A 57,671-nucleotide genomic window follows, 5' to 3' on the forward strand; every position below is an offset into this window, starting at 1 on the left:
CAGTCTCGTACCATCCGGTTCCCTTGAGCCGGAAGCCTGCCGCCGATATCAGCTTGACCAGATTCGGCTTGCTACAGGCCGGACAGTCGGTCAGGGGGGCATCGGAAAGCTTTTGCAGTTTTGCCAATTCATGGCCACAGACGTCGCAACGATATTCGTAGATAGGCATGGGTCACAAGAAATTGAAAAACAAAAGGGCTGGCATTATAGAGGAAAACCCCCTTTTGGGTAAAATGGCCAGCAGCCTCCTTTCGCCAGTTTTTTGCACTCGATGGCAAAAAGTGGCAAAAAAACGGGCCCGAATTCACCAAGAGCAGAGAGAGACGTCGCCATGAGCCTCTATTTGGGCCTGCCGCAGTGGTCCCACCCCAGCTGGCCGGGCCAGTTGCTGGGCCTTGGCGCCAAGCCTGCCGAACACCTTGCCCACTACGCCACCGTGTTTAATTCGGTAGAGGGCAACACCACCTTCTATGCCCTGCCGACGCCCGATACGGTGCAGCGCTGGGCCGATGCAGTGCCTGCCGACTTTCGTTTCAACTTCAAGTTTCCGCAAACCATCAGCCACCAGAGCGATCTGGTGAGCGCAGACAAACAGGTAGCCGACTTTATCCGGCTGCTCGCCCCGCTCCACGACAAGCTGGGGCTGCTCACCCTGCAACTGCCAGCCCGCTTCGGGCCGGAGGGGTTGCCCCGGCTGGCGGCCTTTATCGAGCGACTGCCGCGGGCGTTTCGCTACGCTCTTGAGGTTCGTCACCCCGACTTTTTCGCCAAAGGCGACGCCGAACGAGCCCTGAACCGGCTGTTGATGGAGCAAGGAGTCAACCGGGTGATGCTCGACAGTCGCCCGCTCTTTTCGGTGCAAGCCTCGACAGCAGCCCTTGTTGATGCCCAGGGCAAGAAGCCGCGCCTGCCGGTACATCTGCTGGCCACCGCCAGAGCCCCCATGGTGCGCTTTATCGGCCTGCCGGATCCGGCGGCCAACCACCCCTTCCTGCCGAGCTGGCTCCCCCACTGGCGCCAGTGGCTGAGCGAGGGCAAGGATCTCTACCTCTTTATACATACCGCCGACAACGCCCAGGCACCGGAGCTGGCCCGCCAGATCACCCGTTTGCTGGGAGAGGAAATGGCCCCCTGGCCGGGGGAAAACGATCGCGCACGGCAGGGAGTGCTGCCCTTTTAGCCAGTGCATTCTCAAGCCCGCGGCGTATGGTAAAAATTCCGCTTTTTTGTGGCGAGGCAAGCCTTGGCGTCAAGACAAACGGCCATCAATCCTCTACACTAGCGCCCCAAGTAAGGGTCCGGAACATGGCCCATACGAACGGGATCGGTCCAAAGGATTTCACGACCAGCCACCCCGTTCGTAAACAGGTGATAAATCTACTCTGATGGGTATCACCCAACGACTCAATTGAACAATACAGCCGGTATCCCCCGACTGTCAGGTTGCGCCAGCATGCAGACCAAAGACCAAATTTTTGCCGCCCCGATCGCCCGATTGGGAGACTTCTGTTTTGACGAACAGGTCGTCGACGTATTTCCCGACATGATCCAGCGCTCGGTGCCGGGTTACAGCAACATCATCTCCGCCATCGGCATGATGGCCGCACGCTACGCCCAACCCGAGAGCCGGCTCTATGATCTGGGCTGTTCACTGGGCGCCGCCACTCAGGCGATGCGCCGTCATATCAGCCAGCCCGGCTGCCGGATCACCGCGGTGGATCTCTCCCACCCGATGATCGAGCGCGCCCGCGCCCACCTCTCCGGTTTCAAATCCGAAGTGCCGGTGGAGCTGGTGGAAGCGGATATCTGTGACATCGAGATCGAGAACGCCTCCGTGGTGGTGCTCAACTTCACCCTGCAGTTTGTCGAGCCCGAGAAACGGGCTGCCCTGATCCAGCGCATTCACGACGGTCTGCGCCCGGGCGGGATCCTTATTCTGAGCGAGAAGTTCCGCTTCGAAGATGAGCCGGTCAACGATCTGCTCATCGAGCTGCACCTCGATTTCAAGCGGGCCAATGGCTATAGCGAGCTGGAGATCAGCCAGAAACGTACCGCCCTGGAGAACGTGATGCGCACCGACAGCCTGGAGACTCACCACGCCCGCCTGCGCGACGCCGGTTTCATCCATCAGGATCTCTGGTTCCAGTGCTTCAACTTCGGCTCCATGATTGCCATCAAATCCAGCGACGCCCAGCCATGATCGACTTTGCCAACTTTTATCAACTGATCGCCAAGAACCGGCTGAGCCACTGGCTGCATACCCTGCCCGCCCAGCTGCACGCCTGGCAACACGATAACCAGCATGGCGATCTGCCGCGCTGGAACCGCGCCCTCAACAAGCTGCCGGTCGTTGCGCCCGGTCAGGTCGAGCTGCACAGACGGGTCGAGATAGGCTCCCCTGAGAGCCTGAGTGAGGGAGAGCGCAAAAAGGTTGAGAGCCTGCTGCGCCACTTCATGCCCTGGCGCAAGGGGCCGTTCACCGTGCACGGCATCCACATCGATACCGAGTGGCGCTCCGACTGGAAGTGGGATCGGGTGCTGCCCCATATCAGCCCGCTGGCAGGCCGTTACGTGCTGGATGTGGGCTGCGGCAGCGGCTACCACCTCTGGCGCATGGTCGGTGAAGGGGCCAAACTCGCGGTCGGCATCGACCCGAGCCCGCTGTTTCTCTGCCAGTTCGAGGCCATTCGCCACTTTACCGGCGGTGATCAGCGCGCCCACCTGTTGCCACTCGGCATTCAGGAGCTGCCGGAGCTGCGGGCATTCGACACCGTCTTCTCCATGGGGGTGCTCTATCACCGCAAATCCCCCATCGAGCACATCGAGCAGCTGCGCAATCAATTGAAAGATGATGGCGAGCTGGTGCTGGAGACGCTAGTGGTCGATGGCGGGGTCAATGAGGTACTGGTGCCTACCGATCGTTACGGCAAGATGCGCAACGTCTGGTTTATCCCCTCAAGTAGCGCCCTCAAACTGTGGGTCGAACGCTGCGGTTTTACCGACGTGCGGATCGTAGACGAGAATATGACCAGCACCGACGAACAGCGTCGTACCGACTGGATGATTAATGAATCCCTGAGTGATTATCTGGACCCAGACAATCCGGCACTCACGGTTGAAGGATACCCGGCGCCAAAACGTGCCGTACTGATTGCCCGCAAGGCCAAAGACTAGCCGATGGCGATTCAGGAAGTTACACTGACCCAATTCCAGGAAGCACAGTTAAATGAATGACATGAAAAGCAAATTAAAAGGAATGACCCTGCTCTCCCTGCTTAGTCTCGGCGGGTGTGTCAATATGGAAAAAGCGCCTCAGGTTCCTGCTCTGACACTGGCCGAGCTTCGTAGCGAACTTAACCAGAGCGAACAGCGCCTGCAAACATCCATGGAACAGCAACAGAAGCAGTATGTGCAGCAACAGCACCTGCTGGTTCAGCTCAACACCGATGTGACCAATATGAAAGAGTCAGTCAAGCAAGTAGACAACAAACTCGCCACCCTGCCCGTCGAGCCCCCCAAGCCAATGGCCGTGCCAACCGATAAATGCCCGGCACCCAATCAGGGCCACACCCTGGACGGCAAGCTGATGGTCGGTGAAGCGGAGTGGATCTGGGTCGATGCCGCCAACGACGCTTTCCAGGCGCGGGTCGACACCGGTGCCACCACCTCCTCCATCAGCGCCCAAGAGATCACCATTTTCGAGCGCAATGGCAAAAACTGGGTGCGCTTCTTCCTGAGCCATCAGGATGTGGATGACAAGATCCAGATCGAAGCCCCGCTGGTACGCCACGTGCGGGTACGTCAGGCCTCTGCCGACGATCTCGACCGCCGTCCGGTGGTGCGTTTGGCGGTGCGGATCGGCGACATGACCGAGAAGGCCGAATTTACCCTGAAAGATCGTAGTGACATGGCCTTCCCCGTGCTGCTGGGCCGTGAATTTTTGAAAGATATCGCCGTGGTTGATGTGGCCCGCGAATATATCCAACCCAAACCCAAGCTCAAGGATGTGAAATAATCCATGGTTTCCCGTAAGCCGTTCTATTTGCTGGTAGCCCTGCTGTACATTGTCGGCCTGGGGATGACGATCTATCACCACATCGCGTTGGACGTACCGCTGACGCCCGGTGAAAAGCGCCAGATCTGGTCTATCGAAGCCAAGCTAGAGTTCGAGGCGACCGGTGATCCGGTGATCGCATCGTTGGCCATTCCCGGTACCCAACCCGGCTTTACCCTGATGAACGAGAACGCCGCCAGCCCCGGTTACGGTCTCTCCTTCGTCGAGAAGGATGGCGATTCCCGCGCCGAGTGGTCGATCCGCAGCGCTTCCGGCCGTCAGGAGCTCTACTACCGCGTCGACATGATGGCGGATGTTCATGCCAAACCGGCCGCCAATCCGCAACCGCCCGCCATCGAGAAGCAGATCGAGAGCGAGCCTTACGCCACCGCGATGAAGCAGATCCTGGAACGCGCCCAGGAGCGCTCCGCCGACGGCTACACCCTGACTCGCGAGATCATCAAGGAGATCGGGAAGCAGGAGCAGAACGCCGAACTGCTGAAAAAGCACAAGAGTCGCGCCAACCTGGTCGCCGAACTGCTCAACAATGCCGATGTGCCAACCCGCGTGGTCCATGCCCTGAATCTGGAAGATGGCCGCCGTCGTCAGGAGCTGGTGGACTACCTGCAAGTATTCAACAGCCCGACCGACTACAAGCTGTTCAACCCGCAAACCGGTGAACAGGGTCGTCCCGCCAACCTGCTGCTGTGGGAGTACAACTCCGGCGCGCTGCTGGACGTAACCGGTGGTCACAACTCCCGCGTCAGCTTCTCGATGATCGAGCAAGAGCAGCCGGTGAGCGTGGCGCTGGCCCAGAAGTTTGAAAAATCAGAGATGATGAACTTCTCCATCCACAGCCTGCCGCTGGAAGAGCAGACCCTGTTCAAGGGCTTGCTGCTGATCCCCATTGGCGTGCTGATGGTGGTATTCCTGCGGGTCATCGTCGGTATCAAGACCTCCGGTACCTTTATGCCGGTGCTGATCGCGGTCGCCTTTATCCAGACCCAGCTCATCACCGGTCTGGTCGGCTTCCTGCTGATCGTCGGCACCGGTCTGGTGATCCGCTCCTATCTGTCGCGGCTTAACCTGCTGCTGGTCGCCCGAATATCCGCGATCATCATCATGGTGATCTCGATGATCGGTATTTTCTCCGCCTTTGCCTTCAAACTGGGGCTGACCGATGGCATGAAGATCACCTTCTTCCCGATGATCATCCTCTCCTGGACCATCGAGCGGATGTCCATCCTGTGGGAAGAAGAGGGCCCGAAAGAGGTATTCCGCCAAGGGGGGGGGTCTCTGCTGGTGGCCGTCATCGCCTATCTGGCCATGGATAACGAACTGATCCGTCACCTCACCTTCAACTTCCTCGGCCTGCAGCTGGTGCTGATGGCGACCGTGCTGTTGATGGGTAACTACACCGGCTACAAGCTGAGCGAACTGAAGCGCTTCAAACCGCTGGTAGACGAGATCAAATCGGGTGCCACTCCGGGTAAGGACAAGTAACAGATGTGGTTCTGGGAAAAGTACACCACCCCGTGGAGCCTGTCGCAGGCAGGCATCCTCGGTATGAACAAACGCAACCACTCCTATATCAGCCGCTACAATCCGCGCAGCCTCTACCCGCTGGTGGATGACAAACTGCAGACCAAGCGTATCGCGCTGGATGCGGGCGTCACGGTGCCGGAATTGATCGGCACCATCCGCGCCCAGCACGATGTGGGCCGCATCACCGAGCTGGTCAAGGATTGGCCGGGTTTCTGCATCAAGCCGGCACGGGGTTCGGGCGGCAAGGGGATCCTGGTGATCCTGCGTCAGGAAGATGGTCTCTTCTACAAACCCAACGGCAGTGCCAGCAACGGTCAGGATCTGGAGCGCCACGTCTCCAACATTCTGGCGGGGCTCTATTCGCTCGGCGGCAAGCCCGACGTGGCGCTGGTAGAAGGCCTTATCAACTTCGATGATGTCTTTGACGGCTACTCGTTCGAAGGGGTGCCCGATGCCCGGGTGATCATCTTTAAGGGCTTCCCGGTGATGGCGATGATGCGCCTCTCCACCTCGGCCTCCGATGGCAAGGCGAACCTGCACCAGGGTGCTGTCGGTGTGGGTCTGTGCCTGCGTACCGGTCGCGCCCTGCGGGCGGTGCAGTTTGGCAATCCGCTGCGCCACCATCCGGATACCGGCCTCGACCTCTATGAGCTTCAGGTGCCCCACTGGGATACCTTGCTGACGCTGGCGGCCTCCTGCTACGAGATGTCGGGTCTGGGTTATATCGGTACCGACATGGTGCTCGACAAGTTCCGCGGCCCCATGCTGCTGGAGCTCAACGCCCGCCCGGGCTTGGCCATTCAGATCGCCAACGGCCGTGGTCTGGTGCCCAACCTCAAGACCATCGAGAAGCTGGGTCAGGTGAAGATGAACGTCGAGCAGCGAGTCAACTTCGCCAAGGAACACTTCGGGATCTTTGACGAATAGTCCTGCTCCCCTGTCCAGAGCGCGCCCATGGCGCGCTTTTTTTATGACTATTTTCCTCTATCAAGCCAGCCTCGAGCCATCGCCAACAACGCGCTGCGGCGACCCATTCCTCGCCGATGCGGGCAAAAGCGGACGACGGTATCACATGCCCCTCGCATCTCTGCCTCTCTCAGGGCATGACCAGTCCAGCCTAGATTATTGCAAATTGTGGGCGATAAACTTTCTGACTGTTGCACCTGTGAAACAAGATGGCAATCCGCGCAATACTTTGCTCATCAAGGCCAGAGAGCATTCACCATCCGATCCACTGCCACCAGTCGGCAGATCCGGCATGTCACATAAGCAACGAGAGATCAGCGCGCCAATGAAAGCAGCAAGACAGGAATTGCGAGCATAAAAAAAACCGATGCCAAGGCATCGGTTTTTCATTATCCGGTATACAACCCGATTACAGGGAAGCAGCGTTCTCGGACAGGTACTTGGCAACGCCATCCGGAGAGGCGGTCATGCCTTTTTTGCCTTTTTCCCACTGAGCCGGGCACACTTCGCCGTGCTCTTCGTGGAATTGCAGGGCGTCGACCATGCGCAGCATCTCGTCGATGTTGCGGCCCAGCGGCAGATCGTTGACAACCTGGTGACGAACGACACCGTTCTTGTCGATCAGGAAAGAGCCACGGAAAGCAACGCCCGCTTCCGGATGCTCAACGTCATAGGCTTTGCAGATCTCGTGCTTGATGTCAGCAACCAGCGGGTACTTGACCGGGCCGATGCCACCATCTTCGATCTTGGTGTTGCGCCAGGCGTTGTGGGAGAACTCGGAGTCGATAGAGACACCGATAACTTCCACACCGCGCTTGTTGAACTCTTCCAGACGGTGATCGAAGGCAATCAGCTCGGACGGGCAAACGAAAGTGAAGTCGAGCGGATAGAAGAACAGGACGGCAGCTTTGCCTTTGATGTGGGAAGAGAGGTTGAAAGAGTCAACGATCTCGCCATTGCCCAGAACAGCAGCGGCGGTAAAATCAGGTGCGGGACGGCCTACCAATACCATATTCAATTCCTCTTGATGTGAAGTGAACAATCCAGTCAGGATTGGGCTACCTAGAGCCAAGTCCATCTAATTCAAGCGACAAACTATAGACCCGATGGTAGATTAGTAAATCAAATTAAATAGATAGCGTTAATCGGGTTTTTCTATGCAACGTTGGCCCAGCCTCAAACAGCTGCAATATCTGGTCGCTCTCGACGAGCACAAAAATTTCAACCGCGCCGCCAAGGCCTGTCATGTCAGCCAGTCGACCCTGAGTACCGGGATCCAGACACTGGAGGAGATGATGAACCTGCAACTGGTGGAGCGGGACCACAAGAGCTTCATTATGACCCCTGTCGGCATGGAAATCGTCGAGCGGGCTCGCAATTTGCTCTCCGATGCGCGAGATCTGATGGAACTCGGCCTCAATCAGGGTGGGGTGATGCAGGGCACGGTGCGGCTCGGCTGCATCCCCACCATTGCCCCCTTCCTCCTGAGCAAGCTGCTCAAAGAGTGCAGCAAGGCCTATCCCGAGCTGGAACTGCTACTGCGGGAAGACACCACCAGCAATCTGCTCAAGCAACTGGAGCAGGGGCAGCTCGACCTACTGATCCTCGCCCTGCCCATCGAGATCGGCGGCTTTCACTGCAAGACCGTCGGTCAGGACCCGTTCCACATGGTGATGCCCGCCAGCATGGCGGCTGGCCTGCACACCCCGTTCGACTACAAGGAGCTGCCCAACCAGAGCATCTTCCTGCTGGAGCGGGAGCACTGCCTCACCGAGCATGCGGTGAGCGCCTGTCGCCTGCGGGACAAGAGCAAGATCAACCCGTTCGCCGCCACCAGTCTGCATACTCTGGTGCAAATGGTGGAGGCCGGGCTTGGCACCACCTTCCTGCCGCAGATGGCGATCGACGCCGGTATTCTCGACAACTCCGATCTGGTCGCCATCCCGCTGCCCGGTGAACACCCCTACCGCGAGATCGGGCTGGTGTGGCGCCCCAGCACCACCCGGGTGCAGACCTTCTACAAGCTGGCGGAGCTGCTCAAACCGTTGATCAGCCCCGTCTCCTGACACCAGACCCCAAACGCCAGCCACCGTGCTGGCGTTTTTTTGCAACAAAACGACCATTTTTGTCACATGTAGCTAGGTATCTGACCAATACCTTGTTTATGATGGAAAAGTTGTCGTGCCGAACGTGTCCTGTTACACCTGTTTTGCCACGTTTGTTCTGGAGAATGTGCCCCGATGTACCGTCCGTTGCTGCTCATCCTGCTGACCCTGCTGCTGGCCGCCTGTTCCAGTACGCCGGAGCCGCCTGCCCCGCGCCAGAGCAGTGCATTTGACGGTTTCTACCAACAGTGGCGTGGTGTCCCCTACCGGATGGGCGGTGCCAGCCGTGCTGGCCTCGACTGCTCCGCCTTCACCCAACTCGCCTATAGCCAGGTGCTGGGGGTCAATCTGCCAAGAACCACCGAATCCCAAGCCAGTATCGGCCAACCGGTGGATCGCTACCGGTTGCAGCACGGTGATCTGGTCTTCTTCAAGACCGGTTGGCAGCAATATCATGTTGGGGTCTACACCGGGGCCGGTGAGTTTATCCACGCCTCCACCAGCAAAGGGGTGATCCGCTCCCGCCTCGACAATGTCTACTGGAACAGTCGCTACTGGCAGGCGCGCCGTCTGACCCTGTAACGGGTCATATGGCTGCTCGCTGCACAAGATTGACTCCGTCAGAGTCCGTCAATCCTTGTCGTTATCTCGGGACGTACACCTGCGCTTATAACTCAATTGGCCCCACAGCCTGCATATCACACCATTTTGTGATAAGGTGGTGGCCAATTTTTAACACTTTCGCGCTTTTCGCACGCGCTAACTGTCTGAATTGATAGTAATGGCCGTACTGAAGATGCCAACTCGCCAGATTGCACGGCAAAAGTGGACTGTGGTGCAACACCCCGGACGGGTTGCCCGCAGCGGCAGTATCAAGGGTGAAATGGATAAGGAGATCGAGCAATGAAACAGTATCAAAGCTGGCTGGGGCAATACCTGATGAGTCGTCGTGATGGTGACCATGCCATGGCATGCGAGATGGCAAGCTCCATCTGCGAGTTCTGGCAGCAACAGGGGGATGACACCGAACTGGACAAGTGGCAGCAGATTTACCAAAACCATCTGGAAAAGACCACCTGATACCGACCGTCGCCTTGCTGCCAGCCATCAGGTCATGGCAGCAAGGCGACAAGCCACTCTGGTTCTGGCCATATTGCCCCCCGCCAAGCCCGCCACCTTCCCCGCAGCATCAGCGTTTTCGTCAATCAAAAAGCGGTAATGCCAGCCTTGTTCATCCCATCTCCCCGGCCATTCCCTGTGCCCAGTCGATAAAAGCCTGGATCTTGGGGCACTCGCGGTTGGGCAGGGTTGCCATGTAGTAACGCTGCTCACACTTGACCTCCCGTCCCGGAAAGGGAGCCACCAGTTCGTTGCGCGCCAGCCGCTTGCTCACCAGATTCTTGCGCCCCATGGCGACCCCGGCGTGATTCATGGCGGCGATGATGGCGAGATCCGAGCGATCAAAGCCCATGCTCAGCTGACACGCCTCAAGAGTGACCCCCGTCTGGCGGGCCCAGCTGCTCCACTCATCGGTATCGGAGTCAAATCCCCACGCCTGCCGATCATGGAGCAAACGACACTGGGACAAGTTGACGGGATTGCCGGTTAGCCCGTGCTGCTCGGCATATTCCGGGCTGCAGACTGGCAGCATGTACTCATCCATCAGCGGATGGATAGCGAGTCGCTCCGGGGTTTTCCCATCAAAATAAAGAGTTAAATCAATACCATATCCGTGCAGATTGATGTTCTCGTTGCCGGTGATGATATTCAACTCGATCTGCGGGTAGAGCCGGGAGAAATCCGCCAGCCTGGGCACCAGCCAGCACTGGGCGATGGAGGGGCGCGAATAGATGGTAAGGGTACCGGAGAGCTCCTGATTTTTGATCTCCAGGATCTCCTGATTGATGAACTCCAGCGAGGATTTGAGCGCCCAGAACACCCGCTGCCCCTCCGCCGTCAATACCACCTTGCGGTGAAAGCGCTCAAAGAGCTTAAACCCCAACTCCTCTTCCAGCGCACTGATCCGGTGACTGACGGCACTGGGGCTGAGTGACAGTTCATCGGCCGCCATAGCAAAAGATCCATAACGGGCTGCCGCCTCAAAGGTATGCAACTTGGCCAGCTGGTACCCGCTCAGCAGCTTGTTGCGCGATATGTAATTATCCCCGCGATACATTCATCCACCTCTCTGCAATAGCAGCCGATGATACACCCGCCAACCACTCTTTAGGGTTCACACATGAGAACCAAAAGATGCAATTTCGATGAGATGTGACGAATGTGGCACTTTTGCATCAACTCAGCTCATCCAACTGACGGATTTCATCATTTGTCAGGGAACCGCCAATTTCATTCAATAGTGCATAATCAATCACATATAACAGATGTCGAGGCGCAGTATGAGTTCAGAATTGTGGGTCATCGCAACATTGCTAAGTAGCATCATTCTTATCGTGGTCACCATAGTAAAGGGCAAGATCCACCCCTTTCTTGCCCTGTTGCTGGCCAGCTTCTATGTCGGCACCCTGATGGGGATGAACCCCCTCAAGATGGTCAATGCCATGGAAGAGGGCATTGGCGGCACCTTGGGCTTTCTCGCCGCCGTCATCGGCCTTGGCACCATACTCGGCAAGATGATGGAGGTGTCTGGCGCGGCGGAACGCATCGGTCTCGCCCTGCAACAGTGCCGCTGGCTCTCACCCCAGGTCATCATGGTGCTGGTGGGTCTGGTGTGCGGCATCACCCTGTTTGTCGAAGTCGGCGTGGTGCTGCTTATTCCGCTGGCCTTCTCCATCGCCCGCAAGACCAGAACCTCGTTGCTGACCCTGGCCATTCCGCTCTGTACCGCCCTGATGGCCGTGCACTGCATCGTGCCGCCTCACCCTGCCGCCCTCTATGTCACCAATCAGCTGGGTGCCGATATCGGTTCCGTCATCGTCTATGGTCTGGCGGTGGGCCTGTTTGCCTCACTGGTGGGCGGCCCGCTGTTCCTGAAACTGCTGGGCAAACGGGTACCGTTCAAGGAGGTGCCAGCCGCCTTTGCCGACATCAAGGCCCGCGATGAAGCAACTCTCCCTACCTTAAGCGCCTCGCTCTTCACCGTGCTGCTGCCCATCCTGCTGATGCTGGCCAAGACGGTTGCCGAACTCAACATGGATCACGCCAGCCACCTCTATGTCGTGCTGGAGTTTATCGGCAACCCCATCACTGCCATGTTTATCGCCGCCTTCACCGCCTACTACGTGCTGGGGATCCGCCAGCAGATGAAGATGGAAGGGCTGCTCGGCAAGACCGAGGAGTGCTTCTCCTCCATCGCCAACATTCTGCTCATCATCGGGGCGGGTGGTGCCTTCAACGGGGTACTCAAGGCAAGCGGCCTGGGCGATAGCCTGGCCACCATCCTCTCCCAGCTGGATATGCACCCCATTCTGCTGGCCTGGCTGGTCGCCATCGTGCTGCACGCTGCCGTAGGCTCCGCCACCGTTGCCATGATGGGTGCCACTGCCATTGTCTCCCCCATCATGGTGCACTACCCGAACATCAGCCCGGAGATCATGACCCTGGCCATCGGCTCAGGCGCCATTGGCTGCACCATGGTGACCGACTCCCTGTTCTGGCTGGTCAAACAGTATTGCGGTGCCACCCTGAACGAAACGCTCAAGTACTACACCACCGCCACCTTTGTTGCCTCCCTGATGGCACTGGCCGGTACTTTCCTGCTCTCCTATATCGTGTAACAAGACCGAGAACCCTATGAAAAACATCGACGTACAACAGCTCACCAACCAATTTCCGCTGGTGCAATCCCTGATTGATCTCGAGCAGGTCACCTGGTTCAACCCCAACGCCACCACCCTGGCAGTCGGTCTGCCCTATGTCGGGCTCGATAACAACAATGTGGCGGACGCTTCCGCCCGCCTGGCCCGCTTTGCCCCCTACATGTGCGAAGCCTTCCCGGAGACCCGCGTCAGCAATGGTATTCTGGAGTCCGAGATCGCTGCTATTCCGGCGATGCAGGCCACTCTCAACCAGCGTTACGGCGTTGAGGTCACCGGTCGACTGCTGCTGAAAAAAGACAGTCACCTGCCCATCTCCGGCTCCATCAAGGCCCGTGGCGGTATCTATGAGGTGCTGACCCATGCCGAACAGCTGGCCATCAAAGCCGGTCTGCTGCGGGAAGAGGATGACTACCGCAAACTGTTCACGGACGAGTTTCGCCAATTCTTCAGCCAGTACAGCATTGCGGTGGGCTCCACCGGCAACCTCGGCATGTCCATCGGCATCATGAGTGCCAAACTAGGCTTCACCGTCACCGTCCACATGTCGGCCGATGCGCGAGAGTGGAAAAAGCGCAAGCTGCGCGAGCACGGTGTCATCGTGGTCGAATATGCCGAGGATTACGGGGTGGCTGTAGAACAGGGGCGCAAAGAGGCCGAACGCGACCCCAACTGTTTCTTTATCGATGACGAGAACTCCCGCACCCTGTTCCTCGGCTACTCGGTCGCGGGCGAGCGAGTGAAAAAACAGTTCGACCAGATGGGCATCAAGGTGGATGCCGAGCACCCGCTGTTCGTCTATCTGCCCTGTGGCGTGGGCGGCGGCCCGGGCGGGGTGGCATTTGGTCTCAAGCTCGCGTTCGGTGACCATGTTCACTGCCTGTTTGCCGAGCCGACCCACTCCCCCTGCATGCTGCTGGGGGTACACACCGGGCTGCACGACGCGATTGCCGTGCAGGATCTGGGCATCGACAACCTCACCGCCGCCGACGGCCTCGCGGTAGGGCGTGCCTCCGGTTTCGTCGGCCGCGCCATGGAGCGGCTGCTCGATGGCTTCTACACCCTGAGCGATCAGGAGATGTATGACCTGCTGGGGCTGCTGGCGCGCGATGAGCAGATCAAACTCGAACCTTCTGCTCTGGCTGGCATGGCTGGCCCGTGGCGCATCGCGGCCAACCCCGAGTGGCAAGCCACGCGTGGTTTTGATGCCACCACCATGGCACAGGCCACCCATCTGGTATGGGCCACCGGCGGTGGCATGGTCCCCGCCGAAGAGATGGCCAAATACCTGGCTACCGCCCGGATCTAAGCTGTTTTGCCACATTTAACAACCAATAAACCCGCCATCACGGCGGGTTTTCTGTTTTGGGAACAAGGGGATGGAGCTGATCCGTTACAATCCGTGGCGACAATTTCCCCAAGTTGGTCAGTTTGTGCTAAAATGGCGCTCGTTTTTTGACATCTCGCGTCACGTTCGCCGCCAGATTGCCTATCGGGCTCTCTGCCCGGGTCGTGACTCTGCACCATCATGCCTGATGAGGTCACCCCTAATGGCGAGCCATCCGGTTCCCATCAGAGATGGGCACCATCACGGGCACATGAGATAAGGAGATCGGGTAATGAAACAATATCAAAGCTGGCTGGGAGATTATCTGATGAGTCGCCGTGACGGAGATCACGCGATGGCCTCGGAGCTCGCCAACACCATCTGCGCCTTTTGGAAGGCACAGGGAGACGACGCAGAAACCAGCAAATGGCAGCAGCGCTATCAGCAACACGTAGAGCAGGCGCAATAAGTCCCTTCGCTCTTCACCGATAAAAAAACCGGCGCTCATGGCGCCGGTTTTGCGTTTCTGACCATCAACCGATCATTACATCTGGTCGATCATGTCCTGAGCAAACTGGGAGCAGGAGCGCAGGGTGGCACCTTCCATCAGACGCTCGAAGTCATAGGTGACGGTCTTGTTGGCGATGGCCGCTTCCATCCCCTTGATGATGAGATCGGCCGCTTCGACCCAGCCCATGTGACGCAGCATCATCTCGGCGGAGAGGATCAGGGAGCCCGGGTTGACCTTGTCCTGACCGGCATATTTCGGCGCAGTGCCGTGAGTTGCCTCGAACAGAGCCACGCCGTCACCGATGTTGGCACCCGGCGCGATACCGATACCACCCACCTGAGCAGCCAGCGCATCGGAGATGTAATCACCGTTGAGGTTCATACAGGCGATGACATCATACTCGGCCGGGCGCAGCAGGATCTGCTGCAGGAAGGCGTCAGCGATGACATCCTTGATGACGATGGTCTTGCCGGTTTTCGGGTTCTTGAAGGAGCACCAGGGGCCGCCGTCAATCAGCTGGGCACCGTACTCGTTCTGGGCCAGAGCATAGCCCCAATCCTTGAAGGCACCTTCGGTGAACTTCATGATGTTGCCCTTGTGCACCAGAGTCACGGAGTCGCGATCATTGTCGATGGCATACTCGATGGCGGCACGCACCAGACGCTCGGTACCGGCCTTGGACATCGGCTTGATGCCGATCCCGCAGGATTCGGGGAAACGAATTTTCTTCACGCCCATCTCGTTTTGCAGGAAGGCGATCACCTTGTTCGCTTCGGCACTGTCGGCCTTCCACTCGATACCGGCGTAGATGTCTTCGGCGTTCTCGCGGAAGATCACCATGTCGGTCAGATCCGGACGTTTGACCGGGCTCGGGGTCCCTTCGTAGTAACGGACCGGGCGCAGGCAAATATAGAGATCCAGCTCCTGACGCAGGGCCACGTTGAGGGAGCGAATACCGCCGCCGACCGGCGTGGTCAGCGGGCCCTTGATGGCCACGCAGTATTCACGAATGAAATCGAGGGTTTCGGCCGGCAGCCAGGCACCTTCGCCATAGATATGAGTCGACTTCTCGCCGGTGTAGATCTCCATCCAGGCGATTTTGCGCTCGCCCTTGTAGGCTTTCTCGACCGCAGCATTGACCACATTCAACATGGCCGGGGTCACGTCAACACCGATGCCATCCCCTTCGATAAACGGAATGATCGGATGGTTGGGAACCTGCAGCTTGCCGTTGGCATCGACTGTGATTTTCTGACCCTGGGTCGGGATAACTACTTTGCTTTCCATCGGCATCTCCTAACTTCCGTTTGTTATCAACTTGTTTGTTGCGCGCGGCCATCTTAGCCCATTCATTTTCATAATAAAACGACAAGAAAGCATGTCAGACCAAAGAGGTAGCCACCTGCCAGTGCGCCGTCACAACCCCCGTCGACACCGGCCCGCTATCCCTCCAGCTCGCTGGCAGCAGCCTGTGGCTGACTCAGGGAGCGGTACTGGGAAGGGGTCAACCCGGTCTTCTGCTTGAACACCCGGCAGAAGTAGTTCACGTCAGTAAAGCCGCAGCGATTGGCGACCTCTTCGAGGCGGAAGCGATACTTCTTGAGCATGAACTTGGCCCGCTCCAACCGTACCCAACTGATGTAGTCCGCCAACCGCATATGCCCCTGCTGGCGGAACAAGCGAGAAAGGTGACTGGGGGAGAGATTGAAGCGGGCGGCGATGCATTCGCGGCTGATGGGGCGGTGAAAGTTTTCCTGAATGTAGATGCAGATGCCGTGGAAGAGATCGGAGCCGCGAGGACGACCGCTCTCCGACTCCACCAGCAGTTGCCGGGAGTAACTGAGCAGTGCCTGCAGCAGGTGATTGTCCATCGGTGCCCTCACCTGCTCCTGCGCCAGGGTATTGAGGGAGAGCAGGATATGATCGAGCGCCCGTCCGGCACCGGCCTGAATACTGTGCTTTTGCACATCGAAGAAACCGGTATCTCCCTTGTGTTTGCTCACCAGACTGAACCCTATCTGGCGCTTGCCAAACAACAGGCTGAGCACGGAGCAGTCATTGTCCCAGTCCGGCTTGTTCCAGCCGTTGGGGGGAATATACATCGCCTCCCGCTGCCCCATCTGTACCGACTGCACATCCCCCTCAGGGGACCAGATCTGGTTGAGATAGTGGCCACTGAATACCAGCTCGAGACGCGGAAAGTTGACCTGATAACTGAAACAGGGAGGCACGCCTTTGTCAGAGGCAAACAGCACCTTTTCAAAGCCCTCCCCCTCACTTAGAAAGCCATCCAACAGCTGGGTAAAGATGATACTCATGAATGATCCTGATCAAGATGCAGAGAGCAACCGATTGCGGTGCGCCGCCCCTGCCATGCTATAGTCCGCGCCAGACCGTAATTCCCCAAAAAATCGTTCTGATACAAGGAGCCATCCATGAGCTACCCGCCGTTTTTTCTAATGAGCAACCCGATCCAGGATTATGTCTGGGGCAGTCATGACTCCCTGACCAAACTGTTTGGCATCGCCAACCCGGAGGGCAAACCGCAAGCAGAACTGTGGATGGGCGCTCACCCCAATGGCTGCTCCGAAGTCACTGTTGCCAAAGAGCAACTGAAGCTTTCCCGACTGATTGAAGCCAACCCCGTCGCCATGCTGGGCGAAGCTACTGTTGCCCGTTTCGGCTCACTCCCCTTCCTGTTCAAAGTGCTCTGCGCCGAGCAAGCCCTCTCCATCCAGGTACATCCGAGCAAAGCTCAGGCCGAAGCCGGTTTTGCCAAGGAAGAGGCCGCAGGCATCGATATCAAGGCGAGCAACCGCAACTACAAGGATCCGAACCACAAACCGGAGCTGGTCTTTGCCCTGACCCGCTATCAGGCGATGAACGGCTTTCGTGCCATTCCGGCCATCCTGGCCCTGTTCGATCGGATGGCACTGCCAGCGCTGACCGACCTGACCGCGGCGCTGCGTCAATCACCCGATGAGGCAGGCCTGCAGCACTTCTTCCACCAGTTGCTGATCCTCAGCGGTGAGCGCAAGGATGAGGCGCTGGTTGGCCTGCTGGCCTATGCCGCCGCCCATCAGGATGAGGAGACCTTCGCCACCATCAGCAATCTGGCCAGCCAGTATCCGGGAGATGTGGGCCTCTTCTCACCACTGCTGCTCAACGTGGTCACCCTCGAGCCGGGTCAGGCAATGTTCCTCGATGCCCAGACCCCCCACGCCTACATTCACGGCACTGGCCTGGAGATCATGGCCAACTCGGACAACGTGCTGCGTGCCGGCCTGACCCCCAAATACATGGATGTACCGGAGCTGCTGGCCTGCACCCGCTGCGTCGCCAAACCGGACGACCAGATCCTGCTCAGCCCCCGGATGGAAGGCACAGTACAACACTTCGACGTGCCGGTACCGGACTTCACCTTCAGCGTGTATGGTGCCGGGGAACATATCCTCACCACCAGCAATGCAGAGATCCTGTTTGCCATCGATGGGTCCATCACCCTGATTGGTCAAGATGACGAGCGCCTGACACTGGCCATCGGCCAATCCGCGTTTGTGCCTGCCAGCACCGGTGTTTATCGCGTGACTGCCGAAGGGCGTTTTGCCCGCGCCAGCAACCGCTGATAAGAGAAACATCACCCAGGGGCCCTTTGGGCCCCTTTTTTGATCGCCTCGCCACATCAGGGTGGCATAAAACCGCTCATTTAAGCCAACGTCGAAGAATAACACGCTGACTTATAATGATTAATATCATTTGGCCTCTCGGGTCACGCCGCCCTGCAGTTATGCGAGCCAGCTCACACCCTACCGCACACGTCATAAAAATCCAGTTAATGCCATTTTTTTCCTCTGTTACCAAAAATTAATCACAGAAATAATAGAAATCGTTAATTTACAGGCAGCAGGAAGAGCGCGTCAGATTATTTATATATTCAAGATATAGCGACAGTTTTGCCATTTATTTCAGATGAGGCAGAACCCATTATTTCAAACTCAGGCGAACATGCCTGTTTTGTCCTGCGCTGTTATTTTTACCGCCTCTATTGCCAGATTTTTTCATTATCCATTTATCTGGCTGATGTTTGACCGTATTACCAAGCATATCCAGTGATATTCGGGCAATACATGCAGGTGCCCCTCCCATCAGGCAGATATTCATTGGCAGATCCGGCGACTGCATTATCCGATTTTTATACGTTCCGTACCCTACTCACACTAACCGATGGCGACAAATATGAAACTGACCCGTTCTCTACTCGCTTGTGCCGTGCTTGCCGGATTGGCTGGTATATCTGGCTGTCAAACTGACAGTGACACTGCAGACAACGAACACAAAGAGACCAGCCTCTCCCGTTACGTCAATCCGTTTATCGGCACAGGTAATTTGGGCAATACCTATCCCGGTGCCACGACCCCGCATGGCATGGTGCAGCTGTCGCCCAATAATGGGGCCAATGGCTGGGAATACATCTCCGGCTATTACTACCACGACAACCGCCTCGCCGGGTTTTCCCACACTCACCTCTCGGGAGCCGGGGCCGGTGATCTCAATGATATTCTGGTGATGCCTATCAACACCCGCTCCAATTACATGTTGAACGAGGGGTCGGCGTCACTGAATCTGGAAGCCTCCCGCTACAGCCACAAGGATGAAGAGGCAACCGCGGGCTACTACAAGGTCAATCTGAAGGATTACGGCATCAAAGCCGAGCTGACCGCCTCGGATCGGGTGGGTGTCCATCGCTATACCTTCCCGCAGGATAAAAAATCGGAAATCGTGGTCAACCTCGGCTTCAAGGTCAACTGGGACTACACCTCCGACTCCTATCTGAAATGGGACAAAACCAACAACCGGATCGAGGGGCATCGCTTCTCTGACGGCTGGGCCCCCAGTCAAAAAGAGTTCTTCGTGATGGAGTTTGATCAACCCATCAAGAACATCCGCTTCGCCTATTTTGACAAGGATCAGAACCGCTATCTGGATGTGCCGGAAGGCATCACCGAAATCGGCAACGAAACCCGCGGTAAATATCAGTACGCGCGTGCCTATGTTGAATTCGATACCGCGCAAGCCGGTTTGACCGTCGAGGCAAAAGTCGCGCTATCAAACGTCGAGATCGGCAAGGATGGCAACGCTGGAGCCTCCCTCAACATGACCGAAGTGGCTGGCATGTCGTTCGACGATGTCCGTCAGGCTGCGACCCAAAAATGGGAAAAAGAGCTGGGCAAGATCCGGGTTACCGGGGATGAAGAGTACAAACAGACCTTCTATACCGCGCTCTACCACACCTATCTGGGCCAGACCATCCACTCCGATCTGGACGGGCGTTACCGTCAGGTCCATCAGGGACGCAATGCCTACCCGGAGGGCAATACCCCCTGGGGCGAGCAGATCGACACCCTCAAGGAGTCGGTTCGCACCGCCGATGCCAACCGGGATGGCAAAGCGGACTTTACCCGTTATGACACCTTCTCCCTGTGGGATACCTACCGCGCAGTACAACCTCTCTCGTCACTGCTGGAGCCGGATCGCCTCGCCGATGTGGTGCTCTCCATGCTCTCTTACGCCGAGGAGGAGTGGCTGGACGATCAGGGTAATCTGCGCAAGGGCCGATTGCCGGAGTGGACCTTCAAGGGTAACGAGACCGGCATGATGATGGGGATGCACTCCACCCCGGTGATCCACGATGTGCTCTCCAAGGGCTCGCTGGACCGACGGATGATCGCGCTGGGCTTCAGCGATGCCGAACGTCAGGAGATCAAGGAGCGACTGGTGACCGCCATGATCACCGATGCCCGCGCATCCACCAGCCAGGGGGTTGCCTGGATCAAGGAGTACGAACGGCAGGGTTACGTGCCTGCCCAGTTGCACGACACGCCGCCGACCAATGACTGGGAATCGCACTCCCCCTTCAAGGATGCCTGGACTGCTTCCTACTCGCTGGAGTACTCCATGGATGACTGGGCTATCGCCCAATCGATCAAAACTGTATTTGGTGAAAGCGACCCCCGCTATCAGGAGTTTGCCGATCGCTCCAAGAACTGGCAGGCGCAGTTTGACTTTGGCGGCAAGCAGTACAAAGGATGGTTCAAGGCCCGTGACTACGATGGCAAGTTCATCGATGCAGGCTGGGTAGACCCGAAAACCGGACGGGCGGTGGGCAAGGATTGGCGCCCCGACATGTTCAACTGGGCCTTCTCGGAATCCAATGGCTGGCAATACTCCTTCAGTGTTCAGCATGACATTCATGGCCTGGTCGATCTGATGACCCGGTTCGACCAGACCCAGAATCCTCAGGCCAAACGCGGCGAGCTGTTTGCCAAACGACTGGACGAGTACTGGACCACCTACCCGGATCGCAACGCTGGCGACAACCAGTTCCCGGTCTTCAACACCGGCAACGTGGGCCAGCATGTGCAGGGCAACGAGCCGGATATCCATGTGCCCTACCTCTACAACTACGTAGGGCAGCCCTGGAAGGGACAGGCAGCCATCGCGGCCGCCACCAACGTCTGCTACAAAAACACCCCCGACGGCATCTGTGGCAACGATGATTTTGGCACGCTGTCTGCCTGGTTCGTGTTCCGGGCGCTGGGCTTCTTCCCGGTCAATGCCTCCTCCGGCATCTACGAAATTGGCACCCCCATGTTCGACACAGCCTCGCTCGATGTGGGTGATGGCAAGCAGTTCACCGTCACGGCCCAGAACGTCAGCCGCGACAACATCTACATCCAGTCTGCTCGCCTCAATGGCAGCGAATTCAATCGCAGCTATCTCACTCATGAGGAAATCCTGAGTGGTGGCCAGCTTGAATTCGTCATGGGTGACACCCCCAATCAGAACTGGGGCAGTCAACCGGAAGATCTGCCGCCGTCACAAGGGATTGGCGCGTTCCGGCATGAAGGCGAGATGCCTGCCGGTTCCCGTTAACCACCCGTTCGGGGGAGGGCTCCCTCCCCCATCATCACTCAAATAATGGAATGCCCATGTTCAAGAGCAATCTCCTCTCCCTTGCGGTTATTGCCGCGCTGACTGGCGGCATCGCCGGTTGCAACAGCGAGCAAGAACCGACCGCCATCGAGCGGCCGGTACAACCCGTCGTCGACCTGTCGGTATTGAAATACGTCAACCCCATGATCGGCACCGCCGCATCCGGCCATACCTTCCCCGGCGCCACGCGCCCAGCGGGCATGGTGCAGCTCTCGCCAGATACCTTTATCGGTTCCAACAGGGATCAGGAGTCAGGCATGAACCCCTGGCACTCTGCCTCCGGCTACTGGGACTCCTCCAATTACCTCACGGGTGAAATCGTCGCGACCGATGTCCCGCTGTACGGTTTCTCCCATACCCATCTCTCCGGCACCGGCGCCACCGATCTCGGCGACATTCTGGTGCTGCCTTACTCGGATATGGCAGACACCCAGCTCAACGCTTTCGATAAAGTCAACGAGCATGCCAGTGCCGGCTATTACCAAACCCGCCTGAACAAGGGTGACATCGAGGTTGAACTGACCACCACCAAACGGGTCGGTTTGCACCGCTACACCTTTGCCAAGGGGGCAGATCGCAATGTGAAGTTCGATCTGGGCCACACCCTGCTCAACAACAACGGTCAGTCGCTGAAAAACAAAGTCGAAGTGGTGGATGAGTACACCCTGCGTGGCCGCAGAACCTCGACGGGCTGGTTCCAGGGCCAGAATCATCAGGGCCAGAACATCTTCTTCTACGCCAAATTCAGCCAGCCAGTGGCCAGGGCCATGCTGGGCGAGCAGGACAAGCTGCCGACCCGGGAGATGCGGCAAAACAGCGTCTATCAGGGTGATGACTTGACCGCCTACCTCAATTTTGGCCCGGGTGAGCAGCCCATCGAGATCCGGGTCGGCATCTCGGCAGTGAGCTGGCAAGGGGCCCAGAAGAATCTGGAGGCAGAAGCACCCACCTTTGATTTTGCCAAGGTGAAGTCAGACGCCGAATACGCGTGGGCCGAAAAACTGGCAACACTCAACACCGAAGGGGGCACACAGACAGAGAAGACCAATTTCTACACCGCCCTCTACCACATGATGATTGCCCCCATCGAGCTCTACGACGTGGATGGCCAATACCTGGATATGCAAGGCACACGGCGCAGCCTTAAACCGGGTGATACCCCCAACTACTCCATCTACTCGACCTGGGATACCTTCCGTGCCGTTCACCCCATGTGGACCATCATGGACCCGGAGCAAGCGACCCTGTATGCCAAGGATCTGATCCGCAAATCCAACGTGGAGTTTGGCCTACTGCCCAAGTGGGAAGGTCACGGTTCGGAAACCGGCACCATGATTGGCTACCCCTCGACCGCCATCCTCGCCGATGCGGTCACCAAGGGGCTGATCGATGCGCAAGAGGCGCTGCAAGCGTCGGTGAAATCCGCCCACTACCGACCCGCCGACTACCCGCAAATCGACGACGATATTCTGAGCTCCTTGATGGCTGGCCAGCTCAGCTATCACGAAAAAGAGCAGTGCGTCCGTTATCCCAACTGGAACTCGGTCTCCTATTCGCTGGAGTTCTCTTTCTACGACTGGACCATCGCCGAAATGGCCAAGGCCGCAGGCGACATGGCCACCTATCAGGAGTTCAAGGCGCGCTCCTACAACTCGCTCAAACACTGGGATCCCCAGGCTGGCAATGCCGATGGCAAAGGCTTCTTCGTGCCGACCGAGCTGAAAAACGGCGACCCGTGCGCCCTGAAATACGCACCAGCCGATTTCGATCCCTACAAGTCCGATGCGTTCTACTACACCGAGGGCAATGCCTGGCAGTGGCAGTGGTCATTCATGCAGGATCTCGACAAGCTGACCGAGATCATGGGCGGCCAGCAGGGACTGAACGACAAGCTCAACAACCTGTTCAACGCCGACCCCAACGGGGGTGAGGCACATCAGGACATGACAGGTTACATCGGGCAGTACATCCACGGTAACGAGCCCTCCCACCATGTCATCTATCTCTACAACCGCACTGCCCAGCCCTGGAAAGCGCAGGAGTACCTCGATCAGGTCTACAAAGAGTTTTACAAAAACAGCCCGGATGGCCTGATCGGCAATGAAGACGTCGGCCAGATGTCAGCCTGGTATCTGATGAGTGCCATGGGCTTCTATCAGATAGCTCCGGGTGATCCGACCTACACCATCGGTCGTCCCATCTTTGACAGGGTCACCATCAACCTGCCCAACGGCCAGTTCAACGTGGTGGCGCAGAACAACAGCCCGGACAACCTCTATGTCAAAGAGGTAACCATCAATGGCAAACCACTCAACCAGTACAACACCTTCGCCCACAGCGAAATCTATCCCGGTGGTGAGCTGCGCTTTGTGATGACCAATCAGAAACCGACCCCGTAACGCTGCAAGCGGCAAGCCCCCCGGCTTGCCGCATTTTCATATCCGGTATTCAGGAGCAACAGATGTTCAAACCCCATAAGCTGGCCATCGTGGTGACCACCCTGCTGGGTCTTTATGGCTGCAACGCAAACGATGAGACCACCACCGACAATGAGCGCCCCGACAACCCGCTGCAGGTGCTGCAATATGTCGATCCCCTGATCGGCACCGATGGGCTGGGCAATGTCAATCCGGCCCCGGTCATGCCGGAGGGGATGATCCAGCCGGGCCCGGACAACTGGAATCCGGCCAACTGGAATGGCAAGGGCTCCCCTTCCGACTATCACCACCATCTGACCAAGCTTTCCGGCTTCAGCAGCACCCATATCTCGGGTGCAGGCAAGGGGGATCTCAATGATTTCGCCTTCTTGCCCTTCACCGGCAGCAATACCGATCCGGTCACCATCAACAAGACGAGCGAACAGTCGGAGGTGGGCTATTACAAAGCGGATCTGGTGGAGACCGGCATCCAGGCCGAACTGACTGCCACCCAGCGGGTTGCCTTCCACCGTTACAGCTATCCGGCGGGTGAAGATCGCAAAGTCCAGCTTGATCTGCAGCACGAGCTGCTGGAGCAGTACGGTAACCACTCCCGCAACATTTACTTCAAGCGGGTGAGCGACAACGCCATTGCCGGAGCCAGAACCAGCAACGAGTGGGGGCAGTGGCAAACGGTCTTTTTCTACGCCGAGTTTTCCGAGCCGTTTGTGGATCAGCTCCTCTATGTCGATGGCAAATTGAGCAGCGACACCGAGGTGGGTCTGGCCGATTACATCGGGTATGGCGAAACCAGACCCCGGGTGCGGGATGTGGTGACCCAGCTCAACTTTGCCAAAGGGGAGCAGCCCATCACCATGAAGATGGCGATCTCGGGCACTGGCATAGAGGGGGCCATGGCCAACCTGCGCGCCGATGAACATGGCTACCGCTTCGATCAGGTGGTGCAGGAGAACAAACTGGCATGGGCAAAAGTGCTCAATAAATTCACCCTGGAGGGTGGCAGCGATGCCGACAAGACGATGTTTTATACCTCGCTCTATCGCACCTACATTGCCCCCTTCGTCTATCAGGATGTGGATGGTCAATATCGCGGAATGGATGGCAAGGTGCATCAGGCCAAGCCGGGCTTTACCAACTATTCGGTCTACTCCATGTGGGACACCTTCCGCGCCGCCCACCCATTGAAGACCATCATCGAAAAAGAGCGCGCCATCGACTATGTGCACGATCTGCTCAACAAATATAAAACCGGCGGCATCATGCCGAAGTGGGAGCTGCACTCCGACTATACCGGCGAGATGGTCGGCTACCCGGCGGTCTCCATCATCGCCGATGTCATCGTCAAATATCCGGATGCATTCACGCCCGAAGAGATAAAGCTGGCATTGCAGGCGGCCAACGTCTCCGCCAATTTTGACCTCGAGCTGACCAAAACCTGGGTGCCCTATCAGGATCCCTGGAACGGTGACAAGCGCTTCACCGTGATGACCCGTCACGGTCAGTATGCCGAACAGCACGGCTATGTACCGGCCAACGTCAAATACAAGCCGGAAGAGGGTGGCATGGCCCAGGACAAGTACGATGAGCTGGTCAACGAATCCGTCTCGTACGGTGTCGAGAATGCTTACTATGACTGGTGTATCGCCCAGCTGGCCCGCCTGGCTGGCGACAAATCCGCCGAGAACCGCTATCTGGCCCGGGCTACTACCTGGCGCGCCTATTTTGACTACAACCCGGCGGAATATGGCAAATATGGTTCGACCGGCTTTATGCGCCCCAAAAATTACGATGGCAGCTGGGTCAACAACTACCCCTCCTGTGCCATCGACAACAATGGCAACCCCGTTACACCACCACAAAACTGTGACATCAACGATCGCAGCCGTTATGACATCTTCTGGCCCTATCGAGCCGAACACCGGGGACAGGACTTTACCGAGGGCAACACCTGGCAGTGGAGCTGGTTTGTTCCCCACGATATCGAGGGGCTCAAAGAGGTGATGGGGGGCGAGGAGAAATTCAGGAAGAATCTGGATGCCCTCTTCACCGCCAACTCCAATGCCGACACCTCGCAAGGGGATATGACCGGCTATATCGGCCAGTTCGTGATGGGGAACGAACCGGATCACCATGTACCCTATCTCTATAACTGGACCAAAGAGCCGTGGAAAACCCAGGAGTATGTGGATCAGGCGGTGCGCAGCTTCTTCCATCCAACCACCACCGGGTTGATTGGCAATGAGGACGTGGGGCAAATGTCTGCCTGGTACATCATGAGTGCGCTGGGCTTCTATCAGGTCACGCCAGGAGTCCCGGTTTACACCATAGGTCGACCACTGTTTGACAAGGTGACCATGGATCTCGATGGCGGGAAATTCACCGTGCTCGCCGAAAACAATGGCCCCCAAAATATCTATGTGGAATCGGTCACCATCAACGGCAAGCCGTTAGGGGAAAATCTGACCTTCAACCACAGCGATATTCGTGCCGGTGGTGAACTGAAATTTATCATGACGGCACAGAAACCGACCGCGCCAAATAATAAATAACCATCATTCATTGCCAATATATGTTCAGGCCCAAAGCTTCCTTTGGGCCTCTTTTTTGTTCACTAACAAAAATGTTCAAAAATATACCGCACGCAATTACATGATACCCGGATCACAAACAGCACGCCTTGCCACAAAAGTCTAGTGAATGACACTTTTTTACTCTGTCGATGGAGCAGCTGGCATGGGAATAATAGTGCTCGCCGGGATCAATGCCATCGAGCAGCAATATTGCTCAGGGATCGCTCCGGTCTCATAAAAATAGATCATGACTGCTCACCCTCTACCCGATGGAGCCGCTCAATATGTTCAAGAAAAATATTCTGGCCATTACCCTGACCAGCACGGTAGCCATGTTATCCGGCTGCAATTCAGATAACAGCACCACCAATGACGACGAGCAAAAGCCAACGCCAACCAATGTGTTGCAATATGTGAACCCATTCGTTGGCACTGGTTTTAATGGTCACACCTTTCCCGGCCCCGTGGTGCCTGAAGGGATGGTACAACTCTCGCCGGATACCGAGTTGATCGGCTGGCACTCCTCCTCTGGCTATCACTTCGATAAGGACACCCTGTTCGGTTTTTCCCACACTCATCTCTCCGGCACCGGCATGGGGGGACTGGGGGATATTCTGTTCCTGCCATTTACCGAAGATAACTCCAAATACATCGAACAGAGCAATGATTACCGCAAGGCCATCTCGGTCAAAATGGACAAAAAGTCCGAACAGGCCGAACCTGGCTACTATGCGGTGCGCATCGCCGACAATGGCATCCAGGCTGAACTGACCGCCTCCGAACGGGTGGGCTTTCACCGCTACACCTATCCGCAGGGTGAACCGCAGCGGTTGAAAATCGATTTGAACTCGATCCTCAACAGCGACTGGGGCTCGAGTTCACTGCGCAACAAACTCACTGTCAGTGAAGATGGCTACACCGTCATCGGGGAGCGGGATGCCGCCCACTTCTCCGGTTGGGCGAAAAACCAGAAGATCTTCTTCCATGCGACCTTCGACAAGAAGATCAAAGGGGTATATATCCTTGCCGGTGGCGTACCGGTCGAAGGGCTGACCGCCGAGCACAAAGCCAACTCCAACGCCGATGTCACCGCTTATATCGAGTTTGACGCCGGCAATTCCGCACAACTGAATGCCAGGGTGGCACTCTCCGCTGTCGATGCTACCGGGGCACAAAAAAACTATCAGGCCGAAGGGAATGTCTCGTTTGACGAGGCCCGCGCCAATGCCCGCGAGAAGTGGGCCAACGCCCTCAACTTCACCATCGAGGGAGGTACCAGCGAGCAACAAGCGATCTTCTACACCGCCCTCTACCACACCAAGATCGCCCCCATCGTCCATCAGGATGTGGATGGCAACTACCGCGGCATGGGCAAAGGGGCACAGGCCAAAGGGGAAGGCAGCTACTCGATTTACTATGGTCAGGCGAGCGAAGAGCAGCCCAACTTCTCGGTCTACTCCCTGTGGGACACCCAGCGCGCGCTGCACCCGCTCAAGACCATCACCGAACCGACCCGCGCCGTGCAATATGCCAAGAATATGATCCAGAAGTATCTGGAGAGCGGCTTGCTGCCCAAGTGGGAACATCTGGGGGATGAGACCGGCACCATGGTTGGCTACCCGGCGGTGGTGGTGATTGCCGATGCCATCACCAAATACCCCGAGGCCTTCACTCCCCAGGAGAAAAACCTGGCGCTGAAAGCGGCCATCGACTCCTCCACCTATACCAACTACCCGATACTGGCTGCTGAATGGGACAAGGCGGTGCTGGACAAGACGCTCAGCAAGCATATCGATTACATCGAAAAATACGGTTTTGCCCCGGCGGTACAGCGGCTCAATGGCCAACCGGTCTTCCCGGACTACACCCTCGAGTCGGTCTCTTATGGCCTAGAAAATGCCTTCTATGACTGGGCCATTGCCCGGATCGCCAAGGCTGCAGGCAACAAGGCCGCAGAGGCGCACTATCTGACCCGCTCGAACGGCTATCAGCGCTACTTCGATCACAATGCAGCCGAATACGCCCAGTACGGGGTGACCGGTTTCATGCGTCCGGTGATGATCGACGGCTCCTTCATGACACCGTTTGACCCTTATGGTACCGAACATGAGACCGGCAACTATACCGAGGGCAACGCCTGGCAGTGGACCTGGTTTGTCCCCCACGACATCAAGGGTCTGAAAGCCGCGATGGGCGGGGAAGAGGCCTTCAAGCAAAATCTGGATGCCACCTTCGCCGCCAAGAGCCAGGGCTCGGAGACCGCAGACATGACCGGGATGATTGGCCAGGTAGCCTTTGGCAACGAGCCTTCCCACCATATTCCCTATCTCTACAACTGGACCTCGGAGCCGTGGAAAACCCAGGAGCATGTCGATCACATCCTCACCACCATGTACGCCAATACCCCGGCAGGCATCATAGGTAACGAGGATGTCGGCTCCATGTCAGCCTGGTACGTCATGTCTGCCCTTGGCTTCTATCAGGTCAATGCGGCGGATCCCGTCTACACCATCGGTCGTCCGCTGTTTGCCAAAGCGACCATCCCGGTCAAGGGCGGGACATTCACCATCACCGCCGATAACAACAGTGCCCAGAACCGCTATGTCCAGTCGGCCACCATCAATGGCAAACCGCTCAAAGATGGCCTGTTCTTCGAGCACAAGGAGTTTGTACCGGGGGGCAACCTCCACTTTGTGATGGGCGATACTCCATCCCAAAAATAACGTGCCATAGCATTGGAGTGACATTTAGCTCACAGCCGCAAAATGTCACTTTGTGATACCAGACGGTCCACGCCAGATAGATTGAAAAGATCTAATCGGCGCTGGGCCGTTTTCTTTTGATCCTGCGCTGCCTGGCCACTACTGGCGTTAAAAGCATCAAAAACCGGGCGTAAATCGGATTAAATTGCCAAAAAAACGGCAGCAAGCCCTTTTTCGTCATACCTTGACGGCAATCACATCTCGCATTGAATTAAACAAGAACAATTAATGAGTCCTTTAACAACACTTTGCGAGCTGGATCACACCCGCAAAACCATGCAACAAAAATCCAGTTATTGCTACATTCATCGCCTGTTTATCACAACCAGACAGGGCAATAATGACACCAATTCGTAACGCATGACTTAGCCCTGACGGGAAAGGAGAGTGAGATGTTATCCACCATGACCAATGGCAGACTCATCTGCCTTGAGTTGAAGGCCACCAGCAAGGAGGCCCTGTTCGACGAGATGGCGCAGATGCTGGCGCGTGATGGCGCCGTGTCTGACCAGCAGCAGTTTGTCAAAGATGTCTGGGCCCGCGAACAGCTCGACTGCACCGGCTTCGAGCAGGGTGTGGCCCTGCCCCACGCCAAGAGCAAGGCGGTTAGCCGCCCGGCCATTGCCATCGGTGTCAGCCGTCAGGGGATCGAGTACGGTGCCGAAGATGGCAAGCCGACCCAGCTGATCTTCATGATCGCCTCCCCGGATGGCGGCGCCAACCACCACATCGAAGTGCTGGCCGAACTCTCTACCCGTCTGCTGGAGCCGGGCTTTATTGAACAGATGAAGGCCGCCACCACCATAGAACAGGCGATGAAGCTGCTCAAGCAAGGCCCGAGCGTGGCAAAACCGGCCCCGGCTGCCAAACCGGCTGCCACTGCCCCGGCTGAACCCACCGAGCGCACCTTCAAGGATCGCCTCAATACCATGAAACAGCACCTGCTGTTTGGTACCTCCCACATGATCCCCTTTATCGTGGCGGGCGGTGTGCTGCTGTCGCTGTCGGTGATGATGAGCGGCAAGGGCGCCGTGCCGGAAGCGGGCTTCCTCAAGGACATGGCGACCATGGGTATCGCCGGTCTGACCCTGTTTACCGCAGTATTGGGCGGCTATATCGCCTACTCGCTGGCTGACAAACCGGGCCTGGCACCGGGCATGATCGGCTCCTGGATTGCCGTTCAGCACTATCAAACCGGTTTCCTCGGCGCCATCCTGGTGGGCTTTATCGCCGGTTTCGTGGTCAATCAGCTCAAACGGATCAAGCTGCCTGACTCCATGACCTCGCTCGGTTCCATCTTCATCTATCCGCTGATCGGTACCTTCCTGGTGTGTGGCATCGTGATGTGGGGGATCGGTGCACCGATCGCCGCCATGATGGAAGGGATGAACCACTGGCTCTCCAGCATGGCTGGCTCCGGCAAAGTGATGCTGGGTGCCATTCTGGGTGGTATGACTGCCTTCGATATGGGCGGCCCGGTCAACAAGGTTGCTACCCTGTTTGCCCAGACTCAGGTCAACACCCAGCCCTGGCTGATGGGCGGTGTCGGTATCGCCATCTGTGTGCCGCCGCTGGGCATGGCACTGGCTACCCTGATGTCTCCGAAGCGTTACAAGAAAGAGGAGCGTGAATCCGGTAAAGCGGCCGCCATCATGGGCATGATCGGTATCAGCGAAGGTGCCATCCCGTTTGCCGCCGCTGACCCCATGCGTGTTATCCCGGCCATCGTGGCGGGTGGTATCGTCGGCAACATCACCGGCTTCATGATGCACAGCATCAACCACGCCCCCTGGGGTGGCTGGATTGTGCTGCCGGTCGTGGAAGGCAAGATGGGTTACATCCTGGGTACCATCCTCGGCGCCCTGACCACTGCCGTCATCGTCAACCTGCTGAAGAAGCCGGTGACCGAAGAGGATGAAGTGACCACTCCGGAGACCGACTACCAGGCTATCGAAGCCGAAGGTGAAGCTGACGTCCTGGCCATCACTGCCTGCCCGTCTGGCGTTGCCCACACCTTCCTGGCCGCCAAGAGCCTGCAGAAGGCCGCTGCCAAGCAGGGGATCAAACTCAAGGTCGAGACCCAGGGCGCCAACGGCATCATCAACCGTATCACCGCCAAGGATGTCGCCAACGCTCGCTACGTTATCTTCGCCCACGATGTGGCCATCAAATACCGGGAACGTTTCACCGATATCGAGGTGATCGACGTGAAAGTCAAAGAGGCGATTCACAATCCGGAAGGTCTGCTGGCACGCACTCAAGGCAACAAGACCCAAGCTGCCTGATAGCAACCAGACGACCCGAATAATCACCAGGGGCCCATCGCGGGCCCCTTTTTGTTGTCTGCCGACCAATCCCATATCATCCCACTAGCCAAGCCACTGATTTAAAACATATTAACCTGCAACATTACGGATTTTGGCGAGCCATCACAGAATGAAGCCATGTAGGAAAACAGCAATTGAAGCGCTGGCCAGATCTCAGGTCAAATGGCTCCACCTACTAAACTGGAGCATCAAAAAAATGATAAAAATCAATAAATTGTTTCTGGCTGTTACCCTCACCCTCACGGCTACTCCCTTGCTGGCAGCCCACTGGGAGTGCGGCGACCACGTGCGCTTCGGCCTCCCCTCTGAATCGGATCAGAAGCTCTGCCGTGAAGGGTATGCCGTCGGCTACAACTACGACTACAAGGTGGCGGACTGGGTCTCCTACCGGATGACCGCCAAGAGCGCACAGGGCACAGCGCCGCGCAAGGATGCCTTCGCCGAGGACAAGGAAATCCCGGCGGCCTACCGCGCGACCCTGAGTGACTACTATAAATCTGGCTATACACGTGGTCATCAGGCCCCTGCCGCTGATATGCGAACTTCGGCAAAGAGCATGAAAGAGAGCTTTCTACTCTCCAATATGACCCCTCAAATCAGTACGCTGAACAGTGGAGCTTGGGCAAGACTGGAAAAGATGGTGCGCGATTGGGCTATTACCCGGAAAGATGTGCAAGTCATCACAGGTCCTATTTTTACCCACTCCGAAGAATCCATTGGCCAGGGTGTGGCAATCCCGAGCGCCTACTACAAGATCGTGATGGATCCGGCCAAATTGCAAGCTATCGCCTTTATTCTGCCCCATGAAAAAGTCGCGACTAGCGAGCTGGCAAACTACCGGGTCTCGGTAAGCGAAGTGGAGGAGCAAACCGACCTCAATTTCTTCAGCGATATGCCGGAAGAGCAGCAGGAAACGCTGGAAGTACGCGTCTCCCCAATGTGGAACTGACCGCGGCCACTCACCGGCAGATAGCTTGACACCCAATCTATCTTGAATCGCGATAGAGGGAGGGGCCAGAGCCTCTCACGGCAGGGGGAAGCACTTCCCCCTGTCATTTTCAGGCGCCTGCAGTCCCTTTATTGCCACATGGATGCCTCCCTGGCGGTGGCAACCCAACGACTCGCCCCGACTCACAGTTTGACGCCCCGATAACTGCTATATTGCCCGCTTGTTTTGCACTAACAGCCTGAATTAACGCGACTTTGCTTCGCTATGCCCACTGTTTGGCTCGCAGCGGTGGTGCGCAGATCGACCGAGGAATCCTTTTAATGAAACAGACCCTTCTCGCCCTGACGCTGAGCGGCCTGCTGGCCCTCTCTCCCCTCGCCCTGCAGGCGGCCGATAGCTCGATGCAGATCGAGAGCGACCTCAATACTCTGGTAAGTAAACGTCAGGTGGTGGACATGCTGCTGGCCGAGGCACAGCAGATCTACAAATCACCGGCCAAGATCTCCCACGCCGGTTTTACCGCCAAGATGCCGAGCAATATGGAGCTGGTCACCAACCGGTTGCTGGCTGCCTATCAGCTCGAACCCTACCGCACCGACCTGCTCATCTCGGCAGCCAACGCCCAGATCTACAACGGCAATATCGACCGCGCCATCGCGCTGCTGGAGCAGGCACAGGCGGTCGCCCCCGATGACCTCGACATCAACAGTTACCTCGCCATCTGGCAGCTGGTGAAGGGAAACAAGGAGGCGTCGCGCACCGCCCTTGCCAAGGTGGCGGATCGCAACGGCGGACGCGCCGCCGATCTGGACAAGATCATCGCCCGGGTACAAAGAGTCACCACCATGGCGCTGCAGACCGAGCTGACCGAGGATCAGCTCAAGGCCACCCAAGAGGGCAAACGCGCCATCGTCACCCTGGGTTATGCCCTCAATCCGGATGGCACCATGGACCGGATCCTGCTGGGCAGACTGCAAGCCACCCTCAAGCTTGCCAAGGCGGATCCCGATTCGCTCATCATCCTGACCGGCGGGGTGCCGCAAAATCACCAGACCGAGGGCAAGCTGATGGCCGACTGGCTGGCCAATCGCGGCATCGACCGCAGCCGCCTCATCGAGGAGAACTACGCCACCAGCACGGTGGAAAATGGCCTCTACAGCGCTTACGCCCTCGCCCGCCACCAAATTAGCCATGCGGTGCTGGTGAGCTCCGCCAGCCATGTCCGCCGAGGTCAGGCGGTGCTCGAAACCGCCTGCGATCAGGCTGGCCCGGCCGGGCTGCAGGTGGTGAGCGTCAGCTTTCCCGACAAGCCGCTCGAGGATCTGGCAAGTGTGAGCCAGAGCGAACTGCTCGGCATCTACCGCGACGTGCTGCGCACCTACGGTATGTGGAGCTACCGCTCAGCCCCCCTGATCGAGCGCTGAACAGGGGCCGATCCTCTTGAGTCACGCGGTACAATGGCGGGTGTTATATTTGCCCGCCAAAACTTGGCCTGTTTGATATTCAATAAATGGCGACCATAGCAACTTGCCCATATTTTCTGACGATATTTCAACGCCTATTGCCAGCTGCCAAATATCGACTTGTCATATTGAGATATATAAATAACCGGATTCTGTTGCCGTTATTTATCTAAGAACCATATCTCATCAGCCATATATTTTCGGTCTTTCCCTGTCGCCCTGAACAATGGGAAAACTGCTGCTTCATTCCCCCAATGGAGCAATCTAATGACAGGAAAAGGACATTCCCTTTGGCTCGCGGCTCTTGCCCTCCTCAGCCTGCAGGCCAATGCCGTCGAGGTGACGGTGGCCTACCAGACCTCCGCCGAACCCGCCAAGGTGGCCCAGGCTGACGGCACCTTTGCCCGCACCAGCGGCGCTACGGTGAAATGGCTCAAGTTTGACAGCGGCGCTAACGTGGTGCGGGCGCTCGCCTCCGGCGATGTGCAGATCGGCAATATCGGCTCCAGCCCGCTGGCGGTGGCAGCCAACCAGCAGGTGCCCATCGAGGTGTTCCTGCTCGCCGCCAAGATCGGCAACTCGGAAGCGCTGGTGGTCAAGCCCGGGCTCGCATCCCCTGCGGCGCTCAGCGGCAAGCGCATCGCCGTCCCCTTTACCTCCACCACCCACTACAGCCTGCTGGCCGCCCTGCGGCACTGGGGCGTGGATCCGGCCAGCCTGCAGATCGTCAACCTGCAGCCGCCCGCCATCATCGCCGCCTGGCAGCGGGGGGATATCGATGGCGCCTATGTCTGGGCACCAGCGCTGAACGAACTGACCAAGGGGGGCAAGGTGCTGACCGACTCGACCCAAGTGGGTGAGTGGGGCGCCCCCACTCTGGATGTCTGGGTAGTGCGCAAGGATTTCGCCAACGCCCATCCCGAGCTGGTGCAAGCCTTTGTCGACAGCACCCTGGCCGCCCAACGTGACTATCTTGCCAACCCCGATGGCTGGCTGGCCCGGCCGGACAACCTCGCCAAGCTGGCCAAATTGAGCGGGGTTGCAGAAGCGGACGTGCCCGGACTGGTCAAGGGCAACACCTACCTCAGCGCCAGCCAGCAGAGTGCCGAGCTCGGCGAGCTGGTGAACCGGACCCTGGTGGACACCAGCCGCTTTCTCAAAGAGCAGGGCAAGGTGCAGAGCAACCGCAGTGACTATCGCGACGTTGTCACCGATCGCTTCGTCAAGGCTCAGCCCCGCTGACCCCGCTACCACAAGGAGGCAGCCATGCTGCAACTCACTCACCTTTGCGCCGACTACGACGGACGCCGCGTCCTCGACAACATCAACCTGACGCTGGACGCGGGAGAGCTGATGGTGGTGCTCGGCCCCTCCGGCTGCGGCAAGACCACCCTGCTCAACCTTATCGCAGGCTTTCTGCCCTACCAGCAGGGACACATCACCTTGCAGGGGCGGCCAGTAACCGGCCCCGGCGCCGAGCGCGGGGTGGTCTTTCAGCACGAGGGGCTGCTGCCCTGGCGCACCGTGCTGGACAACGTCGCCTTCGGGCTGCAACTGGCCGGGCTGCCCCGCTCGGAACGCGAAGCCAGAGCACTGGCCATGCTGCGCAAGGTGGGACTGGAAGAGGCCCACGCCAAGCCCATCTGGCAGCTCTCCGGCGGTCAGCGTCAACGGGTCGGCATCGCCCGAGCGCTGGCCACCCAGCCGCAACTGCTGCTGCTCGACGAGCCCTTCGGCGCCCTCGATGCCTTTACCCGCGAGCAGATGCAAACCCTGCTGCTGCGCCTGTGGCACGAACAGCGCCGCCAGGTGCTGCTCATCACCCACGATATCGAGGAGGCGGTATTTATGGCCACCGAACTGATACTGCTCTCCCCCTCGCCGGGGCGAGTCATGGAGCGCTTGACCCTGGACTTTGGCCGTCGCTTTGCCGCTGGCGAGTCATGCCGCAGCATCAAGTCGGATCCTGCCTTTATCGAGCAACGGGAATATGTCCTTGGCCGGGTCTTCGCCGAGCGGGAGGTGTTTGCATGAGCCTTGCCCTCTCCCGCCCCCTCGGCCCGACTCGCAGGGCCCTGCGTCATCATCTGCGCAGACCCCTCTCCCGCCGACTCAGCGTGAGTCTGCTCACTCTGGCTGTCCTGCTGCTTCTCTGGTGGCTGGTGGCGCGCCTCGGCTTGATAAACCCGCTGTTCCTGCCCCCCCCGGCCAGGTGCTGCATCAATTTGTCACCATTGCAGGGCCGCAAGGCTTCATGGATGCCACCCTCTGGCAGCACCTCGCCGCCAGTCTGCAGCGCATCCTGATCGCCCTTGCTGCCGCCACCCTGTGCGGCGTGACGGTGGGTCTCGCCATGGGGCTCAGCCCCACCCTGCGTGGCATGCTGGATCCGCTGATCGAGCTCTACCGGCCGGTCCCCCCGCTCGCCTACCTGCCACTCATGGTGATCTGGTTTGGCATCGGTGAAACCTCCAAGGTGCTGCTCATCTATCTCGCCATCTTCGCACCGGTCGCCATGGCGACGCTGGCGGGGGTGCAGGGCGCAAAACTGGTGCGGCTGCGGGCTGCCAAGGCACTGGGCGCCACCCGCTGGCAAGTGCTGTGGCATGTCATTCTGCCCGGTGCCATGCCGGATATTCTCACCGGGCTACGCATCGGGCTCGGGGTCGGCTGGTCCACCCTGGTGGCGGCCGAGCTTATCGCCGCCACCCGCGGCGTGGGCTTCATGGTGCAATCCGCCGGCGAGTTTCTCGCCACCGACGTGGTGCTGGCGGGCATTCTGGTGATCGCTCTGATCGCCTTCACTCTGGAACTTGGTTTACGTGCGCTGCAGCGTCGCCTGACGCCGTGGCATGGAGAAGGACTATGAATAATTCCCTGCATATCACCCCCCTCGGCCCCTACATCGGCGCCGAGATCAGCGGCCTCACCCTGGCCGAGCCACTCGAGGATGCACAGTTCGCCCAGTTGCAACAGGCTCTGCTGACCCATCAGGTGCTGTTCTTTCGGGATCAACCCATCACACCCCGGCAACAGCGGACGCTGGCCCACCGCTTTGGCGATCTGCACATTCACCCGGTCTATCCCCACGCGCCGGAGGCCGAGGAGATCATTGTGCTCGACACCCACAACGACAACCCGCCGGATAACGACAACTGGCACACCGATGTCACCTTTATCGAGACTCCCCCCGCGCTGGCCATTCTGGCCGCCAAGCAGTTGCCGCCGGTGGGAGGCGATACCCTGTGGGCCAGCGGCATTGCCGCCTTTGCAGGGCTCTCCACCCGATTACAACGACTGCTGTCAGGGCTGGAAGCAGAGCACGATTTCACCAAATCGTTTCCTGCCCACCGCCATCAGGGCAGCGCTGCCGAATATGCGCGCTGGCAAGAGGCGGCGACCCGCCACCCGCCGCTGCGCCACCCGGTGGTTCGCACCCATCCCCTCAGTGGCCGTCAGGCTCTGTTCGTCAATGAAGGCTTCACCACCCGTCTGCCCGATCTGCCGACGCGGGAAAGCGAGGCGCTGCTCACCTTCCTGTTCGCCCACATCACCAAGCCCGAGTATCAGGTACGCTGGCGCTGGCGGGAGAACGACATCGCCATCTGGGACAACCGGGTCACCCAGCACTACGCCAATGCCGACTATCTGCCAGCCCGGCGCATCATGCATCGGGCGACCGTGCTCGGTGACAAGCCGTTCTGGCGCGATCTTGACGCCCAATAATGCAAGAGGGAGGCATGATGCCTCCCTCTTCTGTTTGCGCGACTGACCACTCAACCTAGCTGGCAATAAAGCCTTGCGAGGGGCCCGCTTTGGGATCATCGCCGAAGCGGTTCGGCCCCTGCTGGCCGTTGCAGACCATAAAGTAGATGAGCACCAGGGTGCCGATGATGGGGATAAGGCCGATCAGCAGCCACCAGCCGCTACGGTCGGTGTCGTGCAACCGGCGCGCGGCGACTGCGAGCGAGGGGAGCAGCACCGCCAACGAATAGATGGAACTCAGGATCTCCTTCTCGTTGCCGAGCAGCCGATCCACCATCCCCACCAGCAGCACAACCACCACGTTGCAGAGCACGAACATCCAATATTCGGTGCGACGTGCCCGCCCGCTGAATACCGCATATTGTTTGAGTACCGAAATATACCAGTTCATTTCGCCTCCAGATGGTTCAAAAACAAGTAGTTACAGAGCTGAGCCAAGCTTAGCGCGATCAGTGCCAACCGTCGATGACCAGCAGCTCCAGATCCCGGCGGCTGATACGCTTGCTGTCCACCTTGACATAGACGGAGCGCTCCGAGGCGGCCAGCAGCACGTCGCTCACCCCGTCACAGGCGCGGATCTTCTGCTCCAGCGCCGGGGTCGCCGCGACACCCTCCGGTAACAGAATGCGCAGGCTGCTCACGTAAGGGGGCTCCTGCATGGTGAGGCTGACCCCGAGCCAGACGAGGGCCAGCACCGCGCAGCCGCCAAACACCAGCGATGCGCCACCCAGGCTGTAGAGCAGGCCGCCGAGGCTGCCGCCGATGGCCACCCCGATAAACTGGCTGGTGGAGTAGATCCCCATGGCGGTGCCCTTGTAGCCGGGGGGCGACTCCTTGCTGATGAGGGATGGCAGCAGCGCCTCCATCACGTTGAAACCGATAAAGAAGATCTGCAGCCCGGCCAGTAGCCCCCACAGCTGCAGCCCGCTTTGCCAGAGCACCAGCTCGGCAACGAGCATCACCAGCACGCAGATCTGGAACACCCGCTTCATCTTTCTGCGCTTCTCGGCATAGATGATGAAGGGCACCACGCTGACAAAGGCGATCAGCATGGTGACCAGATAAGCTTGCCACTGACTGTCGCGGGGCAAGCCGGCGCGCTCCAGCAGCGGCGGCAGCGCCACGAAGCTCGACATCAGCAGGGTGTGTACGCAGAGGATACCGAAGTTGAGCTTGAGCAGGCGCGGATTGGTCAGCACGGTGCGCATCCCCCCCTTCACCATGCCGGACTCGCGATTGAGCAGGTGGCCGCTCGGGGTCGGCACCAGCCAGAGGGTAACGGCGATGCCCCCCAGCGCCAGCAGGGCGATGAGCCAGAACAGGCCGGAGAGCCCCAGCGCGTGGGTGATAAGGGGGCCGGTTACCATGGCGATGGCAAAGGTGATACCAAAGCTCACCCCGATGAAGGCCATCGCCTTGGTGCGATTCTGCTCGCGGGTGAGATCCGAGAGCAGCGCCATTACGGCGGCGGAGATGGCACCGCTCCCCTGCAGGGCGCGGCCGAGGATCACCCCCCAGATGGAGTGGGTCAGCGCGGCGACCACACTGCCAAACGCAAACATCAGCAGGCCGCCGACAATAAGGGGTTTGCGGCCCACCTTGTCGGAAAGCAGGCCGAACGGGATCTGAAACAGCGCCTGGGTCATGCCGTAGATGCCGATGGCCAGGCCAATCAGCGCCTCGGAGGCACCGGCCAGCGACATGCCGTAGGTGGTCAACACCGGCAGCACCATAAACATGCCGAGCATCCGTAACGAGAAGACGGAGCCGAGCGCCCAGGTGGCACGGCGCTCGCCGCTCGTCATGGTGAAATCATTCATGATGGCCTCGATAGATCAGGGAGAAGGGAGACTCAAGGGGTGGCCGACACGGGCGTGCCACACCCGATATACGGGAAAAGTGCCCGGGAGGGCGGCCCCATAATAACAGAGCCGGGAAAGTTCCCGGCTCTGGATTTCATCTATTTAGGGGGCGAATCACACTATCAGGGCAACATGTCAGGGCAACATGCTCACCAGGACAACAGACCCGGCTTCCGGCTGGAAGTCCACCGACATCATCACGCTGAGACAAGTGATGGTGACAATAGAGAACATGAACAGCTTGCGCGCCCAGAGTGCATCATCCACCACCTGCTTGTAGCCCGACAGCGCCATCCCCAGCCACCAGACGCTGACCGCGGTCGCCACCACCAGATACTTGTAACCGGCATAGCCGCCGAGGAACAACATCAGGGTCGGTACCATAAAGGCCAGGATGTAGAGGGTGATGTGGAGCTTGGCCACCGGGATCCCCTTCACCACCGGCAACACCGGGATGTTGGCCGCCTGGTAATCCTTGAAGCGGAAGATGGCGATCGCATAGGAGTGCGGCATCTGCCACAGACTGAAGATCGCCAGCAGGATCAGTGCACCCGAGTCGAACTGACCGCTCACCGCGCAGTAGCCGATGACTGGCGGCGCGGCGCCGGAGAGGCTGCCGACCAGAGTGCCGTAGACCGAGTGGCGCTTCATGTAGAGGCTGTAGACCCCCACATAGACAATGAAGCCCAACACCGCCAGCAGGGCGGCCAACGGATTGGCCGCCCAGTAGAGCAGTGCAATGCCCGCAATGCCGAGCGCAGTGGCGTACCAGAGCGACACACCGGGTGCGATCAGCCCCTTCACCAGCGCACGGTTTTTGGTGCGCTCCATGATGCAGTCGATGTCCCGGTCGATGTAGTTGTTGAACACGCAACCGGAGGCGACCACCAGTGATACACCAGCCATGGTCAGAATGAACAGGGGCAAGTCCATGCTCCCCTTCGAGGCCAGCAGGAATCCCCCGATAACCGAGATAAGGTTACCGAAGATGATGCCCGGCTTGGTCACTTGCAGGTATTGCTTCATCATCGTTGTCAACCCGCTCAGTGGACCATCATGTTGATGTTGAGGTTGTACATGATCCACAGGGAACCCACCACCACGATGGCGATGATGAGCACGGTAAAGACCAGTGCCACCAGATTCCAGCGCTCCTCGGACGAGGTGTTCATGTGCAGGAAATAAACCAGATGCACGAAGATCTGCACCACGGCCATACCAACTACGGTGGCCAGTACGGTGGTGTGGGAGGCGGAGCCATCCATCACCATCCAGAACGGGATCGCGGTCAGAATGACTGACAGCACGAAGCCGGTCAGATAGCTCTTGGTGGTGCCATGGCTGGCGCCGTGATTGTCTACGGTATGTGTGCTCATTTACATTGCCCCCATCAGATAGACCACGGTAAAGACGCAGATCCACACCACGTCGAGGAAGTGCCAGAACAGGCTCAGGCACATCAGGCGGGAGCGGTTGCGATCAGTCAGCCCCTTCTTGGCCACCAGCACCATCATCACGATGATCCAGATAAGGCCGCTGGTCACGTGGATACCGTGGGTACCGACCAGGGTGAAGAAGGCGGAGAGGAAGGCGCTGCGATCCGGGCCGTAACCCTCGACGATCAGGTGATGGAACTCGTAGACCTCCATCGCGATAAAGCCGGCACCCAGCACGAACGTCACCAGCAACCAGCCGTTGACGGCAGAGAGCTGGTGCTTGTTCATCGCCAGCATGGCAAAACCGAAGGTGATGCTGCTAAAGAGCAGCAGCATGGTTTCGCCAAATACGAACGGCAGTTCGAAGATATCTTTGCCACTCGGGCCGCCAGCGGTGCCGTTGACCAGGACTGCATAGGTTGCAAACAGGCATGCAAACAGGATGCAGTCACTCATCAGATAGATCCAGAAACCGAACACCTTGTTGGCACCGGCATCGTGGTGCCCATGGTCATGGGCACCCTCTTGAGTGTGATGTAGAACGTCGGTCGCCATTGCTTCACGCCACCTTGTTGAGGTTTTCAAAACGTTGACGCTCGATCCGCTCGATCTCGTCAACCTGCACGTAGTAATCCACGTCATCATTGAAGCTGTGGATGATCCAGCTGGCGATCATGCCGATAAAGCCGGCGATGGCCATCCACCAGATGTGCCAGATCATGGCAAAGCCAAACAGAGTGGCAAAGCCCGCGATGATGACCCCGGCGCCGGTGTTTTTCGGCATGTGGATCGGGTCATAGTGCTCGGGCTGCTGATAGGCAGTGCCCTCCTGCTTGGCTTCCCAGAACGCATCCAGTCCCTTGATCTTCGGCTCGATGGCAAAGTTGTAGAAGGGCGGTGGCGAGGAAGTCGCCCACTCCAGGGTACGGCCACCCCAGGGATCGCCGGTCAGATCGCGGTTCTGCTCGCGGTCGCGGATACTGACCACTACCTGGATCACCTGACACAAGACACCAATGGCAATCAGACCGGCACCCACTGCAGCCACCACCAGCCAGGGGTGGAAAGCCGGATCCAGCTGCTGGCTGACACGACGGGTCATGCCCATAAAGCCCAGCACGTAGAGCGGCATGAAGGCGACGAAGAAGCCGACAATCCAGAACCAGAAGGCACGCTTGCCCCAGACATCGTTAAGCTTGAAGCCGAACGCTTTCGGGAACCAGTAGGTGATACCGGCGAAGCAGCCAAACACCACGCCGCCGATGATGACGTTGTGGAAGTGGGCGATCAGGAACAGGCTGTTGTGCAGCACGAAGTTGGCGGCCGGTACCGAGAGCAGTACCCCGGTCATGCCACCGATGCTGAAGGTGATGATGAAGCCAACCGTCCACAGCATGGGCGAGGTGAACTCGATGCGACCACGGTACATGGTGAACAGCCAGTTGAAGATCTTCACCCCGGTCGGGATGGAGATGATCATGGTGGTGATGCCGAAGAAGGCATTCACGTTGGCACCGGACCCCATGGTGAAGAAGTGGTGCAGCCAGACGATGAAGGAGAGCACGGTAATGGCGATAGTCGCCCACACCAGCGAGGTGTAACCGAACAACTTCTTCTTGCTGAAGGTGGCCACCACTTCGGAGAAGATCCCGAACACCGGCAATACCAGGATGTACACCTCGGGGTGACCCCAGGCCCAGATCAGGTTGATGTACATCATCATGTTGCCACCCATGTCATTGGTAAAGAAATGGGTGCCGAGGTAACGGTCTGCGGTGAGCAGGGCGATGGTGACAGTCAGGATCGGGAAGGAGGCGATGATCAGGATGTTGGCGCACAGGGCAGTCCAGGTGAACACCGGCAGGCGCATCATGGTCATGCCAGGGGCACGCAGCTTGATGATGGTGGCGAAGAAGTTGACGCCAGTCAGCAAGGTACCCAACCCCGAGATCTGCAGACTCCAGATCCAGTAGTCGACCCCAACCCCCGGGCTGTACTCCAGCCCCGACAGCGGCGGATAGGCCAGCCAGCCGGTCTGGGCAAACTCACCGACCCCGAGGGAGATGTTGATCAACACCACGGCGGCGGCAGTGAACCAGAAGCTCACGTTGTTGAGGAAGGGGAAGGCCACGTCACGGGCGCCGATCTGCAATGGCACGACGATGTTCATCAGGCCGATCACCAGTGGCATCGCCACGAAGAAGATCATGATGACGCCGTGGGCGGTGAAGATCTGGTCATAGTGGTGGGGTGGCAAGATGCCGTCGCTACCCGCCGATGCCATCACCTGCTGGGTGCGCATCATCACCGCGTCGGCAAAACCGCGCAGCAACATCACCATGCCGAGGATGAGATACATGATCCCGAGGCGCTTGTGATCCACCGACGTGAACCACTCTTTCCACAGATATTGCCATTTGCCGAAATAGGTGATGAGACCGGCAACCGCCAATCCCCCCAGAATGATTCCGGCCACCGTTACCATGATAATCGGCTCATGGTACGGAATGGCGTCGAGCGTTAATTTTCCAAACATCGGTTATTCCTCGGATCCCGCTTTCACAGAGTTGTCATCCATCGCCATGTTCATATGGCCGGCATGATCCATTTGTTCATCTTGCGCCATCTCGGCATGGTTCATCTGCGAGTGATCCATGCCCTCGTGAGTCATGGTTTCGCCCTGCGGCATGGGAGCCTGGTGGTTCATGCCCTTGTGCTCGCCATGGCCCATATCGCCCATGAACTTGTTGATCACATTGACGAACAGTTTCGGGTCGGCGCTGGAGAAGTACTCCACCGGATGGTATTCGGTCGGCTTGGCCAGCACGTCAAATTCACCCATGGTGGTCAGCATCTTGGGCGATGCCTTCACCTTGGCAACCCAGGCATCAAAACCGGCCTGATCCGGGGTAGCAATGGCATTGAATTTCATGCCGGAGAAACCGGCGCCGCTGTAACTGCTGGAGATGCCGTCATACTGACCCGCCTCGTTGGCGATGAGGTGCAACTTGGTCTGCATCCCCGCCATGGCGTAGATCTGGCCACCCAGACGCGGAATGAAGAAGGAGTTCATCACGGTATCGGAGGTCACCCGGAAATTGACCGGCGTGTTGACCGGGAAGGCCAGCTCATTGACCGATGCAATACCCAGTTCCGGATAGATAAACAACCATTTCCAGTCGAGGGAAATAACATCGACCTGAATGGGTTTCACCGTAGAATCCAGCGGTTTGTAGGGATCCAGCTCGTGCGCTGTTTTCCAGGTAATGGTCGCCAGAATGACGATAATAATGACGGGAACGGTCCAGACAACCGCTTCAATTTTATTGGAGTGAGACCAGTCAGGCGTATATTTGGCGTCGGTATTCGAAGCTCTGTATTTACGAGAAAATACCACGGCCATAATAATTACAGGGATCACCACGATTAACATCAGGCCAAGTGCCGTCAATATCAGTGATTTCTGTTCCAAACCAATCTGCCCTTTGGGGCTCATCAGAGCCATGTCACAGCCAGTCAGCATGCTGGCAGCTGCGATCAACAGCAAAGCACCCAAGCCCCTCTTTAACTCAAAAGGTCTCATGCAGTGTCCTTAACTTCGCAGGATAAAGTTGTAAAAAAAGCGGATTATTTTGAGCAAAACAGGGTCATGTGAACAACATGAAAAATTAATCTCACAGTTGTATGCGATTCAGCACCGTATGCATAACAATTGTTATCAGGTTACTGGTAACAAGTTTCCTGATACTTACCGCTCACTAACCAACCAATCCTTGTGTTTATTTCAACCACCCTTGGTCCGAGGAACGACACAACCGGTTTATTCATGGCCAAATCACCCAGAATGGTCACTCCTAGCATGATATTGGCACTGTTTTTTGATTGGATTAAAGCGAAAACATGACAATGATCTGGGTCAAAAAAATAATTAATCATGCTTGGCTCAAATTAATTCCAGGGGCTTGATGAGGTTTTGGCTCGCAAAGATGCAAAACAGAGGCATCTAATTCTCTTTGGCCAATCACAAGCTTTATCATTTTGTTTAATAAGTTATTATCAAAACCTTGGACTCTACCGGGAGATGGCAGTAGGTTGCGTCTCCTTGCTGCTTGCCAGCTACCAATTCAACTCTGTGCCATTTTTTCAACTCTTCATACAACAGGGATTGCCATGAGCATTACACGCAGAGATTTTCTCAATGGCGTCGCCATCACCATCGCAGCAGGCATCGCCCCCATCAACCTGCTCAAGGCTGCCGAAGCCGGCAGCGCGCTGGCTGACAAGACGCTGGTCTACCCGCCCGCCCTCACCGGCCTGCGCGGCAACCATCCCGGCTCCTTCGAACCGGCCCACAGCATTGCCCGCGACGGCAAGCAGTATGACTTTGCCAATGTCCCCCTCGAGGGGGAATATGATCTGGTGATCGTCGGCGCAGGCATCAGCGGGCTGGCCGCCGCCTGCTTCTATCAGCAGTTGCTGGGGGTCGATAAAAAGATCCTGCTGCTCGACAACCACGATGACTTTGGCGGTCACGCCAAGCGCAACGAGTTCACCACTCCCGATGGCCTGCGACTGGGCTATGGCGGCAGCGAGTCCCTGCAATCGCCGCGCTCGGTCTACAGCCCGGTGGCGCTGGGGCTGCTCAAGACACTGGAGGTCAACATCGACGAGCTGGCCAAAGGGTTCCAGCAGACCTTCTATCCGGATCTGGGGCTCAGCCGCGGCGTCTATTTCGACGAGAAGCACTTTGGCGTCAACAAGATAGTGAACGGCGATCCGGGCCATAACGTGGCGGACGACATCCCGCGCGATCGCCTGAACGGCCGTCCACTGGCCGAGTTTATCGGCGACTTCCCGCTCGACGAGAGTGACAAGGCTGCCCTGCTGGCCCTGCACGAAGCGAAGATCGACTACCTGAGCGGCATGACCCGCGAGCAGCAGGATGAGTGGGTGACCCGCAACAGCTACACCACCTTCCTGCGCGATAAAGTGGGCCTCAGCGAACGTGCCATCACCTACTTCCAGCAGCGTACCAACGATTTTCAGGCTGTCGGCATCGACGCCACCGCCTGTGCCGATGCTCGCCTGTGCGCCCTGCCGGGCTTCGATGGTCTCAACCTGACGCCCCTCGATGCCGAGGAGCAGGCGGAGCTGGACGACCCCTACATCTTCCACTTCCCGGATGGCAATGCCGGCCTCACCCGCCTGATGGTGCGCAAGCTCATCCCGCAGGTGGCGCCGGGTCACAGCATGCAGGATGTGGTGCTGGCCAAGTTTGACTACAGCAAGCTCGATCTGCCGGGGCACAAGGTGCAGCTGCGCCTTGGCAGTACGGCGCTACAGGCGAAAAACGTGCGCCTCGCCGATGGCAAACTGGCGGTGGATGTCACCTACATCAAGGAAGGAAAACTGCATCGGGTAAGAGCCAAGCAGTCTGTTATGGCTGGCTACAACATGATGATCCCCTACCTGGTGCCCGAAATGCCGGATCCCCAGAAGGAGGCGCTGCGCCAGAACGTCAAGGCGCCGCTGGTCTACACCAAGGTGGTGATCAAAAACTGGCAAGCCTTCGTCAAGCTGGGGGTACACGAGGTCTACTCCCCCGCAGCCCCCTACAGCCGGGTCAAGCTCGACTATCCGGTCAATCTGGGTGGGTACGAGCATCCCAAGAACCCGGATCAGCCGATGTGCCTGCACATGGTCTATGTGCCGACCCTGCCGGGCAGCGGTCTGTCGTCCCGCGAGCAGTCCCGCAAGGGGCGAGCCATGATCCTCGGCATGCCGTTCGAGCAGCACGAGCAGATGATCCGCGAGCAGCTGCAGGGGATGCTGGGTAGCGCCGGTTTCAACCATGAGCAGGATATCCTCGCCATCACGGTCAACCGCTGGTCCCACGGCTACTCCTACATCACCAACACCCTGTTCGATGACGAGGCGCAGTGCGAGAAGTGGATCGAGCTGGGTCGCAAGCCGGTCGGCAACATCACCATCGCCAACTCGGATTCAGGCTGGAGCCCCTATGCCCACGCCGCCATCGACGAGGCGTGGCGCGCCGTCAACGAGCTGGTCGCCATCACCAAGGGAGGTGCCCAATGAGCCGCGCCCTGTCACTGACTGCCAGCACCCTGCTGCTGGCCCTGCCCGCCTTCACCCTGCATGCCGCGCCTGCCATGTCGGCCGGTGAATACGTGGCCAAGCTGGGTGATTGCGCCGCCTGTCACACCAGCGAGGCCAGCAAACCGCTGGCTGGCGGCAAAGGGTTCCCGACCCCCATCGGCACCGTGTTTGCCACCAACATCACCCCCGACAAGAGTCATGGCATCGGCAACTACAGCCTGCCGGAGTTCATCAAGGTGATGCGCGAAGGGGTAGCCCGCGATGGGCATCGCCTCTATCCGGCCATGCCCTACACCGCCTACGCCAAGATGAGCGATGAAGATCTCACCGCCCTCTACCACTACCTGATGCAGGAGGTGCAACCGCTGGCCATCGCCAACAAGGAGAGCGACATCCCCTGGCCGCTCAACATGCGCTGGCCGCTGATGGGCTGGAACTGGGTCTATCACGATGACAGTCGCTTCACCCCGGTCGCTGGCAAGAGCGAAGAGTGGAACCGCGGCGCCTATCTGGTACAGGGTGCCGGTCACTGCGGCAGCTGCCACACCCCGCGCGGGCTTGGCATGCAGGAGAAAGCGCTGACCGAAGCGGATCCCGTCTATCTGAGCGGTGCCGCCCTCGACGGCTGGTATGCTCCCGATATTCGCGGCAGCCGCTACGACAAGCAGGCGCTGATCGATCTGCTGAAAACCGGCCGCAGCCAGCATCAGGCGGTGACAGGCCCGATGGGGGAAGTGATCACCCACAGCAGCCAGTATTTCAGCGACGCCGATCTGGCCAGCATCGCCACCTACCTCACCGATCTGAAAGATGAACCGGTGGCGGAGAAAGGGGCCCGAGCCTATGCCAGTGCTGGCGGCAAAGCGGACTACGCCATGTACTGCTCCACCTGTCATGGGGTCAACGGCCAGGGCAATGACCACGTCATTCCCTCGCTGGTGAACAACCGCACCGTGCTTTCGGGTGACCCGTCCAGCCTGATCAACGTACTGCTGCACGGCGCCGAGACCCCCATCACCCGCGGCCATATCGGCTACCACATGCCGGGTTATGGCTGGACCATGGATGACGAGCGGATCGCCGAGCTGGTCAATACATTGCGCGCTTCCTGGGGTAACGAGGGGCAGGCCATCAAGGCTGCTGCCGTCAAGGCGCAGCGCGAGCTGCACGGCAAGGAGTAAGGGCAAGCAGCGCTCTCTTGGCCAAGCGCCATAAAAAAACGGGCCTCCACTGGAGGCCCGTCTGCTATCTGATGCACTCTGCCTGCCAGCATCTACCCTTTGCGCGGCTTGGCACCCGGAGCGGTGGCGTGGCGGTAGTCACCATAGGGGAAGATATTGCGAAAACGCTGGGCCACCGGCTCGGGGATGGAGCGGGAAAAGACCAGCTTCACCCCGTCGCCATCGCGCTGTCCCACAATGCGGCCACGCACCGGCTCGTGGTGCAGGATCTGCTTGGCTTGAGCCAGAAATGCAGGTGGCACCTTGCCCTGCTTGACCACCACCTTGCCGGGGGCAAGGCGGATCTCGAACAGGGCACCCCGCCCCAGCTTCATCAACCACCAGATCAGGGCTATCGCCACTATCAAGGAAATCCAGGCCATGCCAACTCCTCCTAACGTCTTGATATCAGACAGTATAAGCGCCCGTACGCCGCGATTGTTTGGCAGGGATCACAGCCGCAACGCAACGCGCGCCACCACGAATCCCCGCCAGGCCGTCAGGGTCGTTTAACGGCGCTTGCCCCAGGCCACCAGCGTCTCGCGATAGAGGGCGAGCAGCGCCTCATCACGCACCGCCACCCCAACCTGCTGCGGGCGAAACTCGGCCCAGCCATCGTGGGAATGGCGCTTGCCATCGAACTTTTGCAGGGTATGACCGATGGCCGGGCCACTGGTGATGACCCGTACCGGCCCTTCCCGCAGGGTAAAGAGGGTCGGGTCAATCACATAGGCGATGGCGGACGGATCGTGGACGTGACAACCAGAGAGCCCCAGTTTCTCCGAGTAAAAACGCAGGTAGAAGCGGCTGACATCCCACAGGAACTGGCCCGGCTCGCCCGCCTCGTCGCGCAGTGCATCGAGATAGTCACCGCTGAAAAAGCTCTGCTGGGTCACATCCAGCCCGATGATCACCACCGGCCAGTCGGCGGTAAAGACCCGGTCAGCGGCATCGGGATCGTCGTGAATATTGGCCTCGGCATAAGGGGTGACGTTGCCACGATGACCATTGTTACCAAAAGCGCCCCCCATCACCACCACCTGTTTCACCAGTGCAACAATCTCGGGCGCCTGCTGCAGCGCCAGCGCCAGATTGGTCAGGGGCCCGATGGTAACGAGGGTGATCTCCCCGGGCGCCGCTTTGACCGCTTCGACAATATACTGCCAGGCGGGGCGGGGATCGGGCGCAATACTCACCTCTCCCGCCTCCAGGTCGCCAAAACCGCTCGGGCCGTGGACTATGGTGGTCGGGCCGACCGGCTCGCGCAGCAGCGGGGCGGCAGCGCCTTTGGCCACATCCGCTTTCATGCCGTACTTCTGCTTGAGCCAGAGAGCATTGCGGGTGCCATTGGCGATGGTGGCGTTGCCAAAGACGGTGGTGATGGCGAGCAGTTCGATGGCGGGGTGAGCCTCGGCAAAGAGGATGGCCATGGCATCATCGATGCCCGGATCGGTGTCGAGAATAATCTTGTGAGTCTGGATCTTGTCAGTCATGTGACCTCCCTGCAGCGACAACAAAAGGGGGAGTCTACCGGGCTCATCGCCCTTTATCCCGGCAGGGGATCACACCCTGCACCTTTGCTTGCACTTTCCGGCACTGCAACCAGAGGCTCCGCCCCAAAAAAATGGCGCGGCCCATTCAGGCCGCGCCAGAGATATCCATTCAGGGAACATCACGCACCCCAGCGTGCCCCTCTCAGTGCTTGCGATGCCAGCGCGGTGAGGTCGCCTTCTCCCCCCAGGGGGTCACACAGGGGAGCAATGCCCCTTCAATCACCACCTCACTGACCGCCAGCGCCTCGGCGATCTTCTGGTGCAGCAACGGCAGCACCTTACCATCGTGACCAGCCAGCGAGTGACCGGCAGCAAAGAACTCCGATTGATATTGCAGTGCCAGCTTCTGGGCAAATTCATAGGTGTTGAAGCAATCCGGCATCCGCTCAACCACATCTTCAAGCCGTGCCAACAAGCTGTTCAGTTCCCTGGTCATAGTGCTCTCTCCGTGTCGGTTAATAACCAAAAACTACCCCTTATTGGATAAGCCACCAATGGGAAAACCACAAAAATGTGGTGGGGCACACAGTTCTCTCTTGTGTCCAACTCGCGGGACATGGGGAAGAACGAGATGACTTTACATTCACGCAACAAATAGCTAGATTTAGACCGACTAATCAGTCGGTCATTTTTCATGCGGAGAACAATATGGGTGCGGCGCAGCTTCAACACACTCCTGAGGATATCCTCGCCATCAAATTGTCCCTGCCCGATCAGCTGGCACGGTTAAAACGGGCGAGTCTGGCTCACCCCATGCCCACCCTGGTCGAGCGCCGGACACAACTGACCAAACTCAAACAGGCACTGCTCGCCAACAAGGAGCAGCTCTGCACGGCGCTGGCAGCGGATTATGGCCAACGCAGCCACTACGACAGCCAGATCGCCGACATCCTCCCCTGCATCATGCAGATCAACTACACCCAGAAACGGCTCAAGCGCTGGATGCAGCCCCACCGCCGTCATGCCGGGCTGCTGCTGGCCCCCGCCCGGGTGGAGGTGCACTTCCAGCCACTCGGGGTGGTCGGCATCATAGTGCCGTGGAACTTTCCGGTAATGCTGAGCCTTGGCCCCCTCATCACCGCCATCGCGGCTGGCAACCGGGCGATGCTGAAACTCTCCGAATTCACTCCCCATACCAACGCCGTGCTGCGCACCATGCTCACCAGCGTATTTGACGAGAACGAGATCGCCATCATCGAGGGGGATGCCCAGATGGCCGCCGCCTTCAGCTCGCTCCCGTTCGATCACCTGCTGTTCACCGGATCCACCATGGTGGGCAAGCTGGTGATGGCCGCAGCGGCTCCCCAGCTCACCTCGCTCACCCTTGAGCTGGGTGGCAAGAGCCCCTGCCTCATCGCCCCCGACATGCCGGTAGCCACCGCCGTGGAGCGAATGATTTTTGGCAAGAGCCTCAACGCCGGCCAGATCTGCGTCGCCCCCGACTATGTTTTGCTGCCCCGCAGCGAGGTGGAGAACTTTATCGCCGCCTATCGCAGCCACTTCGGCAAGCTCTATCCACAAGGGCTCGCCAGCCCTGACTACGGCGCCATCATCAACGACCGTCAGTATCAGCGCCTCACCAGCTGGCTGGAGGAAGCCGAGCAGGCTGGCGCCCAGCTGCATCCCTGTGCCAGCCCGGCCCGTGACGACAAGCGTCGCCTGCTGGTACCCCATCTGCTGACCGAGGTACCCGGTCATTGCCAGGTGATGCATCAGGAGATCTTTGGTCCGCTGCTGCCGCTCATCCCCTACGACACCCTGGAGGAGGCGCTCGCCTATGTGGCCGAGCGGCCCCGCCCGCTGGCCCTCTATCTGATGAGCTTCGATCCCGCGCTGCAGGCGCGGGTGACCCGGGAGACCCACTCCGGCGGCATGGCCATCAACGAGAGCCTGTTTCAGGTGGCCGCCGACGATGTGCCATTTGGCGGCATCGGCGCCTCCGGCATGGGCCACTACCACGGCCACGAGGGATTCCTCACCTTCTCCAAGGCAAAAACCGTGCTGACCCGCGGCAAGTTCACCACCGGCTCACTGATCCACCCGCCCTACAACAGCTGGATCCAGAAGCTGATGATGGCTTTCTTCCTGCGCTGATGGAGAGCCACCCATGAGCCAGGCCATGCCACAACCACAACCCATGACTGACAAGCGCCGCCAGATCCTGGATGCCGCCCTTGCCCTCTGCGCCGAGGATGGCCTGCAGGGGGCGGCCACCGCCCGCATCGCCAAGGCGGCCGGGGTCGCCAACGGCACCCTGTTTCACCACTTTCCGAGCAAGGAGGCACTGATCCTCCAGCTCTATCAGGATGTGAAGACCCGGATGGGGGCAGCCATCAGTGAGGCCGACCCCTCGCTGGTGTTGCACGACCAGATCCGCCACTACTGGCAACAGGCGATGAGCTGGATGCTGGCGCACCCGAACGAGCTCAAATTCGTGCTGGGCTTTTTTCACTCCCCCCTGCTGGCCCGTCCGGCCCGCAGCCAGATCTTGAACGATGCCCTGCGCTTTCTGCCCACCCTGCTGGCAAAGGGGCAGGCCAGCGGCGAGCTGATGCATGCCCCCGCGCCACTGTTGCTGGAGGTGTGTCAGGGCCAGTTCCTCGCCTGTGCATCACTGTTTGTCGATCAACCGGATCTGGGACAGAACGACTACTGGCAAGCCAGTGCGTTCGCCCTGTTCTGGTCAGCTATCTCAGGAGCCAATCCCCATGCAAACACGGACGTTTGAATCTGCGGCCGCCCTTGGCCGCCGCCTCTGGATCACCACCCTGCTCTGGGTGGTGGGTCGCACCCTCTGCCGCGCCGCCCGCACCGATGAGGCGGTGCGCCGCGAATTGGCGCCATTGCCAGACGGGCTGGCGATCCGCCTTGAAGTCGGGGGCATCGACTACGCCATGAACATGCACAAAGTGGGAGGGCGCTGGTACCCCGGTGCGCCAGCCGCCCCCCATGCCACCATCCATCCGCTACGGGTGCGCTTCAAGCACCCCAATATCGCCTTTCGCGCCCTGAGTTTTCGGCTCGGGGTCAATCAGGCGTTTGGCGAAAACCGGTTGCTGGTGGAGGGGGATCTGACCGTCGCCATGCATCTGGTACGGGGGCTTGAGCAGTTGCAGTCCCTGATCCTGCCCGCCTTTATCGCGCGGCCGCTGCTGCGCCACTATCCTGCCCCGACCAACAAACTCGGCCGGGCCTGCAACATCTATCTGGGTCTGGTGACCGGCTAACGCGCAAGGAGCCTTGAAATGAGCCGCTATTACGATTTCTTCTGCCCGGTCAAACTGCTGGCCGGTGAACAGGCGCTGGAGCAGCTGGCCAGCGAGTTGGCAAGCCTTGGCGCGCGTCGCCCGCTGCTGCTGACCGACAAGGGGGTCAATGCCACCGGCCTTGCCACCCTGCTGGCCAATGTGCTGGCCGAAGGGGAACTGCCGGTCGCCGCCATCTGGGACGAGATCCCGGCCGACTCTTCCACCGCCGTGGTGGAGCGGATCGCCAAACGCTATCGCGAGCTCGACTGCGACAGTCTGGTGGCGCTGGGGGGCGGCTCGGTCATCGACACCGCCAAGGCGGTCAATATTCTCACTTCCATGGGGGGGGATCATCTGCTCGACTACTCGGGCGCCGGTTGCCTGACCCGTCCCCTCAAGCCGCTGGCGGTGGTACCCACCACGGCGGGCACAGGATCCGAAGTGACGCTGGTGGCGGTGATCAAGGATGAGGCGAGCGGGCGCAAGGTGCCCTTCACCTCCCCCTTCCTGCTGCCGCAACTGGCGGTGCTCGACCCGCGCCTGACCCAGGGATTGCCCCTCAATATCACCGCCGCCACCGCCATGGATGCCATGACCCATGCCATCGAGGCCTTTATCGGCACCGCCAAGAATCCGGTGAGCGACGCGCTGGCCCTGATGGCGGTGGAGAAGATCGCCAGTGCCCTGCCGCAAATCATCCACGATCCGCAGAACAAACAGCTGCGGCTGCAACTGGCGGAAGGCTCCACCCTGGCTGGCATGGCCTTCTCCAACTCCATGGTGGGGCTGGTGCACGCCCTCGGCCACAGTCTGGGAGCCCGCTGCCATCTGCCCCACGGCCTGTGCATGAACCTCTTTTTGCCCACCGTGCTCGACTACAACCGTCCCGAGGTGGATGGCGAGCTGGCCCGCCTGCTACTGCCGCTGGTGGGGGCCGAGCGCTTTGCCGCCACCCCTGCCCACCAGCGGGCCGAGGCGACCATCACCGCCATTCGCACCCTGCGCGATACCCTGTGGCAAGCGGTCAAACTGCCGCGCACCATGAGCGAAGCGGGGGTGAGCGATCGCTCGCTACTCGGAGAGATACGGGATCTGGCAGTCAACGACGGCGCCCTGCTGTTCAATCGCAAAGATGCCGACCGTGAGCAGTTACTCACTCTGCTGGAGCGAGCCTGGGCCTGATCCGGCACGCTTTGCCAGCACTCTCTAGCTGGCGCTCTTGCTGACACTGACGCGGTGCCCGACAGGCGATCGGGCACCCTGATCTGCATCGCGATATCCACGCAACCCCCTGCCAAAGTGGATGATATTGGCCACGGTCCCCCGTTATCTGTTCTATACCTTGGCTAACAGTTATCTTGTGCCAACAGACTTATCTTCATGCCAGAGGTGCCCACCATGAGCGAGATCATCCATCAGGCCAACCAGCAGCAGTTCATCTGTATGGTGGAGGGGAAGGAGTCGAGACTGCGCTACCGGCGCCTCGATGCCAAGACCATCGACGCCTACAGCACCTTCGTCCCCCCCGAACTGCGGGTGCAGGGGATTGCCGATCAACTGGCCCGCGCCTTCTTCAGCTGGACTCAGGCGGAGGGGCTCACTATAGTGCCGAGCTGCCGTTACATTGATGTCTGGTTACGCCGCAATGCCAATGATTGAGCCTCTGAATACTGCCCTCGAACAGCAATTCCAAGCCAAGACCGAAGCCCTGCTGCGGGCCGATCCGCAGCGGATGGCTTGCCTGCAAGCCGCCGCCGAGCTCAATCTGCCCGACTGGGCGCTGGGCGCCGGATTTATCCGCAACCTCATCTGGGATCACCTGCATCACAACACCGAGCCTACCCCGCTCAACGATATCGACCTTATCTACCTCGATAACAGTGACCCGCAAGGAGTGGCGGAAGCAGAGCACGAAGCCTGGCTCGCCAAACGGCTGCCCGGCCAGCAGTGGGAAGTGCGCAATCAGGCCCGTATGCACACTCGCCAGCTGGTAGCACCGTTTACCAGCAGCCTAGAGGCGCTGAGCCACTGGGTCGAGGTGCCCACCTGCATTGGCGTGCGCCTCACCCGGGATGGCGAGTTCGAGTGGCTTGCCCCCTACGGCTTTGCCATCAACTGGTCGCTGCAAGTGAGTGCCAACCCCAGATGCCGTCAGGACAAACAGATCTTCACCCAGCGCATCAAAGAGAAGCAGTGGCAGGCCCTCTGGCCTGACCTTCACGTAAACTGGCCATAACCTGATTGCAATCTTTCGATAACCTTGGGCACACTAGGGTAAAAGCTGGTTGTAACTCAATGGGTTAAATAATGCGCGACTTCTTCTCTCTCGAACGCTGGCTACCGGGCCTCGCTGCCCTGCTGCAATACCAGCGCGCCTGGTTGATGCCTGACCTTCGCGCTGGACTCTCGGTCGCTGCAGTGGCCCTGCCCGTGGCCATTGCCTATGCCGAGTTGGCCGGGGTCGGCGCCATTGTCGGCCTCTACTCCTGCATCCTGCCCATGCTGGTCTACGCCCTGTTTGGCACCTCTCGCCAGCTGATCGTCGGCCCGGATGCTGCCACCTGTGCGGTCATCGCCGCCGTGGTGACGCCGCTGGCCGCTGGCGACCCGACCCGCCACTGGCAGCTGGTAATGACCATGACCGCCATGACCGGTTTCTGGTGTCTGATTGCCAGCCGCTTCAAGCTGGGGGTGCTGGCCGACTTTCTCTCCCGCCCGATCCTGATGGGGCTGCTCAACGGGGTGGCCATCACCATCATGGTGGGCCAGCTCTCCAAGATCTTCGGCTTCACCTTCAGCGAGCGCTATCTCATCGAGCGGATCGCCAACGGCACCACTTACATTACCCAGACCCACCTGCCGACCCTGGCCATGAGCCTGGTTGCCTTGCTCACCCTGCTGCTGGCCAAGCGCTACAAACCGGCATGGCCCTCCTCCATGGTGGCCATGGTGGTGACCGCCGGGCTGGTGTGGGGTTTCAATCTGGGTCAGTTTGATATTGCGACATTGGGGGCGGTGGGCTCCGGCCTGCCCACCTTCCAGATGCCGGAATTTCCCCCCGGCCTGATGCGGGAACTGGTACTGCCGGCCCTTAACCTCGCCATGGTGAGTTTCGTCTCCATGATGCTGACCGCCCGCAGCTTTGCCGCCAAGAACGGTTACGAGATAGACGCGGACAAGGAGTTCCGGGCCCTAGGTATGGCCAACCTCGCCTCCGCGGTCTCTCAGGGCTTTGCCATCAGCGGTGCGGATTCCCGTACCGCGGTCAACGATGCCAACGGCGGCAAGAGCCAGCTGGTCTCCATCATCGCCGCCGCAGTGATCGCCATCATCACCTTCTATCTAACGGCACCGCTGCAATACATCCCGACCGCCGCCCTCGGGGTGGTGCTGGTGATGGCCTCGCTCTCGCTCACCGACTTTCGCGGGCTGTGGGCGCTGCGCAACTCCGATCGTTCTGCGTTCTGGCTGGCATTGGTCACCTTTATCAGCGTGCTCACCATGGGGGTGATCCCGGGGATCACCCTCGCGGTCTTGCTGGGCTTGTTCCAGTTCCTGCGCAATGTGATGCGCCCCACCGATCAACTGCTCGGCATGGATGATGAAGGGGTGGTGCGCACCCTGGGGGACAACGAACAGGCCAAGGCGATCCCGGGTATTCTGGTCTATCGATTCAACTCGCCCCTCACCTACTTCAACGCTCCCTACTTCAAGCGGCGGGTATTAGCCCTGCTGGTGCAGGATCCCCACAATCCCAAGTGTCTGGTGGTGGATGCTGTGGCCTGCTTTACCCATCAGGACATCAGCGTGATGAGCATGGTGGGGGAGCTGCACAAGGATTTGAAACGGCGCGGCATTCATATGGTAATGGCGGGGCGCCACGGCCAGATGACCCACTGGCTCAAGCAGGCGGGCGTGCGGGTGGGCGACGAGGGGATAATCCTCTGCCCGGATATGTATCAGGCGCTGCGCATGACCCGCTGCTACCGCGAGCCGGTGTTCAAGGATGATGCGGTAGTGGAGAGCACCACCGATGCCCTCCGCTCCCAGTGGCCACAAGATGATGCCCTGCCCGACTCGGCGCGCCTCACCCTGCCGAGCGAACAAGAGGCGGGCGCCACTCCTGCCTGATCCCTTGGCCTGATCCCCTGGCCGGGCAATCCCCCAAGGATTGCACCGGCCTCGCCCTTGGTGTTAAATGCGCCTCCAGAGGGCACTCCCCCATGCCCTTCCAGCTGTTGGACATACCATGCAATCTCAATCCCACGCCGGTCCGGGCACGCTCTTTGCGCTGACCTGGCCACTGTTTATTGATCTCGCCCTGCACTTTCTGACCGGCGCCCTCAACACCTTCATGGTGGGGCACGTCTCCTATCAGGGGGTGGCTGCGCTGGCGGTCGGCAATCAGGTGTTCGATCTGGCCATCACCCTGTTCAGCTTCGTCAGCATCGGCACCAGCGTGGTGATCACCCAGTATCTGGGGGCAGGCGATCGCGAGAAGAGTCGGGTGGTGATCCACACCGCTATCGGGTTCAACCTGCTGATCGGTCTGGTGGCCGCCATCGGCGTGATGGCAGGAGCCAGCACCATGCTGGCGCTGATGAACCTGCCCGCCAACCTGATGAGCGATGGCACGCTTTACTTGCAGATCATCGGTCTCTGCCTGTTGCCGGAAGCCGCCGCC

At 58.9% G+C, this 57,671-nt stretch carries 53 protein-coding genes (2 of these 53 running past the window's edge); 37 read left to right on the forward strand and 16 right to left on the reverse strand.

The genetic code is table 11. The annotated features are described in order from the left end of the window. Positions 1–169: the 5' portion of an FmdB family zinc ribbon protein gene (locus ACE1BR_RS00775; RefSeq protein ID WP_005337686.1), read on the reverse strand. Its footprint begins 83 nt before the window's first position; the window shows 169 of its 252 coding nt (coding positions 1–169); its start codon is at positions 167–169; its stop codon lies beyond the left edge, outside the window. Between the two features lie 162 nt (positions 170–331). Here ACE1BR_RS00775 and ACE1BR_RS00780 point away from each other — a divergent pair, with 162 nt between their 5' ends. The 7 genes from ACE1BR_RS00780 (at position 332) to ACE1BR_RS00810 (ending at position 6,923) form a co-directional block, all read left to right on the forward strand. Beyond that, the gene (locus tag ACE1BR_RS00780) at positions 332–1,180 is read left to right on the forward strand and encodes a DUF72 domain-containing protein (RefSeq protein WP_374866706.1); all 849 of its coding nucleotides are present in this window, start codon (positions 332–334) and stop codon (positions 1,178–1,180) included. A gap of 273 nt (positions 1,181–1,453) precedes the next feature. Then, positions 1,454–2,200 (forward strand): carboxy-S-adenosyl-L-methionine synthase CmoA, encoded by a 747-nt coding sequence (gene cmoA / locus ACE1BR_RS00785; protein WP_374866708.1) that lies wholly within the window; start codon positions 1,454–1,456, stop codon positions 2,198–2,200. Beyond that, on the forward strand, positions 2,197–3,174 hold the full coding sequence (gene cmoB, locus ACE1BR_RS00790; protein WP_374866710.1) for a tRNA 5-methoxyuridine(34)/uridine 5-oxyacetic acid(34) synthase CmoB: 978 nt from the start codon (positions 2,197–2,199) through the stop codon (positions 3,172–3,174). Before cmoA ends, cmoB begins: the two co-directional genes overlap by 4 nt. Positions 3,175–3,226: 52 nt before the next feature. Then, positions 3,227–4,015 carry an ATP-dependent zinc protease gene (locus tag ACE1BR_RS00795; RefSeq protein WP_374866712.1) on the forward strand — a complete coding sequence of 263 codons (789 nt, stop codon included), beginning with the start codon at positions 3,227–3,229 and terminating at the stop codon, positions 4,013–4,015. 3 nt (positions 4,016–4,018) lie between these two features. After that, positions 4,019–5,557 (forward strand): inactive transglutaminase family protein, encoded by a 1,539-nt coding sequence (locus ACE1BR_RS00800; RefSeq protein ID WP_374866714.1) that lies wholly within the window; start codon positions 4,019–4,021, stop codon positions 5,555–5,557. Positions 5,558–5,560: 3 nt separating this feature from the next. Then, the gene (locus ACE1BR_RS00805; protein ID WP_374866716.1) at positions 5,561–6,526 is read left to right on the forward strand and encodes an alpha-L-glutamate ligase-like protein; all 966 of its coding nucleotides are present in this window, start codon (positions 5,561–5,563) and stop codon (positions 6,524–6,526) included. A gap of 43 nt (positions 6,527–6,569) precedes the next feature. Further along, positions 6,570–6,923: a hypothetical protein gene (locus ACE1BR_RS00810; protein WP_374866718.1), complete on the forward strand. Its 354-nt coding sequence runs from the start codon at positions 6,570–6,572 to the stop codon at positions 6,921–6,923. Positions 6,924–6,974: 51 nt separating this feature from the next. Here the strand turns inward: ACE1BR_RS00810 and ACE1BR_RS00815 are convergent, their stop codons facing one another. Then, positions 6,975–7,577 (reverse strand): peroxiredoxin C, encoded by a 603-nt coding sequence (locus ACE1BR_RS00815; protein WP_374866720.1) that lies wholly within the window; start codon positions 7,575–7,577, stop codon positions 6,975–6,977. A 145-nt stretch (positions 7,578–7,722) separates the two neighbouring features. On the opposite strand from ACE1BR_RS00815, the gene ACE1BR_RS00820 reads away from it, so the two are divergent. The 4 genes from ACE1BR_RS00820 (at position 7,723) to ACE1BR_RS00835 (ending at position 9,750) form a co-directional block, all read left to right on the forward strand. Continuing rightward, positions 7,723–8,631 carry a hydrogen peroxide-inducible genes activator gene (locus tag ACE1BR_RS00820; RefSeq protein WP_374866721.1) on the forward strand — a complete coding sequence of 303 codons (909 nt, stop codon included), beginning with the start codon at positions 7,723–7,725 and terminating at the stop codon, positions 8,629–8,631. 174 nt (positions 8,632–8,805) lie between these two features. Further along, complete coding sequence (locus tag ACE1BR_RS00825) at positions 8,806–9,252, forward strand: C40 family peptidase (RefSeq protein ID WP_374866723.1); 447 nt, start codon at positions 8,806–8,808, stop codon at positions 9,250–9,252. Between the two features lie 199 nt (positions 9,253–9,451). Further along, complete coding sequence (locus ACE1BR_RS00830) at positions 9,452–9,577, forward strand: hypothetical protein (protein ID WP_374866725.1); 126 nt, start codon at positions 9,452–9,454, stop codon at positions 9,575–9,577. Then, positions 9,574–9,750, forward strand: a complete 177-nt coding sequence (locus ACE1BR_RS00835; RefSeq protein WP_317102334.1) for a hypothetical protein — start codon at positions 9,574–9,576, stop codon at positions 9,748–9,750. The genes ACE1BR_RS00830 and ACE1BR_RS00835 overlap by 4 nt, the downstream gene beginning before the upstream one ends. A gap of 151 nt (positions 9,751–9,901) precedes the next feature. Here the strand turns inward: ACE1BR_RS00835 and dsdC are convergent, their stop codons facing one another. Next, positions 9,902–10,846, reverse strand: coding sequence for a DNA-binding transcriptional regulator DsdC (dsdC, locus tag ACE1BR_RS00840; protein ID WP_374866728.1), 945 nt, complete (start codon positions 10,844–10,846; stop codon positions 9,902–9,904). A 223-nt stretch (positions 10,847–11,069) separates the two neighbouring features. On the opposite strand from dsdC, the gene dsdX reads away from it, so the two are divergent. From dsdX to ACE1BR_RS00855, 3 genes are all read left to right on the forward strand, one after another. Continuing rightward, positions 11,070–12,407, forward strand: coding sequence for a D-serine transporter DsdX (gene dsdX / locus ACE1BR_RS00845; protein WP_275056501.1), 1,338 nt, complete (start codon positions 11,070–11,072; stop codon positions 12,405–12,407). 16 nt (positions 12,408–12,423) lie between these two features. After that, on the forward strand, positions 12,424–13,755 hold the full coding sequence (locus ACE1BR_RS00850) for a D-serine ammonia-lyase (protein WP_374866730.1): 1,332 nt from the start codon (positions 12,424–12,426) through the stop codon (positions 13,753–13,755). A 310-nt stretch (positions 13,756–14,065) separates the two neighbouring features. Further along, positions 14,066–14,242, forward strand: coding sequence for a hypothetical protein (locus ACE1BR_RS00855; RefSeq protein ID WP_181221740.1), 177 nt, complete (start codon positions 14,066–14,068; stop codon positions 14,240–14,242). Positions 14,243–14,317: 75 nt separating this feature from the next. On the opposite strand, the gene icd is transcribed toward ACE1BR_RS00855, so the two are convergent. Together icd and ACE1BR_RS00865 are read right to left on the reverse strand one after the other, a co-directional pair. After that, positions 14,318–15,571 carry an NADP-dependent isocitrate dehydrogenase gene (gene icd / locus ACE1BR_RS00860; RefSeq protein ID WP_182933857.1) on the reverse strand — a complete coding sequence of 418 codons (1,254 nt, stop codon included), beginning with the start codon at positions 15,569–15,571 and terminating at the stop codon, positions 14,318–14,320. Positions 15,572–15,726: 155 nt separating this feature from the next. Further along, a complete protein-coding gene (locus ACE1BR_RS00865) occupies positions 15,727–16,602 on the reverse strand; it encodes an AraC family transcriptional regulator (RefSeq protein ID WP_033135247.1) in 876 nt (291 codons plus the stop codon). A gap of 117 nt (positions 16,603–16,719) precedes the next feature. On the opposite strand from ACE1BR_RS00865, the gene manA reads away from it, so the two are divergent. After that, on the forward strand, positions 16,720–17,910 hold the full coding sequence (gene manA / locus ACE1BR_RS00870) for a mannose-6-phosphate isomerase, class I (RefSeq protein ID WP_374866733.1): 1,191 nt from the start codon (positions 16,720–16,722) through the stop codon (positions 17,908–17,910). A 358-nt stretch (positions 17,911–18,268) separates the two neighbouring features. On the opposite strand, the gene ACE1BR_RS00875 is transcribed toward manA, so the two are convergent. Continuing rightward, on the reverse strand, positions 18,269–18,445 hold the full coding sequence (locus ACE1BR_RS00875) for a hypothetical protein (protein ID WP_374866735.1): 177 nt from the start codon (positions 18,443–18,445) through the stop codon (positions 18,269–18,271). Between the two features lie 75 nt (positions 18,446–18,520). On the opposite strand from ACE1BR_RS00875, the gene ACE1BR_RS00880 reads away from it, so the two are divergent. From ACE1BR_RS00880 to tauD, 12 genes are all read left to right on the forward strand, one after another. Further along, on the forward strand, positions 18,521–21,217 hold the full coding sequence (locus ACE1BR_RS00880) for a GH92 family glycosyl hydrolase (RefSeq protein ID WP_374866737.1): 2,697 nt from the start codon (positions 18,521–18,523) through the stop codon (positions 21,215–21,217). A 56-nt stretch (positions 21,218–21,273) separates the two neighbouring features. Continuing rightward, complete coding sequence (locus ACE1BR_RS00885) at positions 21,274–23,676, forward strand: GH92 family glycosyl hydrolase (RefSeq protein WP_374866739.1); 2,403 nt, start codon at positions 21,274–21,276, stop codon at positions 23,674–23,676. A gap of 62 nt (positions 23,677–23,738) precedes the next feature. Then, a complete protein-coding gene (locus tag ACE1BR_RS00890; RefSeq protein WP_374866742.1) occupies positions 23,739–26,264 on the forward strand; it encodes a GH92 family glycosyl hydrolase in 2,526 nt (841 codons plus the stop codon). A gap of 305 nt (positions 26,265–26,569) precedes the next feature. Beyond that, positions 26,570–29,008 (forward strand): GH92 family glycosyl hydrolase, encoded by a 2,439-nt coding sequence (locus tag ACE1BR_RS00895; protein ID WP_374866744.1) that lies wholly within the window; start codon positions 26,570–26,572, stop codon positions 29,006–29,008. A 431-nt stretch (positions 29,009–29,439) separates the two neighbouring features. After that, the gene (locus ACE1BR_RS00900; protein WP_374866746.1) at positions 29,440–31,332 is read left to right on the forward strand and encodes a PTS fructose transporter subunit EIIC; all 1,893 of its coding nucleotides are present in this window, start codon (positions 29,440–29,442) and stop codon (positions 31,330–31,332) included. A 238-nt stretch (positions 31,333–31,570) separates the two neighbouring features. Beyond that, positions 31,571–32,323 (forward strand): DNA/RNA non-specific endonuclease, encoded by a 753-nt coding sequence (locus ACE1BR_RS00905; RefSeq protein WP_374866748.1) that lies wholly within the window; start codon positions 31,571–31,573, stop codon positions 32,321–32,323. A 320-nt stretch (positions 32,324–32,643) separates the two neighbouring features. Beyond that, positions 32,644–33,747, forward strand: a complete 1,104-nt coding sequence (locus ACE1BR_RS00910; protein WP_374866750.1) for an ElyC/SanA/YdcF family protein — start codon at positions 32,644–32,646, stop codon at positions 33,745–33,747. Between the two features lie 306 nt (positions 33,748–34,053). Continuing rightward, complete coding sequence (gene tauA, locus ACE1BR_RS00915) at positions 34,054–35,028, forward strand: taurine ABC transporter substrate-binding protein (protein WP_374866752.1); 975 nt, start codon at positions 34,054–34,056, stop codon at positions 35,026–35,028. Between the two features lie 24 nt (positions 35,029–35,052). Then, positions 35,053–35,820: a taurine ABC transporter ATP-binding subunit gene (gene tauB, locus ACE1BR_RS00920; protein ID WP_374866754.1), complete on the forward strand. Its 768-nt coding sequence runs from the start codon at positions 35,053–35,055 to the stop codon at positions 35,818–35,820. Beyond that, positions 35,817–36,092 carry a hypothetical protein gene (locus ACE1BR_RS00925; protein WP_374866951.1) on the forward strand — a complete coding sequence of 92 codons (276 nt, stop codon included), beginning with the start codon at positions 35,817–35,819 and terminating at the stop codon, positions 36,090–36,092. The genes tauB and ACE1BR_RS00925 overlap by 4 nt, the downstream gene beginning before the upstream one ends. Next, entirely contained in the window at positions 35,999–36,655 is a 657-nt protein-coding gene (tauC, locus tag ACE1BR_RS00930; RefSeq protein WP_374866756.1) for a taurine ABC transporter permease TauC, read from the forward strand. Before ACE1BR_RS00925 ends, tauC begins: the two co-directional genes overlap by 94 nt. Further along, positions 36,652–37,512, forward strand: coding sequence for a taurine dioxygenase (gene tauD / locus ACE1BR_RS00935; RefSeq protein WP_374866758.1), 861 nt, complete (start codon positions 36,652–36,654; stop codon positions 37,510–37,512). Before tauC ends, tauD begins: the two co-directional genes overlap by 4 nt. 55 nt (positions 37,513–37,567) lie before the next feature. Here tauD and ACE1BR_RS00940 read toward each other — a convergent pair whose 3' ends face one another. The 7 genes from ACE1BR_RS00940 to cyoA all read right to left on the reverse strand — a co-directional run bounded on the left by ACE1BR_RS00940 (position 37,568) and on the right by cyoA (position 44,432). Continuing rightward, positions 37,568–37,942, reverse strand: a complete 375-nt coding sequence (locus ACE1BR_RS00940) for a DUF805 domain-containing protein (RefSeq protein WP_374866760.1) — start codon at positions 37,940–37,942, stop codon at positions 37,568–37,570. A gap of 58 nt (positions 37,943–38,000) precedes the next feature. Then, complete coding sequence (locus ACE1BR_RS00945; protein WP_374866762.1) at positions 38,001–39,371, reverse strand: MFS transporter; 1,371 nt, start codon at positions 39,369–39,371, stop codon at positions 38,001–38,003. 177 nt (positions 39,372–39,548) lie between these two features. Continuing rightward, entirely contained in the window at positions 39,549–40,442 is an 894-nt protein-coding gene (gene cyoE / locus ACE1BR_RS00950; protein ID WP_374866764.1) for a heme o synthase, read from the reverse strand. Between the two features lie 14 nt (positions 40,443–40,456). Beyond that, entirely contained in the window at positions 40,457–40,789 is a 333-nt protein-coding gene (locus ACE1BR_RS00955; RefSeq protein WP_374866766.1) for a cytochrome o ubiquinol oxidase subunit IV, read from the reverse strand. Continuing rightward, a complete protein-coding gene (locus ACE1BR_RS00960) occupies positions 40,790–41,404 on the reverse strand; it encodes a cytochrome o ubiquinol oxidase subunit III (RefSeq protein WP_374866768.1) in 615 nt (204 codons plus the stop codon). 4 nt (positions 41,405–41,408) lie between these two features. After that, positions 41,409–43,385, reverse strand: coding sequence for a cytochrome o ubiquinol oxidase subunit I (cyoB, locus tag ACE1BR_RS00965; protein WP_374866770.1), 1,977 nt, complete (start codon positions 43,383–43,385; stop codon positions 41,409–41,411). Between the two features lie 3 nt (positions 43,386–43,388). Continuing rightward, positions 43,389–44,432 (reverse strand): cytochrome o ubiquinol oxidase subunit II, encoded by a 1,044-nt coding sequence (cyoA, locus tag ACE1BR_RS00970; RefSeq protein ID WP_374866772.1) that lies wholly within the window; start codon positions 44,430–44,432, stop codon positions 43,389–43,391. A gap of 587 nt (positions 44,433–45,019) precedes the next feature. Here cyoA and ACE1BR_RS00975 point away from each other — a divergent pair. Then, the gene (locus tag ACE1BR_RS00975; RefSeq protein ID WP_374866774.1) at positions 45,020–46,945 is read left to right on the forward strand and encodes an NAD(P)-binding protein; all 1,926 of its coding nucleotides are present in this window, start codon (positions 45,020–45,022) and stop codon (positions 46,943–46,945) included. Continuing rightward, on the forward strand, positions 46,942–48,147 hold the full coding sequence (locus tag ACE1BR_RS00980) for a cytochrome c (protein WP_374866776.1): 1,206 nt from the start codon (positions 46,942–46,944) through the stop codon (positions 48,145–48,147). The genes ACE1BR_RS00975 and ACE1BR_RS00980 overlap by 4 nt, the downstream gene beginning before the upstream one ends. Positions 48,148–48,239: 92 nt before the next feature. On the opposite strand, the gene ACE1BR_RS00985 is transcribed toward ACE1BR_RS00980, so the two are convergent. The 3 genes from ACE1BR_RS00985 to ACE1BR_RS00995 all read right to left on the reverse strand — a co-directional run bounded on the left by ACE1BR_RS00985 (position 48,240) and on the right by ACE1BR_RS00995 (position 50,175). Next, complete coding sequence (locus ACE1BR_RS00985) at positions 48,240–48,569, reverse strand: DUF3634 family protein (RefSeq protein WP_374866778.1); 330 nt, start codon at positions 48,567–48,569, stop codon at positions 48,240–48,242. Positions 48,570–48,695: 126 nt separating this feature from the next. After that, on the reverse strand, positions 48,696–49,679 hold the full coding sequence (locus ACE1BR_RS00990) for a nucleoside hydrolase (RefSeq protein ID WP_374866780.1): 984 nt from the start codon (positions 49,677–49,679) through the stop codon (positions 48,696–48,698). A gap of 202 nt (positions 49,680–49,881) precedes the next feature. Then, on the reverse strand, positions 49,882–50,175 hold the full coding sequence (locus ACE1BR_RS00995; protein ID WP_374866782.1) for a hypothetical protein: 294 nt from the start codon (positions 50,173–50,175) through the stop codon (positions 49,882–49,884). A 212-nt stretch (positions 50,176–50,387) separates the two neighbouring features. Here ACE1BR_RS00995 and ACE1BR_RS01000 point away from each other — a divergent pair, with 212 nt between their 5' ends. From ACE1BR_RS01000 to ACE1BR_RS01035, 8 genes are all read left to right on the forward strand, one after another. Beyond that, on the forward strand, positions 50,388–51,833 hold the full coding sequence (locus ACE1BR_RS01000; protein ID WP_374866784.1) for a coniferyl aldehyde dehydrogenase: 1,446 nt from the start codon (positions 50,388–50,390) through the stop codon (positions 51,831–51,833). 13 nt (positions 51,834–51,846) lie between these two features. Continuing rightward, positions 51,847–52,467, forward strand: coding sequence for a TetR/AcrR family transcriptional regulator (locus ACE1BR_RS01005; RefSeq protein WP_374866786.1), 621 nt, complete (start codon positions 51,847–51,849; stop codon positions 52,465–52,467). Further along, positions 52,448–52,966: a hypothetical protein gene (locus tag ACE1BR_RS01010; protein WP_374866788.1), complete on the forward strand. Its 519-nt coding sequence runs from the start codon at positions 52,448–52,450 to the stop codon at positions 52,964–52,966. Before ACE1BR_RS01005 ends, ACE1BR_RS01010 begins: the two co-directional genes overlap by 20 nt. A gap of 18 nt (positions 52,967–52,984) precedes the next feature. Further along, positions 52,985–54,169 (forward strand): iron-containing alcohol dehydrogenase, encoded by a 1,185-nt coding sequence (locus ACE1BR_RS01015; protein WP_374866790.1) that lies wholly within the window; start codon positions 52,985–52,987, stop codon positions 54,167–54,169. 216 nt (positions 54,170–54,385) lie between these two features. Further along, positions 54,386–54,646 carry a GNAT family N-acetyltransferase gene (locus tag ACE1BR_RS01020; RefSeq protein WP_374866792.1) on the forward strand — a complete coding sequence of 87 codons (261 nt, stop codon included), beginning with the start codon at positions 54,386–54,388 and terminating at the stop codon, positions 54,644–54,646. Then, positions 54,633–55,223 carry a nucleotidyltransferase family protein gene (locus ACE1BR_RS01025; protein WP_374866794.1) on the forward strand — a complete coding sequence of 197 codons (591 nt, stop codon included), beginning with the start codon at positions 54,633–54,635 and terminating at the stop codon, positions 55,221–55,223. Before ACE1BR_RS01020 ends, ACE1BR_RS01025 begins: the two co-directional genes overlap by 14 nt. 71 nt (positions 55,224–55,294) lie before the next feature. Then, entirely contained in the window at positions 55,295–57,118 is a 1,824-nt protein-coding gene (locus ACE1BR_RS01030; protein ID WP_374866796.1) for a SulP family inorganic anion transporter, read from the forward strand. A gap of 118 nt (positions 57,119–57,236) precedes the next feature. Continuing rightward, positions 57,237–57,671, forward strand: partial view of an MATE family efflux transporter gene (locus ACE1BR_RS01035; protein ID WP_374866798.1) — the beginning only. Its footprint extends 927 nt past the window's final position; the window shows 435 of its 1,362 coding nt (coding positions 1–435); it begins with the start codon at positions 57,237–57,239; the stop codon falls past the right edge of the window.

This window comes from Aeromonas sp. MdU4 (assembly GCF_041929505.1).
Classification (GTDB): Bacteria; Pseudomonadota; Gammaproteobacteria; order Enterobacterales; family Aeromonadaceae; genus Aeromonas.

Coding starts and splice junctions, on each gene's coding strand:
- ACE1BR_RS00990 (WP_374866780.1), bottom strand. CDS start 49,679: ATGACTGACAAGATCCAGACTCACAAGATTATTCTCGACACCGATCCG.
- ACE1BR_RS00890 (WP_374866742.1), top strand. CDS start 23,739: ATGTTCAAACCCCATAAGCTGGCCATCGTGGTGACCACCCTGCTGGGT.
- ACE1BR_RS00815 (WP_374866720.1), bottom strand. CDS start 7,577: ATGGTATTGGTAGGCCGTCCCGCACCTGATTTTACCGCCGCTGCTGTT.
- ACE1BR_RS00780 (WP_374866706.1), top strand. CDS start 332: ATGAGCCTCTATTTGGGCCTGCCGCAGTGGTCCCACCCCAGCTGGCCG.
- ACE1BR_RS00885 (WP_374866739.1), top strand. CDS start 21,274: ATGTTCAAGAGCAATCTCCTCTCCCTTGCGGTTATTGCCGCGCTGACT.
- manA (WP_374866733.1), top strand. CDS start 16,720: ATGAGCTACCCGCCGTTTTTTCTAATGAGCAACCCGATCCAGGATTAT.
- icd (WP_182933857.1), bottom strand. CDS start 15,571: ATGGAAAGCAAAGTAGTTATCCCGACCCAGGGTCAGAAAATCACAGTC.
- ACE1BR_RS00995 (WP_374866782.1), bottom strand. CDS start 50,175: ATGACCAGGGAACTGAACAGCTTGTTGGCACGGCTTGAAGATGTGGTT.
- ACE1BR_RS00905 (WP_374866748.1), top strand. CDS start 31,571: ATGATAAAAATCAATAAATTGTTTCTGGCTGTTACCCTCACCCTCACG.
- dsdC (WP_374866728.1), bottom strand. CDS start 10,846: ATGTATCGCGGGGATAATTACATATCGCGCAACAAGCTGCTGAGCGGG.
- ACE1BR_RS00820 (WP_374866721.1), top strand. CDS start 7,723: ATGCAACGTTGGCCCAGCCTCAAACAGCTGCAATATCTGGTCGCTCTC.
- ACE1BR_RS00830 (WP_374866725.1), top strand. CDS start 9,452: ATGGCCGTACTGAAGATGCCAACTCGCCAGATTGCACGGCAAAAGTGG.
- ACE1BR_RS00800 (WP_374866714.1), top strand. CDS start 4,019: ATGGTTTCCCGTAAGCCGTTCTATTTGCTGGTAGCCCTGCTGTACATT.
- ACE1BR_RS01030 (WP_374866796.1), top strand. CDS start 55,295: ATGCGCGACTTCTTCTCTCTCGAACGCTGGCTACCGGGCCTCGCTGCC.
- ACE1BR_RS00850 (WP_374866730.1), top strand. CDS start 12,424: ATGAAAAACATCGACGTACAACAGCTCACCAACCAATTTCCGCTGGTG.
- ACE1BR_RS00805 (WP_374866716.1), top strand. CDS start 5,561: ATGTGGTTCTGGGAAAAGTACACCACCCCGTGGAGCCTGTCGCAGGCA.
- ACE1BR_RS01010 (WP_374866788.1), top strand. CDS start 52,448: ATGCAAACACGGACGTTTGAATCTGCGGCCGCCCTTGGCCGCCGCCTC.
- ACE1BR_RS00835 (WP_317102334.1), top strand. CDS start 9,574: ATGAAACAGTATCAAAGCTGGCTGGGGCAATACCTGATGAGTCGTCGT.
- ACE1BR_RS00910 (WP_374866750.1), top strand. CDS start 32,644: ATGAAACAGACCCTTCTCGCCCTGACGCTGAGCGGCCTGCTGGCCCTC.
- ACE1BR_RS01025 (WP_374866794.1), top strand. CDS start 54,633: ATGCCAATGATTGAGCCTCTGAATACTGCCCTCGAACAGCAATTCCAA.
- dsdX (WP_275056501.1), top strand. CDS start 11,070: ATGAGTTCAGAATTGTGGGTCATCGCAACATTGCTAAGTAGCATCATT.
- ACE1BR_RS00855 (WP_181221740.1), top strand. CDS start 14,066: ATGAAACAATATCAAAGCTGGCTGGGAGATTATCTGATGAGTCGCCGT.
- cmoB (WP_374866710.1), top strand. CDS start 2,197: ATGATCGACTTTGCCAACTTTTATCAACTGATCGCCAAGAACCGGCTG.
- ACE1BR_RS00880 (WP_374866737.1), top strand. CDS start 18,521: ATGAAACTGACCCGTTCTCTACTCGCTTGTGCCGTGCTTGCCGGATTG.
- tauD (WP_374866758.1), top strand. CDS start 36,652: ATGAATAATTCCCTGCATATCACCCCCCTCGGCCCCTACATCGGCGCC.
- cyoB (WP_374866770.1), bottom strand. CDS start 43,385: ATGTTTGGAAAATTAACGCTCGACGCCATTCCGTACCATGAGCCGATT.
- cyoA (WP_374866772.1), bottom strand. CDS start 44,432: ATGAGACCTTTTGAGTTAAAGAGGGGCTTGGGTGCTTTGCTGTTGATC.
- ACE1BR_RS00895 (WP_374866744.1), top strand. CDS start 26,570: ATGTTCAAGAAAAATATTCTGGCCATTACCCTGACCAGCACGGTAGCC.
- cmoA (WP_374866708.1), top strand. CDS start 1,454: ATGCAGACCAAAGACCAAATTTTTGCCGCCCCGATCGCCCGATTGGGA.
- ACE1BR_RS00925 (WP_374866951.1), top strand. CDS start 35,817: ATGAGCCTTGCCCTCTCCCGCCCCCTCGGCCCGACTCGCAGGGCCCTG.
- ACE1BR_RS00985 (WP_374866778.1), bottom strand. CDS start 48,569: ATGGCCTGGATTTCCTTGATAGTGGCGATAGCCCTGATCTGGTGGTTG.
- ACE1BR_RS00975 (WP_374866774.1), top strand. CDS start 45,020: ATGAGCATTACACGCAGAGATTTTCTCAATGGCGTCGCCATCACCATC.
- ACE1BR_RS00960 (WP_374866768.1), bottom strand. CDS start 41,404: ATGGCGACCGACGTTCTACATCACACTCAAGAGGGTGCCCATGACCAT.
- ACE1BR_RS01020 (WP_374866792.1), top strand. CDS start 54,386: ATGAGCGAGATCATCCATCAGGCCAACCAGCAGCAGTTCATCTGTATG.
- ACE1BR_RS00825 (WP_374866723.1), top strand. CDS start 8,806: ATGTACCGTCCGTTGCTGCTCATCCTGCTGACCCTGCTGCTGGCCGCC.
- ACE1BR_RS00865 (WP_033135247.1), bottom strand. CDS start 16,602: ATGAGTATCATCTTTACCCAGCTGTTGGATGGCTTTCTAAGTGAGGGG.
- ACE1BR_RS00940 (WP_374866760.1), bottom strand. CDS start 37,942: ATGAACTGGTATATTTCGGTACTCAAACAATATGCGGTATTCAGCGGG.
- ACE1BR_RS00980 (WP_374866776.1), top strand. CDS start 46,942: ATGAGCCGCGCCCTGTCACTGACTGCCAGCACCCTGCTGCTGGCCCTG.
- ACE1BR_RS00945 (WP_374866762.1), bottom strand. CDS start 39,371: ATGAATGATTTCACCATGACGAGCGGCGAGCGCCGTGCCACCTGGGCG.
- tauB (WP_374866754.1), top strand. CDS start 35,053: ATGCTGCAACTCACTCACCTTTGCGCCGACTACGACGGACGCCGCGTC.
- tauA (WP_374866752.1), top strand. CDS start 34,054: ATGACAGGAAAAGGACATTCCCTTTGGCTCGCGGCTCTTGCCCTCCTC.
- ACE1BR_RS00955 (WP_374866766.1), bottom strand. CDS start 40,789: ATGAGCACACATACCGTAGACAATCACGGCGCCAGCCATGGCACCACC.
- ACE1BR_RS00875 (WP_374866735.1), bottom strand. CDS start 18,445: ATGAATATCTGCCTGATGGGAGGGGCACCTGCATGTATTGCCCGAATA.
- ACE1BR_RS00900 (WP_374866746.1), top strand. CDS start 29,440: ATGTTATCCACCATGACCAATGGCAGACTCATCTGCCTTGAGTTGAAG.
- ACE1BR_RS01000 (WP_374866784.1), top strand. CDS start 50,388: ATGGGTGCGGCGCAGCTTCAACACACTCCTGAGGATATCCTCGCCATC.
- ACE1BR_RS01015 (WP_374866790.1), top strand. CDS start 52,985: ATGAGCCGCTATTACGATTTCTTCTGCCCGGTCAAACTGCTGGCCGGT.
- ACE1BR_RS01005 (WP_374866786.1), top strand. CDS start 51,847: ATGAGCCAGGCCATGCCACAACCACAACCCATGACTGACAAGCGCCGC.
- ACE1BR_RS00795 (WP_374866712.1), top strand. CDS start 3,227: ATGAATGACATGAAAAGCAAATTAAAAGGAATGACCCTGCTCTCCCTG.
- ACE1BR_RS00810 (WP_374866718.1), top strand. CDS start 6,570: ATGACTATTTTCCTCTATCAAGCCAGCCTCGAGCCATCGCCAACAACG.
- cyoE (WP_374866764.1), bottom strand. CDS start 40,442: ATGATGAAGCAATACCTGCAAGTGACCAAGCCGGGCATCATCTTCGGT.